50 protein-coding genes, 6 tRNA genes, 2 rRNA genes and 1 pseudogene (1 of these 59 cut by a window edge) are annotated in these 57,671 nt (G+C 59.7%); 30 read left to right on the forward strand and 29 right to left on the reverse strand.

From position 1 onward, the window contains the following. From IF189_RS23935 to IF189_RS23980, 10 genes are all read right to left on the reverse strand, one after another. Positions 1–2,194, reverse strand: a 23S ribosomal RNA gene (locus IF189_RS23935); it reaches 697 nt to the left of the window's first position. A gap of 244 nt (positions 2,195–2,438) precedes the next feature. Continuing rightward, positions 2,439–2,514 (reverse strand) — tRNA-Ala (locus tag IF189_RS23940). Between the two features lie 30 nt (positions 2,515–2,544). Continuing rightward, positions 2,545–2,621, reverse strand: a tRNA-Ile gene (locus IF189_RS23945). An 81-nt stretch (positions 2,622–2,702) separates the two neighbouring features. Continuing rightward, positions 2,703–4,239, reverse strand: a 16S ribosomal RNA gene (locus tag IF189_RS23950). The 16S and 23S rRNA genes sit together here with 2 tRNA genes alongside, the layout of an rRNA operon. Positions 4,240–4,780: 541 nt before the next feature. Then, the gene (msrQ, locus tag IF189_RS23955) at positions 4,781–5,404 is read right to left on the reverse strand and encodes a protein-methionine-sulfoxide reductase heme-binding subunit MsrQ (RefSeq protein ID WP_134828120.1); all 624 of its coding nucleotides are present in this window, start codon (positions 5,402–5,404) and stop codon (positions 4,781–4,783) included. Beyond that, the gene (gene msrP, locus IF189_RS23960; protein ID WP_192552362.1) at positions 5,404–6,417 is read right to left on the reverse strand and encodes a protein-methionine-sulfoxide reductase catalytic subunit MsrP; all 1,014 of its coding nucleotides are present in this window, start codon (positions 6,415–6,417) and stop codon (positions 5,404–5,406) included. Before msrP ends, msrQ begins: the two co-directional genes overlap by 1 nt. A 63-nt stretch (positions 6,418–6,480) precedes the next feature. After that, positions 6,481–7,338 (reverse strand): CDP-diacylglycerol--serine O-phosphatidyltransferase, encoded by an 858-nt coding sequence (gene pssA / locus IF189_RS23965; RefSeq protein WP_085712132.1) that lies wholly within the window; start codon positions 7,336–7,338, stop codon positions 6,481–6,483. A 147-nt stretch (positions 7,339–7,485) separates the two neighbouring features. Beyond that, positions 7,486–8,502: a ketol-acid reductoisomerase gene (gene ilvC, locus IF189_RS23970; RefSeq protein WP_007959661.1), complete on the reverse strand. Its 1,017-nt coding sequence runs from the start codon at positions 8,500–8,502 to the stop codon at positions 7,486–7,488. A gap of 48 nt (positions 8,503–8,550) precedes the next feature. Continuing rightward, positions 8,551–9,042 carry an acetolactate synthase small subunit gene (gene ilvN / locus IF189_RS23975; RefSeq protein WP_003205610.1) on the reverse strand — a complete coding sequence of 164 codons (492 nt, stop codon included), beginning with the start codon at positions 9,040–9,042 and terminating at the stop codon, positions 8,551–8,553. A gap of 2 nt (positions 9,043–9,044) precedes the next feature. Next, a complete protein-coding gene (locus IF189_RS23980) occupies positions 9,045–10,769 on the reverse strand; it encodes an acetolactate synthase 3 large subunit (RefSeq protein ID WP_134828122.1) in 1,725 nt (574 codons plus the stop codon). A 400-nt stretch (positions 10,770–11,169) separates the two neighbouring features. Between IF189_RS23980 and IF189_RS23985 the strand changes: the two genes are divergently transcribed. Then, complete coding sequence (locus tag IF189_RS23985) at positions 11,170–11,586, forward strand: DUF4124 domain-containing protein (protein WP_192552363.1); 417 nt, start codon at positions 11,170–11,172, stop codon at positions 11,584–11,586. 18 nt (positions 11,587–11,604) lie between these two features. On the opposite strand, the gene IF189_RS23990 is transcribed toward IF189_RS23985, so the two are convergent. From IF189_RS23990 to mrcB, 3 genes are read right to left on the reverse strand one after another with little or no spacing between them, the layout of a single operon-like run. Continuing rightward, complete coding sequence (locus IF189_RS23990) at positions 11,605–11,940, reverse strand: YqcC family protein (RefSeq protein ID WP_192552364.1); 336 nt, start codon at positions 11,938–11,940, stop codon at positions 11,605–11,607. Further along, a complete protein-coding gene (locus IF189_RS23995; RefSeq protein ID WP_134828124.1) occupies positions 11,940–12,692 on the reverse strand; it encodes a tetratricopeptide repeat protein in 753 nt (250 codons plus the stop codon). The genes IF189_RS23990 and IF189_RS23995 overlap by 1 nt, the downstream gene beginning before the upstream one ends. Before the next feature lie 16 nt (positions 12,693–12,708). Next, positions 12,709–15,033 (reverse strand): penicillin-binding protein 1B, encoded by a 2,325-nt coding sequence (gene mrcB / locus IF189_RS24000; RefSeq protein WP_085712136.1) that lies wholly within the window; start codon positions 15,031–15,033, stop codon positions 12,709–12,711. Between the two features lie 117 nt (positions 15,034–15,150). On the opposite strand from mrcB, the gene IF189_RS24005 reads away from it, so the two are divergent. The 4 genes from IF189_RS24005 (at position 15,151) to IF189_RS24020 (ending at position 18,442) form a co-directional block, all read left to right on the forward strand. Then, on the forward strand, positions 15,151–16,707 hold the full coding sequence (locus IF189_RS24005) for an AAA family ATPase (RefSeq protein WP_134828125.1): 1,557 nt from the start codon (positions 15,151–15,153) through the stop codon (positions 16,705–16,707). Positions 16,708–16,798: 91 nt separating this feature from the next. Beyond that, positions 16,799–17,143: a pentapeptide repeat-containing protein gene (locus IF189_RS24010; protein WP_085712138.1), complete on the forward strand. Its 345-nt coding sequence runs from the start codon at positions 16,799–16,801 to the stop codon at positions 17,141–17,143. 219 nt (positions 17,144–17,362) lie between these two features. Further along, on the forward strand, positions 17,363–17,635 hold the full coding sequence (locus tag IF189_RS24015) for a TfoX/Sxy family protein (protein ID WP_003228231.1): 273 nt from the start codon (positions 17,363–17,365) through the stop codon (positions 17,633–17,635). 15 nt (positions 17,636–17,650) lie between these two features. Next, positions 17,651–18,442 (forward strand): Crp/Fnr family transcriptional regulator, encoded by a 792-nt coding sequence (locus tag IF189_RS24020; RefSeq protein ID WP_192552365.1) that lies wholly within the window; start codon positions 17,651–17,653, stop codon positions 18,440–18,442. Between the two features lie 227 nt (positions 18,443–18,669). On the opposite strand, the gene IF189_RS24025 is transcribed toward IF189_RS24020, so the two are convergent. Genes IF189_RS24025 through IF189_RS24040 form a run of 4 tightly spaced genes read right to left on the reverse strand, consistent with a single transcriptional unit; the run spans position 18,670 to position 22,213 of the window. After that, a complete protein-coding gene (locus tag IF189_RS24025) occupies positions 18,670–19,518 on the reverse strand; it encodes a ChaN family lipoprotein (RefSeq protein WP_192552366.1) in 849 nt (282 codons plus the stop codon). A gap of 21 nt (positions 19,519–19,539) precedes the next feature. Continuing rightward, the gene (locus IF189_RS24030; RefSeq protein WP_134828128.1) at positions 19,540–20,307 is read right to left on the reverse strand and encodes a heme ABC transporter ATP-binding protein; all 768 of its coding nucleotides are present in this window, start codon (positions 20,305–20,307) and stop codon (positions 19,540–19,542) included. Beyond that, positions 20,307–21,290: a FecCD family ABC transporter permease gene (locus IF189_RS24035; RefSeq protein ID WP_192553605.1), complete on the reverse strand. Its 984-nt coding sequence runs from the start codon at positions 21,288–21,290 to the stop codon at positions 20,307–20,309. The genes IF189_RS24030 and IF189_RS24035 overlap by 1 nt, the downstream gene beginning before the upstream one ends. A 50-nt stretch (positions 21,291–21,340) precedes the next feature. Continuing rightward, positions 21,341–22,213 (reverse strand): heme/hemin ABC transporter substrate-binding protein, encoded by an 873-nt coding sequence (locus IF189_RS24040; RefSeq protein ID WP_192552367.1) that lies wholly within the window; start codon positions 22,211–22,213, stop codon positions 21,341–21,343. A 163-nt stretch (positions 22,214–22,376) separates the two neighbouring features. Here IF189_RS24040 and IF189_RS24045 point away from each other — a divergent pair, with 163 nt between their 5' ends. Then, positions 22,377–22,694, forward strand: a complete 318-nt coding sequence (locus IF189_RS24045) for a Rieske (2Fe-2S) protein (protein ID WP_192552368.1) — start codon at positions 22,377–22,379, stop codon at positions 22,692–22,694. On the opposite strand, the gene sfsA is transcribed toward IF189_RS24045, so the two are convergent. Both sfsA and IF189_RS24055 read right to left on the reverse strand, forming a co-directional pair. Next, the gene (gene sfsA / locus IF189_RS24050) at positions 22,691–23,404 is read right to left on the reverse strand and encodes a DNA/RNA nuclease SfsA (protein WP_192552369.1); all 714 of its coding nucleotides are present in this window, start codon (positions 23,402–23,404) and stop codon (positions 22,691–22,693) included. The genes IF189_RS24045 and sfsA overlap by 4 nt on opposite strands. Beyond that, positions 23,404–24,576 (reverse strand): pyridoxal phosphate-dependent aminotransferase, encoded by a 1,173-nt coding sequence (locus IF189_RS24055; protein WP_192552370.1) that lies wholly within the window; start codon positions 24,574–24,576, stop codon positions 23,404–23,406. The genes sfsA and IF189_RS24055 overlap by 1 nt, the downstream gene beginning before the upstream one ends. Positions 24,577–24,909: 333 nt before the next feature. On the opposite strand from IF189_RS24055, the gene dksA reads away from it, so the two are divergent. The 15 genes from dksA to IF189_RS24130 all read left to right on the forward strand — a co-directional run bounded on the left by dksA (position 24,910) and on the right by IF189_RS24130 (position 45,034). Beyond that, positions 24,910–25,353, forward strand: a complete 444-nt coding sequence (gene dksA, locus IF189_RS24060) for an RNA polymerase-binding protein DksA (protein ID WP_085712147.1) — start codon at positions 24,910–24,912, stop codon at positions 25,351–25,353. A gap of 83 nt (positions 25,354–25,436) precedes the next feature. Beyond that, positions 25,437–26,333 (forward strand): tRNA glutamyl-Q(34) synthetase GluQRS, encoded by an 897-nt coding sequence (gene gluQRS / locus IF189_RS24065; protein ID WP_134828133.1) that lies wholly within the window; start codon positions 25,437–25,439, stop codon positions 26,331–26,333. Between the two features lie 77 nt (positions 26,334–26,410). Further along, positions 26,411–26,587, forward strand: a complete 177-nt coding sequence (locus IF189_RS24070) for a hypothetical protein (protein WP_003176118.1) — start codon at positions 26,411–26,413, stop codon at positions 26,585–26,587. Continuing rightward, positions 26,571–29,525, forward strand: coding sequence for a sensor histidine kinase (locus IF189_RS24075; RefSeq protein ID WP_167748781.1), 2,955 nt, complete (start codon positions 26,571–26,573; stop codon positions 29,523–29,525). The genes IF189_RS24070 and IF189_RS24075 overlap by 17 nt, the downstream gene beginning before the upstream one ends. Before the next feature lie 22 nt (positions 29,526–29,547). Beyond that, positions 29,548–30,984 carry a sigma-54-dependent transcriptional regulator gene (locus IF189_RS24080; protein WP_192552371.1) on the forward strand — a complete coding sequence of 479 codons (1,437 nt, stop codon included), beginning with the start codon at positions 29,548–29,550 and terminating at the stop codon, positions 30,982–30,984. 734 nt (positions 30,985–31,718) lie between these two features. Beyond that, the gene (locus IF189_RS24085; protein ID WP_192552372.1) at positions 31,719–33,119 is read left to right on the forward strand and encodes a polynucleotide adenylyltransferase PcnB; all 1,401 of its coding nucleotides are present in this window, start codon (positions 31,719–31,721) and stop codon (positions 33,117–33,119) included. Between the two features lie 3 nt (positions 33,120–33,122). After that, positions 33,123–33,608 (forward strand): 2-amino-4-hydroxy-6-hydroxymethyldihydropteridine diphosphokinase, encoded by a 486-nt coding sequence (folK, locus tag IF189_RS24090; protein ID WP_192552373.1) that lies wholly within the window; start codon positions 33,123–33,125, stop codon positions 33,606–33,608. Positions 33,609–33,928: 320 nt separating this feature from the next. Then, entirely contained in the window at positions 33,929–34,729 is an 801-nt protein-coding gene (gene panB, locus IF189_RS24095) for a 3-methyl-2-oxobutanoate hydroxymethyltransferase (protein WP_114885579.1), read from the forward strand. Beyond that, positions 34,726–35,586 (forward strand): pantoate--beta-alanine ligase, encoded by an 861-nt coding sequence (gene panC / locus IF189_RS24100; protein ID WP_134828136.1) that lies wholly within the window; start codon positions 34,726–34,728, stop codon positions 35,584–35,586. Before panB ends, panC begins: the two co-directional genes overlap by 4 nt. Positions 35,587–35,945: 359 nt before the next feature. Continuing rightward, on the forward strand, positions 35,946–37,610 hold the full coding sequence (pgi, locus tag IF189_RS24105; protein WP_085712156.1) for a glucose-6-phosphate isomerase: 1,665 nt from the start codon (positions 35,946–35,948) through the stop codon (positions 37,608–37,610). A gap of 114 nt (positions 37,611–37,724) precedes the next feature. After that, on the forward strand, positions 37,725–39,662 hold the full coding sequence (acs, locus tag IF189_RS24110; protein WP_134828137.1) for an acetate--CoA ligase: 1,938 nt from the start codon (positions 37,725–37,727) through the stop codon (positions 39,660–39,662). 50 nt (positions 39,663–39,712) lie between these two features. Then, positions 39,713–40,582: an oxygenase MpaB family protein gene (locus IF189_RS24115; protein WP_134828138.1), complete on the forward strand. Its 870-nt coding sequence runs from the start codon at positions 39,713–39,715 to the stop codon at positions 40,580–40,582. 54 nt (positions 40,583–40,636) lie between these two features. Then, positions 40,637–41,653 carry a class I SAM-dependent rRNA methyltransferase gene (locus IF189_RS24120; protein WP_134828139.1) on the forward strand — a complete coding sequence of 339 codons (1,017 nt, stop codon included), beginning with the start codon at positions 40,637–40,639 and terminating at the stop codon, positions 41,651–41,653. 133 nt (positions 41,654–41,786) lie between these two features. Further along, positions 41,787–44,738 carry a DUF748 domain-containing protein gene (locus tag IF189_RS24125; protein WP_192552374.1) on the forward strand — a complete coding sequence of 984 codons (2,952 nt, stop codon included), beginning with the start codon at positions 41,787–41,789 and terminating at the stop codon, positions 44,736–44,738. After that, positions 44,738–45,034: a DUF2845 domain-containing protein gene (locus IF189_RS24130; RefSeq protein ID WP_085712161.1), complete on the forward strand. Its 297-nt coding sequence runs from the start codon at positions 44,738–44,740 to the stop codon at positions 45,032–45,034. Before IF189_RS24125 ends, IF189_RS24130 begins: the two co-directional genes overlap by 1 nt. A gap of 166 nt (positions 45,035–45,200) precedes the next feature. Here the strand turns inward: IF189_RS24130 and IF189_RS24135 are convergent, their stop codons facing one another. Continuing rightward, entirely contained in the window at positions 45,201–45,557 is a 357-nt protein-coding gene (locus IF189_RS24135; RefSeq protein WP_065261581.1) for a BON domain-containing protein, read from the reverse strand. Between the two features lie 299 nt (positions 45,558–45,856). Continuing rightward, positions 45,857–46,300, reverse strand: a complete 444-nt coding sequence (locus IF189_RS24140; protein ID WP_134828141.1) for a pilin — start codon at positions 46,298–46,300, stop codon at positions 45,857–45,859. Between the two features lie 226 nt (positions 46,301–46,526). Here IF189_RS24140 and pilB point away from each other — a divergent pair, with 226 nt between their 5' ends. The 5 genes from pilB to yacG are packed head-to-tail and all read left to right on the forward strand — an operon-like array spanning position 46,527 to position 51,138. After that, positions 46,527–48,227: a type IV-A pilus assembly ATPase PilB gene (pilB, locus tag IF189_RS24145; RefSeq protein WP_192552375.1), complete on the forward strand. Its 1,701-nt coding sequence runs from the start codon at positions 46,527–46,529 to the stop codon at positions 48,225–48,227. 2 nt (positions 48,228–48,229) lie between these two features. Further along, a complete protein-coding gene (locus tag IF189_RS24150) occupies positions 48,230–49,447 on the forward strand; it encodes a type II secretion system F family protein (protein ID WP_134828143.1) in 1,218 nt (405 codons plus the stop codon). 1 nt (position 49,448) lies between these two features. Continuing rightward, a complete protein-coding gene (locus IF189_RS24155) occupies positions 49,449–50,321 on the forward strand; it encodes a prepilin peptidase (RefSeq protein ID WP_134828144.1) in 873 nt (290 codons plus the stop codon). Further along, complete coding sequence (gene coaE, locus IF189_RS24160; RefSeq protein WP_192552376.1) at positions 50,318–50,941, forward strand: dephospho-CoA kinase; 624 nt, start codon at positions 50,318–50,320, stop codon at positions 50,939–50,941. The genes IF189_RS24155 and coaE overlap by 4 nt, the downstream gene beginning before the upstream one ends. Then, on the forward strand, positions 50,938–51,138 hold the full coding sequence (yacG, locus tag IF189_RS24165) for a DNA gyrase inhibitor YacG (protein ID WP_085712167.1): 201 nt from the start codon (positions 50,938–50,940) through the stop codon (positions 51,136–51,138). The genes coaE and yacG overlap by 4 nt, the downstream gene beginning before the upstream one ends. A 6-nt stretch (positions 51,139–51,144) precedes the next feature. On the opposite strand, the gene IF189_RS24170 is transcribed toward yacG, so the two are convergent. Further along, on the reverse strand, positions 51,145–51,360 hold the full coding sequence (locus tag IF189_RS24170; protein WP_007959584.1) for a hypothetical protein: 216 nt from the start codon (positions 51,358–51,360) through the stop codon (positions 51,145–51,147). A gap of 65 nt (positions 51,361–51,425) precedes the next feature. Next, positions 51,426–52,115, reverse strand: a complete 690-nt coding sequence (locus IF189_RS24175) for an energy-coupling factor ABC transporter permease (RefSeq protein ID WP_134828145.1) — start codon at positions 52,113–52,115, stop codon at positions 51,426–51,428. 133 nt (positions 52,116–52,248) lie between these two features. Between IF189_RS24175 and IF189_RS24180 the strand changes: the two genes are divergently transcribed. From IF189_RS24180 to IF189_RS24195, 4 genes are all read left to right on the forward strand, one after another. Next, the gene (locus IF189_RS24180) at positions 52,249–52,875 is read left to right on the forward strand and encodes a DUF1780 domain-containing protein (protein WP_065261573.1); all 627 of its coding nucleotides are present in this window, start codon (positions 52,249–52,251) and stop codon (positions 52,873–52,875) included. 144 nt (positions 52,876–53,019) lie between these two features. After that, positions 53,020–53,193, forward strand: a complete 174-nt coding sequence (locus IF189_RS24185; RefSeq protein ID WP_065261571.1) for a DUF3094 domain-containing protein — start codon at positions 53,020–53,022, stop codon at positions 53,191–53,193. Between the two features lie 66 nt (positions 53,194–53,259). Then, entirely contained in the window at positions 53,260–54,558 is a 1,299-nt protein-coding gene (locus tag IF189_RS24190) for an NAD(P)/FAD-dependent oxidoreductase (RefSeq protein WP_085712169.1), read from the forward strand. A 211-nt stretch (positions 54,559–54,769) separates the two neighbouring features. Continuing rightward, positions 54,770–55,177: an EF-hand domain-containing protein gene (locus IF189_RS24195; protein WP_114885602.1), complete on the forward strand. Its 408-nt coding sequence runs from the start codon at positions 54,770–54,772 to the stop codon at positions 55,175–55,177. A gap of 75 nt (positions 55,178–55,252) precedes the next feature. On the opposite strand, the gene IF189_RS29245 is transcribed toward IF189_RS24195, so the two are convergent. From IF189_RS29245 to IF189_RS24220, 6 genes and pseudogenes are all read right to left on the reverse strand, one after another. Further along, positions 55,253–56,116 carry a methyl-accepting chemotaxis protein gene (locus IF189_RS29245; RefSeq protein WP_413038537.1) on the reverse strand — a complete coding sequence of 288 codons (864 nt, stop codon included), beginning with the start codon at positions 56,114–56,116 and terminating at the stop codon, positions 55,253–55,255. A 39-nt stretch (positions 56,117–56,155) separates the two neighbouring features. After that, positions 56,156–56,878, reverse strand: a pseudogene (locus tag IF189_RS29250) (MCP four helix bundle domain-containing protein); the annotation flags it as partial. Between the two features lie 148 nt (positions 56,879–57,026). Further along, positions 57,027–57,103: transfer RNA gene (locus tag IF189_RS24205), tRNA-Pro, on the reverse strand. A 97-nt stretch (positions 57,104–57,200) separates the two neighbouring features. After that, positions 57,201–57,276 (reverse strand) — tRNA-Lys (locus IF189_RS24210). Positions 57,277–57,281: 5 nt separating this feature from the next. Beyond that, a tRNA-Pro gene (locus IF189_RS24215) sits at positions 57,282–57,358 on the reverse strand. Positions 57,359–57,367: 9 nt separating this feature from the next. Beyond that, positions 57,368–57,443, reverse strand: a tRNA-Asn gene (locus tag IF189_RS24220). Positions 57,444–57,671 lie beyond the last annotated feature (228 nt).

Raw genomic sequence — 57,671 nt, forward strand, 5'->3', positions numbered from 1 at the left:
GACCTGAGTTAGAACCTCAAAGTTGCCAGGGTGGTATTTCAAGGATGGCTCCACGCGAACTGGCGTCCACGCTTCAAAGCCTCCCACCTATCCTACACAAGCAAATTCAAAGTCCAGTGCAAAGCTATAGTAAAGGTTCACGGGGTCTTTCCGTCTAGCCGCGGATACACTGCATCTTCACAGCGATTTCAATTTCACTGAGTCTCGGGTGGAGACAGCGCCGCCATCGTTACGCCATTCGTGCAGGTCGGAACTTACCCGACAAGGAATTTCGCTACCTTAGGACCGTTATAGTTACGGCCGCCGTTTACCGGGGCTTCGATCAAGAGCTTCGCGTTAGCTAACCCCATCAATTAACCTTCCGGCACCGGGCAGGCGTCACACCCTATACGTCCACTTTCGTGTTTGCAGAGTGCTGTGTTTTTAATAAACAGTCGCAGCGGCCTGGTATCTTCGACCGGCATGGGCTTACGGAGCAAGTCCTTCACCCTCACCGGCGCACCTTCTCCCGAAGTTACGGTGCCATTTTGCCTAGTTCCTTCACCCGAGTTCTCTCAAGCGCCTTGGTATTCTCTACCCAACCACCTGTGTCGGTTTGGGGTACGGTTCCTGGTTATCTGAAGCTTAGAAGCTTTTCTTGGAAGCATGGCATCAACCACTTCGTCGCCTAAAGGCAACTCGTCATCAGCTCTCGGCCTTAGAATCCCGGATTTACCTAAGATTCCAGCCTACCACCTTAAACTTGGACAACCAACGCCAAGCTGGCCTAGCCTTCTCCGTCCCTCCATCGCAATAACCAGAAGTACAGGAATATTAACCTGTTTTCCATCGACTACGCTTTTCAGCCTCGCCTTAGGGACCGACTAACCCTGCGTCGATTAACGTTGCGCAGGAAACCTTGGTCTTTCGGCGTGGGTGTTTTTCACACCCATTGTCGTTACTCATGTCAGCATTCGCACTTCTGATACCTCCAGCAAGCTTCTCAACTCACCTTCACAGGCTTACAGAACGCTCCTCTACCGCATCACTTGCGTGATACCCGTAGCTTCGGTGTATGGTTTGAGCCCCGTTACATCTTCCGCGCAGGCCGACTCGACTAGTGAGCTATTACGCTTTCTTTAAAGGGTGGCTGCTTCTAAGCCAACCTCCTAGCTGTCTAAGCCTTCCCACATCGTTTCCCACTTAACCATAACTTTGGGACCTTAGCTGACGGTCTGGGTTGTTTCCCTTTTCACGACGGACGTTAGCACCCGCCGTGTGTCTCCCATGCTCGGCACTTGTAGGTATTCGGAGTTTGCATCGGTTTGGTAAGTCGGGATGACCCCCTAGCCGAAACAGTGCTCTACCCCCTACAGTGATACATGAGGCGCTACCTAAATAGCTTTCGAGGAGAACCAGCTATCTCCGAGCTTGATTAGCCTTTCACTCCGATCCACAGGTCATCCGCTAACTTTTCAACGGTAGTCGGTTCGGTCCTCCAGTCAGTGTTACCTAACCTTCAACCTGCCCATGGATAGATCGCCCGGTTTCGGGTCTATTCCCAGCGACTAGACGCCCTATTAAGACTCGCTTTCGCTACGCCTCCCCTATTCGGTTAAGCTCGCCACTGAAAATAAGTCGCTGACCCATTATACAAAAGGTACGCAGTCACAGAACAAAGTCTGCTCCCACTGCTTGTACGCATACGGTTTCAGGATCTATTTCACTCCCCTCTCCGGGGTTCTTTTCGCCTTTCCCTCACGGTACTAGTTCACTATCGGTCAGTCAGTAGTATTTAGCCTTGGAGGATGGTCCCCCCATATTCAGACAAAGTTTCTCGTGCTCCGTCCTACTCGATTTCATGACCAAGAGATTTTCGCGTACAGGGCTATCACCCACTATGGCCGCACTTTCCAGAGCGTTCCGCTAATCTCAAAGCCACTTAAGGGCTAGTCCCCGTTCGCTCGCCACTACTAAGGGAATCTCGGTTGATTTCTTTTCCTCAGGGTACTTAGATGTTTCAGTTCCCCTGGTTCGCCTCTTGCACCTATGTATTCAGTGCAGGATAACCATCTTGTGATGGCTGGGTTCCCCCATTCAGACATCTCCGGATCAAAGTCTGTTTGCCGACTCCCCGAAGCTTTTCGCAGGCTACCACGTCTTTCATCGCCTCTGACTGCCAAGGCATCCACCGTATGCGCTTCTTCACTTGACCATATAACCCCAAGCAATCTGGTTATACTGTGAAGACGACATTCGCCGAAAATTCGAATTTCTCAACTAAGAGAACTCACAAATTTTACCTTAGCCTGATCACCACCAGTGAAAGTGGCTCTCAGTCTATCTTTCTATCACATACCCAAATTTTTAAAGAACGAACTAGTCAAAGACTAGAAATCAACATTCACCATCAGCACGATGGAATGCTCATTTCTAAGCTCTTACTTCAGAAGCAGTAGTGGTGGAGCCAAGCGGGATCGAACCGCTGACCTCCTGCGTGCAAGGCAGGCGCTCTCCCAGCTGAGCTATGGCCCCGTATTTCTACAGGCGTTTCCCACACAAAATTGGTGGGTCTGGGCAGATTCGAACTGCCGACCTCACCCTTATCAGGGGTGCGCTCTAACCAACTGAGCTACAGACCCAATTTCGGGCTGCTTCTTTCGTCTTCTTCAATGAATCAAGCAATTCGTGTGGGAACTTATGGAGCAGCTGATGTCGTCGATTAAGGAGGTGATCCAGCCGCAGGTTCCCCTACGGCTACCTTGTTACGACTTCACCCCAGTCATGAATCACACCGTGGTAACCGTCCTCCCGAAGGTTAGACTAGCTACTTCTGGTGCAACCCACTCCCATGGTGTGACGGGCGGTGTGTACAAGGCCCGGGAACGTATTCACCGCGACATTCTGATTCGCGATTACTAGCGATTCCGACTTCACGCAGTCGAGTTGCAGACTGCGATCCGGACTACGATCGGTTTTATGGGATTAGCTCCACCTCGCGGCTTGGCAACCCTTTGTACCGACCATTGTAGCACGTGTGTAGCCCAGGCCGTAAGGGCCATGATGACTTGACGTCATCCCCACCTTCCTCCGGTTTGTCACCGGCAGTCTCCTTAGAGTGCCCACCATAACGTGCTGGTAACTAAGGACAAGGGTTGCGCTCGTTACGGGACTTAACCCAACATCTCACGACACGAGCTGACGACAGCCATGCAGCACCTGTCTCAATGTTCCCGAAGGCACCAATCCATCTCTGGAAAGTTCATTGGATGTCAAGGCCTGGTAAGGTTCTTCGCGTTGCTTCGAATTAAACCACATGCTCCACCGCTTGTGCGGGCCCCCGTCAATTCATTTGAGTTTTAACCTTGCGGCCGTACTCCCCAGGCGGTCAACTTAATGCGTTAGCTACGCCACTAAGAGCTCAAGGCTCCCAACGGCTAGTTGACATCGTTTACGGCGTGGACTACCAGGGTATCTAATCCTGTTTGCTCCCCACGCTTTCGCACCTCAGTGTCAGTATCAGTCCAGGTGGTCGCCTTCGCCACTGGTGTTCCTTCCTATATCTACGCATTTCACCGCTACACAGGAAATTCCACCACCCTCTACCATACTCTAGCTCGCCAGTTTTGGATGCAGTTCCCAGGTTGAGCCCGGGGATTTCACATCCAACTTAACGAACCACCTACGCGCGCTTTACGCCCAGTAATTCCGATTAACGCTTGCACCCTCTGTATTACCGCGGCTGCTGGCACAGAGTTAGCCGGTGCTTATTCTGTCGGTAACGTCAAAATTGCAGAGTATTAATCTACAACCCTTCCTCCCAACTTAAAGTGCTTTACAATCCGAAGACCTTCTTCACACACGCGGCATGGCTGGATCAGGCTTTCGCCCATTGTCCAATATTCCCCACTGCTGCCTCCCGTAGGAGTCTGGACCGTGTCTCAGTTCCAGTGTGACTGATCATCCTCTCAGACCAGTTACGGATCGTCGCCTTGGTGAGCCATTACCTCACCAACTAGCTAATCCGACCTAGGCTCATCTGATAGCGCAAGGCCCGAAGGTCCCCTGCTTTCTCCCGTAGGACGTATGCGGTATTAGCGTTCCTTTCGAAACGTTGCCCCCCACTACCAGGCAGATTCCTAGGCATTACTCACCCGTCCGCCGCTGAATCCAGGAGCAAGCTCCCTTCATCCGCTCGACTTGCATGTGTTAGGCCTGCCGCCAGCGTTCAATCTGAGCCATGATCAAACTCTTCAGTTCAAACATCTTTGGGTTTTTAAGAAACCCTAAACTTGGCTCAGCAATCGTTGGTTACATCTTTGATTTCTCGCGGAGTAACTTGTGATGCTGATAATCTTGTTGACTATCAGTCTGATTCCACAAGCACCCACACGAATTGCTTGATTCAGTTGTTAAAGAGCGGTTGGTTAAGATCTTTCGTCTCAACCGAGGCGCGCATTCTACAGCAGCCTCATTTACTGTCAAGTGATTATTTTCAGAAGTTTTCGAAGATTTCTTCAACAACTTCAACCACTTGCGCTTCCGATCTCTCGTTAGCGGGAGGCGAATTCTACAGCGTTACACGCTGCTGTCAACACCTCTTTTTCTCCGCTTTCGATCGAGAAGACCGAACCGTTGAAAGCGCCAGACAAACCGGCATTTCCAACTCTTTCCAGGCTTCGATGATCTGAAGCAACTCGCTATCGAAACCTACATAACTCATTGAATTTCAAGGAGTTTTCCGCTTCGACTGCGCCGGAAGTGGGGCGAATTATAGGCCTCCAGAATCTGCCGTCAACCCTTAATTTCGCTTTTCTTGCAAAACCTGCCTTTTACCTGGCAAACGCGGGATTCGGCGAGCCACCGGTGGTAGTCGCAACACAAGAAGCAACCCACCTATAAAGGCATAAACCGCCCACTCCTTAAGGTCTGCCCGCACAATCCACAGCATATGCAGCAATCCAAGCCCGAGAATCACGTACGCCAGGCGATGCAATTTCTTCCAGCGCCCACCCAAACGACGCTGACTATAACGATTGGACGTCACCGCCAATGCCAGCAACCCCAAAAACCCCAGCGTGCCAACAATAATGTACGGACGTTTGCGTAACTCAACGCCCAGTTGCGACCAGTCAAATCCCAGGATGAATGCCATATAGCTGCACAAATGCAAAACCACATACGCAAAACACCAGAGCCCCAACTGCCGGCGCACAGCGATCCACCCTGCCCACCCCGTAAGCTTCTGCAGGGGCGTCATGCTCAAAGTAATCAACAGCAATACCAGCGTGCCAAGCCCAAGCCGATCGACCAGCACTTTTCCGGGATCCGGCCCAAGCAGATCCTCAAAGGCCTGATAGAACCACCACAACGGCCAGATAGCCGCCGCAATAAAAACGCTCACACGCCAGAACGGATATCGCATCAGTAATTCTTCCGCAGATCGAGCCCTGTATATAAAGAAGCGACTTCGTCCGAGTAGCCGTTGAACACCTGCGTATCACGCACATTCGGCTTGAACAGACTATTGGGAAGGCGTCGCTCCCGAGCCTGAGTCCAGCGAGGGTGATCGACCGTCGGGTTCACGTTCGCATAGAAGCCGTATTCATCCGCCGCAATGCTTTGCCATGTCGTTTTTGGCTGTTCACTGACAAGACTGATCCGCACGATAGATTTGACACTCTTGAAGCCATACTTCCACGGCACCACCAGACGCAACGGCGCGCCGTTCTGATTTGGCAATTCCCGGCCGTACATGCCCACAGCCAGGATCGCCAACGGATTCATCGCCTCATCGAGACGCAGGCCTTCTACATAAGGCCAGTCGATCAGAGCAAATCCCGAGCGCTGTCCCGGCATGCTCTTGGGATCCTGCAAGGTTTCGAAACGGATGTATTTGGCGCTGGACGTTGGCTCGACCTGCTTGAGTAGCGCCGAAATGGGAAAGCCGATCCAGGGAATCACCATCGACCACGCCTCGACACAACGCAGGCGATAGATGCGCTCCTCCAACTGGTAAGGTTTCATGAAGTCTTCCAGTGCATAACGCCCCGGCTTACCCACCTCCCCGTCCACCACCACACTCCACGGTTCGGTCTTCAGCGATCCGGCATTCGCCGCCGGATCACCCTTGTCAGTGCCGAACTCATAGAAGTTGTTGTAGTGGGTCGCGTCCTTATAGGGCGTGATCGCCTCATCCTTGACGTTCACGGCCCCCCATTTAATGGAAGGCTGCTTCTCGGCAAACCAGGCGGGCGCATGTCCGGGCTCGACATCGGCATAACGGGCAGCCTCTTCGGCACTGGCCCAACGCGGCAGACTGCTCACAGCCAGGCCAGCCGCCGTAGCACCGAGCAATTGTCGGCGAGAGAGATAAATGGATTCAGGCGTGACGTCCGACTCGTGGCAGTCGGACGCTTTGGGGAATTTGATCAGCATGACAACTCCGCAGTTTTGGAGGACAGATGCACCCATAGACTGCGGAGTATGAGGGAAATTACATCACTCGACGTTTTTGTGGCGACGAAGATGCAACAGGTATTGCACCGGACCCGAAGCCGCATAGGCGAGGAACACCAGCAGCAGGATACGTGGAGGATCACTGAACACCACGGCGAACACCAGCACCACCGCCAGAATCGCAACGAATGGCACGCGCCCTTTCAGATCCAGCTCCTTGAAGCTGTTGTATTTGATGTTGCTGACCATCAGCATGCCGGCAGCCGCTACCATCAATGCAACCAGGAACGACATCTTCGACCCCTGGATACCGTAATCGCTGAACGCCCAGACAATCCCCGCCACCACACCGGCAGCTGCCGGGCTGGCCAGGCCGATGAAGTAGCGCTTGTCGGCAGTGCCGACCTGAGTGTTGAAGCGCGCCAGACGCAACGCCGCACCCGCCACATAGATGAAGGCGACCATCCAGCCGACCTTGCCCATGTCACCCAGGGCCCAGCCGAATGCCAGCAATGCCGGCGCGACGCCAAAGGCAACCATGTCCGACAGCGAGTCGTACTCGGCACCGAATGCACTTTGCGTGTTGGTCATGCGTGCCACACGACCATCGAGGCCGTCGAGCACCATGGCGACGAAGATCGCGATGGCCGCGAAGGCGAAGTACTTGCTCGCATTCGCCGAATCCCCGGCGCTCAAGGCGGCCTGGGCACTCATCGAGTTGATGATGGAATAGAACCCCGCGAACAGGTTCGCAGTGGTGAACAGATTCGGCAGCAGATAGATACCACGATGCCGGACTTTACGACCTTCTGCGTCATGCCCTTCTTCGACATGTTCATCGATGGGCAGCAGGCTTTCGGCGTCTGAAGCCTGGTTCGGCTCTTCGGGACGTTCGCTCATGGACATTACCTTGCAACGGATTGGACATTTTCGACAGGTGTCTGGGACGACGGTTCGGCCACAAACGATGCAGCTTTATACCAGAACCGCCCGCCCATACGAAAAAACGCGGCCGAGGCCGCGTTTTTTCTTACAAGGGTCGAAGACTTAGTTTTTGGCTTTGTCGACGATCTTGTTGGCACCGATCCACGGCATCATGGAGCGCAGTTGCTCGCCGATGATTTCGATACCGTGAGCGGCGTTGTTACGACGCTTGGCGGTCATCGAAGGGTAGCCGGTTGCGCCTTCGCTGATGAACATTTTGGCGTATTCGCCGTCCTGAATACGTTTCAGGGCGTTGCGCATGGCCTGACGGGATTCGGCGTTGATCACTTCCGGACCAGTCACGTACTCGCCGTATTCAGCGTTGTTGGAGATCGAGTAGTTCATGTTGGCGATACCGCCTTCGTACATGAGGTCAACGATCAGTTTCAGTTCGTGCAGGCACTCGAAGTAGGCCATTTCCGGCGCGTAGCCAGCTTCAACCAGGGTTTCGAAACCGGCTTTTACCAGTTCAACGGTACCGCCGCACAGAACGGCTTGTTCGCCGAACAGGTCGGTTTCGGTCTCGTCCTTGAAGGTGGTTTCGATGATGCCGGTACGACCACCACCCACGCCGGCGGCGTAGGACAGCGCAACGTTCTTGGCGTTGCCCGAAGCGTCCTGGTAGATCGCGATCAGGTCAGGGATACCGCCGCCCTTCACGAACTCGGAACGTACGGTGTGGCCCGGTGCTTTCGGCGCGATCATGATCACGTCGAGGTCGGCACGCGGAACAACCTGGTTGTAGTGGATCGCGAAGCCGTGGGAGAAGGCCAGGGTGGCGCCTTTCTTGATGTTCGGCTCGATTTCGTTCTTGTACAGCTGGGACTGGAACTCGTCCGGGGTCAGGATCATGACCAGGTCGGCGCCGGCAACAGCGGCAGCCACGTCGGTCACTTTCAGGCCGTGGGCCTCTGCCTTGGCAACAGTGGCCGAACCTTTACGCAGACCGACAGTAACGTCGACACCGGAGTCTTTCAGGTTGCACGCTTGAGCGTGGCCCTGGGAGCCGTAACCGATGATGGCAACTTTCTTGCCCTGGATGATCGACAGGTCGCAGTCTTTATCGTAGAAAACTTTCATGAATTTCCCCTTTATATCCAGGCCGTTCAGGCCAATCGCTAATTTGGTTTAGATGCTGAGTACTTTGTCGCCGCGGGCAATACCGGTAACGCCGCTGCGGACGGTTTCCAGAATCGATGCGGTGCCGATGGACTGAATGAAGCTGTCGAGCTTGTCGCTGGTACCGGTCAGTTGAACGGTATACACGCTGGCGCTGACGTCGACGATCTGTCCACGGTAGATATCGGTGGTGCGTTTGATCTCGGCGCGCTGGGCGCCAGTGGCCTTGACCTTGACCAGCATCAGTTCGCGCTCGATGTGAGCACTTTCCGACAGGTCCACCAGCTTGACCACTTCGATCAGCTTGTTCAGGTTTTTGGTGATCTGCTCGATGATTTCATCGTGGCCGACAGTGGTCAGCGTCAGACGCGACAGGGTCGGGTCTTCGGTTGGCGCCACGGTCAGGCTTTCGATGTTGTAGTTGCGCTGCGAGAACAGGCCGACTACGCGAGACAAAGCACCGGGTTCGTTTTCCAGAAGCAAGGAAATAATGTGCCGCATGATTAGGTACGCTCCGTCTTGCTCAGCCACATATCGCGCATCGAGCCGTCTTTGATCTGCATCGGGTAGACGTGCTCGCTGGTGTCGACCGAAATATCGATCACGACCAGGCGATCCTTCAGGGCGAACGCTTCTTCCATCTTCGACTTCAAATCTTTCGATTCGGTGATGCGCACGCCGACGTGACCATAGGCTTCGGCCAGCTTGACGAAATCAGGCAGCGATTCCATGTACGAATGCGAGTGGCGGCTGCCATAGCTCATGTCCTGCCACTGACGCACCATGCCCAGAACACCGTTGTTCAGGATGACGATCTTCACTGGCAAACCGTATTGCAGGCAGGTCGACAGCTCCTGGATGTTCATCTGGATGCTGCCTTCGCCGGTGACGCACGCGACGTCAGACTCAGGGAAGCTCAAGGCAATGCCCATGGCGGCTGGCAGACCGAAGCCCATCGTGCCCAGGCCACCGGAGTTGATCCAGCGGTTCGGCTTGTTGAACTTGTAGTACTGCGCAGCAAACATCTGGTGCTGGCCCACGTCGGAGGTCACAAAGGCGTCGCCTTTGGTCACTTCGCACAGGGTTTCGATCACGGTCTGCGGCTTGATCTTGCTGCCGTCGCCCTTGTCATAAGGGAACAGGCCGCGATCACCGCGCCACTCGTCGACTTGCTTCCACCAGCTGGCGACCGCTTCCTTGTTCGGGGTTTCGCCGATTTCCTTGAGGATCGCGACCATTTCGGTCAGGACGCTCTCCACCGGGCCAACGATTGGCACGTCAGCCTTGATGGTTTTGGAAATCGAAGCCGGGTCGATATCGATGTGAATGATCTTGGCGTTCGGGCAGAACTTCGGCGCGCCGTTGATCACGCGATCGTCGAAACGCGCACCGACCGCCAGGATCACGTCGGCATGGTGCATCGCCAGGTTCGCGGTGTAGCTGCCATGCATGCCGAGCATGCCAATGAACTGACGGTCAGTGCCAGGGTAGCCACCCAGGCCCATCAAGGTATTGGTGACCGGCAGGTTGAGCATTTGCGCCAGTTCGGTCAGCGGCGCGGAACCGTTGCCCAGAATCACGCCACCGCCGGAGTACAGCACGGGACGCTTGGCCGCCAGGAGCATTTCTGCTGCCTTGCGGATTTGCCCGGAGTGACCGCGAACGGCCGGGCTGTAGGAACGCAGTTTGGCTTTCTTCGGGAAGATGTATTCGAACTTCTCGGCCGGGTTGGTCATGTCTTTCGGGATATCGACCACGACCGGGCCCGGACGACCGGATTGCGCCAGGTAGAAGGCTTTCTTCATGACTTCCGGGATTTCCGAAGCGTGCTTGATCATGAAGCTGTGCTTCACGATCGGCCGGGAGATACCGATCATGTCGGTTTCCTGGAACGCGTCGGTGCCGACCATGGTGCTTGGCACCTGACCGGAAATGATCACCATTGGAATCGAGTCCATGTAGGCCGTGGCAATACCGGTGATGGCGTTTGTGGCGCCTGGGCCGGAAGTCACCAATACCACGCCGGCTTTACCGGTGGCACGGGCGTAGCCGTCAGCCATATGGGTAGCCGCTTGTTCGTGACGAACCAGGATGTGGGTCACTTCCGGTTCTTTGAACAGGGCATCGTAAACATGAAGGAGAGCACCACCCGGGTACCCGTAGATATATTTGACGCCTTCGTCACGCAAGAAGCGGACGAGCATCTCACCGCCAGATAAAAGCTCCACGTTGTTCACCTCTAAAACGCCAGAATACCGTCCACAAAAAGGCGAACGGGTCTTAATAGGTTTACTTCTCGGCAGAGCATGAGCGACGGTGGTCGCCGACTACGTCAGCACTGACTGAGCAAGTATTGGGATCGTCCCAAGTGTTGCGGGCCTTTCCCACCCAGCGCGAGGTAACGCGTTGCGGGTGTAACAGGTCGACGCGGATATGCGCCTCATGATCTGCCGAGAGGGTCTGCTTCTGGCAGTCCCTGTACAGCGGACTTTGGATTCTTCTGTTTCGCCCTCTCCAAGTCAAGCCGTCAATGTGCTTAATTGTGGGTAAGCACATGAGAACGCAAGAAAAAACCTGAAAAGCGCTACTCTGTTAGCGTCAATTGCGCAATTTTGCCAAGGAATCAGCATGCGAACGCTCCTCGTCATACTGCTGATCGGCCTCAGCCCCTGGTGCATGGCCGGTCAGATCTACAAATGGGTCGATGCCCAAGGTGTCACGCACTTCGATGCGCAGCCGCCGCAGGGGCAATCGGCGACCACCCTGCAAACGCCGCCCTCGCCCTCTACGCGCTCAACTGCGATGCCCGGCAGCGGCGCGCTGGGCGATCAGAAAACCATCGACGACAAGGTCAGGAAACAGGTCGCAGAGCAACAGGCCCAGCTCAAGACCTTCTGTGAACAGGCACGCACGAACCTGGCGCAGTTGCAGAACAATCCGCGCCTGAGGGAAGAGACCGAGGGAGAGTTGCGCCGGCTGAGCGATACGCAACGTCAGGAGCGTATCGCAGAGACGCAGAAACAGATCGCCGAAAACTGCCAGTGATCACTGGCAGCCGGCCGTTCAGCGCGAAGCAGTGATCAGCAGGTCGAATTCTTTGAGCAATACCTGAAGCTGCCGATCCTTGCCCTGCAGATTGCGTTGGGCGAAGACCATTTCGGCCATTTCCTGAATGCCCGAGGCGTTGGGCAATGGCAGATCTTGTTCGAGGATCATCTTCATCCGCGGCAGGAAGATCCATTGCAGCCACTGCTCGAAATCGAGGGTGTCGACCGAAAACGGCTCGACACTGCTCAAGGCTTCGACCGAAGGCTGGACGTCATCCCACCAGCCCTGGGCACGCAGTTCGCGCTCGATCAACAACAGTTGATCGGCGACTTTCGAAAAGCGAGCGTCCATCACAGCGAAACCTTGGCCTTCTGACGGGCCAGTGCGGCGCCGGCGGAATCACCTTGTTTCTCACGCGCCTGAGCGATCAGTTCCCACAGGCTGGCCTGCAAGTCCGGACGACCATTGGCCATGGTCAGCGCGCGGCGGGCGGTTTGCTCGGCTTGCGGGGCATCACCCTGCGCCATGCGCACCTGTGCCAGACGGTAAAGCACTTGCGGCTCACGCGGGGCTACGCGTTGAGCGCGCTCAAGGCTGGAGGACGCGCCGTTGAGGTCGCCGCCGGCCTGCTGTTGCTGCGCCGTGCTCAGCAAGGCAAGCACCGGACCGTCCAGTTGCTCATCGGCAGACAGACCGCCGCCGCTGCTGGCCGAAGGAATGCCGCTAGGCGTCGAAGGCATGCTGTAGCTGCCGGAGCTGATCGGTGCCGATTCGACCGGCGAAGGGTTGTACGGCCCTGCGGTGATACCGCCGGACGCCGGGCCCGGAACGATCGGCGAGCTGCTGATCGGTGCCGAAGCCGCAGCGCCACCAGGAACCATGACCACTACACCGGTATCGCCTTGCGGGATGGCCTGCGATTGCGCCTGACCCTGCACAGGTCGTTTCACCGTCGTCTTGCGGAAGCCGCCGTTGGCCGAAAGACGTTCGCTGTTGGACACGGTGGTGCCGGAATCCACAACCGGAATCGAACCACGCTGTACGGTGGAGCAGCCGCTGAGCAAAGCCACGGCGGTCACCGCTGGAATCAACCACTTGTTCACTTGAAACCCTCTTCGCTTAATTCATCCAGCCCTTGACCCAATCCATCACCGACTCGCTCGAGGCCGGGCTTTCGCCTGCGCAGGAGGCGCCGGGTGGCGGTTCGCTGCCGCGAATATACGGCATCTGCACGGCGCCCGGACAGTTGGCATCGGAGCCCTGGCCGGTACGCGAATCGACCCACGCCTGCACCACGTTGTCCGGCTGCGGCATGTCCAGTGGCAGCGGGTCGGCCTTGCGCATGAAACTGGTCCAGACCTGCAACGCACCGGTGGCACCGGTGAACGGTGTCTTGCCGTTATCGTCGCGGCCGAGCCAGACCACTGCCAGCAGATCCTGGCTGAAACCGGCGAACCAGCTGTCACGCGAATCGTTACTGGTACCGGTCTTGCCGGCCAGTGTCAGGGTCTTGGGCAATACGTTGTAAACCGAGCTGCCGGTACCTTCACGCATCACGCGCTGCATGGCGTTCTGGATCAGGTAGATCGAGGCCGGATCGAAACGTTGCTCGATCTGGAACGGATAACGCTTGAGCGGCTCGCCCTCGGCGGTCAGCACGCTGCGAATCCCGCGCATCGGCGTATTGAAGCCACCGTTGGCGAGGGTCTGGTACATGGTCGCCACTTCGATCGGCGTCATGCCACCGGCACCCAGCAACATCGACGGGAACGCCGGGAACTCACGGGTCACACCCAGGCGCCCGATGGTCTTGAGGACATTCGGAACGCCTACTGCCAACCCGAGACGCGAGGTCGACAGGTTGTAGGAGTGCGCCAACCCTTGATAGAGGAACACCGTACCGTGGGAGCGACGATCATAGTTCTGCGGTTTCCAGACCTGACCGTCTGCGCCCTTGATGGAAAGCGGATCATCCGACAGCCAACTGGTGAGCGTGTACTGGCTCGGCTTTTCCAGTGCGGTCAGATAAACCGCAGGTTTGACCAGCGAGCCGATCGGCCGCACCGCATCCAGTGCCCGGTTGAACCCGGCGTAACTGGCCTGACGGCTGCCGATCATCGCCTGGACTTCACCGGTTTCCGGATTGGTCACGACCATTGCGGCTTCCACATCGTCGGCGCCCTTGCGGCCGGACAGTCGCTTGAAGGTGTCATTCACCGAGGCTTCGGCTTTCATCTGCAGGATCGGGTCGAAACTGGTGAAGATCCGCAGACCTTCCTCGGTCAAGTCTTCGTCGCGGTAGTCTTCACGCAACTGGCGCTTGACCAGGTCGATGAAGCCCGGGAACGAGCTGTCGGCCAGCTTGCCGCGCGAGGTCACGCCCAGCGGCATTTTCTTCGCGGCTTCGACCTGCTCGGCGGTGGCGACACCCTGTTGCTCAAGCACGTCGAGCACCAGGTTACGTCGCTCCAGCGCCCGCTCCGGGTTGCGGCGCGGGTTGTAATAGGAAGGGCCCTTGACCATGCCGACCAGCAGCGCGACCTGATGCAGTTTCAGCTCGGACAATGGCTGGCCGAAGAAGAACTGGCTGGCCAGACCGAAACCGTGCACCGCACGCTGGCCATCCTGACCGACGAAGACTTCATTGAGGTAAGCCTCAAGAATTTCCTTCTTGTCGTAATGCAGCTCAAGCAGCATCGCCATCATTGCTTCTGTGAGCTTGCGGGTCAGGCTGCGTTCGTTGGTGAGGTAGAAGTTCTTGACCAGTTGCTGGGTCAGCGTACTGCCGCCCTGGGTCATCTTGCCGCCGGAGGTGTTGACCCAGATGGCCCGGGCAATCGACTTCGGCGAGACGCCCCAGTGACTGTAGTAATCCCGGTCTTCCACGGCGACCAGGGTTTCCAGCAGGTATGGCGGCACCTGATCGAGCTTGATCAGAATCCGGTCTTCAAGGTTTTTCGGGTAGATCCCGCCGATCAGCAGCGGCTCCAGACGCACCACCGACAGCTTCGAACCGTTCGTCGCCGAGAGCTCGGCCACATAGTCGCCAGAGAATCGCACGCGCACCGGCTGCGGTTTCTCCAGACCTTCATAGAACTGGAAACCACGGGTGTTCAGATCGACGGTATTGCCGTTGACGGCTGCAGCGCCGGGGCCATTGCTCACGGCTTCGCGGCGATAGCCCAGGGCATCGAGTTCGGTGAGGAAGTCGTCCTTGCTCAGCTTCTGCCCGACGAACAGCTCGAGCGGCCGCGCGTATACCTTGGCCGGGATGGTCCAGCGCTTGCCGGAGAACTTCTCCTGCACCACGGCATCGAGGTAAACGGCGAAGCCGGCCAGCACCACAAGGCCGACCAGACTGAGTTTCAGGGCCCAGCCCAACCATGGGCGCAGGCCCCGGGAAGGTGGTTTTTTAGGAGTGCGGGGGGATCGAGTACGAGTCATGGCGGCGGATTATACGCACTTTATTCATACTCAACAGGAGCGCTCCGAGGTTTGCGTCGGGCTGGCGAGCGGCCATAATGGCGGCCTCGAATTTCCCCAGTCTCTGAAGGATCGCCTGTGAGCCAGTCCCTGATCGCCGCCCTGCAAAACCCTGCCCTGTTTGCGCACCCTGTCGAAGGGTTTCAGGTCATCGAAACCCATATCTCGTGGGTCCTGCTCACCGGTCCTTACGCTTATAAAGTGAAGAAGCCGGTGAACTTCGGCTTTCTCGACTTCACCAGCCTCGAATCCCGCGAGCACTTCTGTGGCGAAGAGCTGCGCCTCAACCAGCGCCTGACCGAAGATTTGTATCTGGAAGTGATTCCAGTCACCGGCACTGTCGAAGCCCCGCAACTGGGTGGCGAAGGCCCGGCCATCGAATACGTGCTGAAAATGCGCCAGTTCCCGCAGACCGGCCTGCTGAGCACCCTGCAGGCCAACGGCGAGCTGACCACCACGCACATCGACGAAATGGCCGAGCAGATTGCCCGTTTCCACCTCAGCGCGCCGAAAGTCCCGGCCGAGCACGATGCCGGTACTCCGGAAAGCGTGATGGCGCCGGTTCGCCAGAACTTCGAGCAGATCCTGCCGTTCCTCAGCGACAAAGCCGACCTGCTGCAACTGGATGCCCTGCAAGCCTGGGCCGAAAGCAGCTTCGAACGTTTGAAGCCGCTGTTCGCCCAGCGCAAGGCCGAAGGTTTCACCCGCGAATGCCACGGTGACATTCACTTGGGCAACGCCACGCTGATCGACGGCAAAGTGGTGATCTTCGACTGCATCGAATTCAACGAGCCGTTCCGCTTCACCGACGTCTGGGCCGACACCGGCTTCCTGGCGATGGACCTGGAAGACCGCGGTCTGAAGTCCCTGGCCCGCCGTTTCATCAGCCAGTACCTGGAGCTGACCGGTGACTACCAGGGCCTGGAAGTTTTGAACTTCTACAAGGCTTACCGTGCACTGGTCCGCGCGAAAGTTGCGCTGTTCAGCATGCCTGCGGACGCGACGCCGGTGCAGCGCGCCACCACCCTGCGCCAGTACCGCAACTACGCCAACCTGGCAGAAAGCTACAGCACCATTCCTTCGCGTTTCATGGCGATCACCCACGGCGTATCCGCGGTAGGCAAAAGCCACGTGGCCATGCGTCTGGTCGAGGCGCTGGGCGCCATTCGCCTGCGTTCCGATGTTGAACGCAAGCGTCTGTTCGGCGAGCAAACCGTCGCCAATGATGTTCAGGCCGGGATTTACAGCGCCGACGCCAGCACAGCGACCTATGCTCGCCTGCATGAAATCGCCGAAGTGATCCTGCATGCCGGTTTCCCGGTGGTGATCGATGCCACTTACCTCAAGCGCGAACAGCGTGACAGTGCAGCCAAGGTTGCCGAGGCCACCGGCACGCCGTTCCTGATCCTCGATTGCAACGCGCCACAAGCGGTGATCGAGAGCTGGCTGGCGATTCGTCAGGCAGACAAGAAGGATCCGTCCGACGCCACTCTGGCCGTGATCGAAGCCCAGCAAGCCAATCGTGAAGCGCTGACCCCTGAGGAAATCCTGCGCAGCAAACGCGTGCAGACCAACGAATCCGGCACCCTGGACACTGTCGTGGCGCAAATCCGCCAGCGCCTGCCAGGTCTGTAAGAAACTATTTCGGCCGTGAAGCCCTCGCTCGCTTCACGGCCGTCAAATAGTGGCACTATACTGGCGTCATAAAACCAACAGGTGATCTGACATGAGCCAGCCGAAACTTCTCGACACCCCGCTTTATGCCTTGCTGCACAAAGACGACATTACCGGTTTCAACAAAGAACGCCCGAAAGATGGCCCGATCGACATGGTCGGCGGTGACTTCCGTGGCCTCGACCTGCGTGAACTGAACGCCGATGGCGTGGATTTCCGGGACGCCTACTTCCGTTCCGCTGATCTGCGCGGCATCGACTTTCGTAACGCATCCCTTGAAGGTGCGAGCCTGGCCCACGCACAGATTTCCGGTGCTTACTTCCCGCCGGAGCTGAGTGCAGATGAAATTCTGATGTCGATGAATTTCGGTACCCGCCTGCGCTATCGCACCCGCTAAGCCTGCGAAAGGCCAACCCATCCAGCGCCCCCGCTTTGCGCTGGACTGTGTGCTATTCGTGCTTTTTCGCGCCCTCCCCATCCTGATCCTTCAGTGAAAACCTGACCTTTCTTAGAAGCTTTTGCGTCGAATCCGACCAAACAACCACGCTTTTCCTACTGATGGCTACACTCCTGAGATGATCGCCCACGCACCATTCGGCCGTCGCAAGGAGGCTTGATGAATGATGAACTGCAACACCTGAAGAATCTTGGCAAGACGTCGGCGCAATGGCTGCATGCCGTGGGCATCCACAGCGCCTCGGATCTGCGTCGCCTGGGCGCCGTGGATGCCTATCGGGCCGTGCGCACGCGCGGGTTCCGGGCGTCGAAGGTGTTGTTATATGCGATCGAAGGGGCGTTGATGGATGTGCACTGGAACGACATTCCCGCCGAACGCAAGGACGCTCTGAACAAACAGCTCGAAGCCATTTCCTCTCGCCACAAGAACTGACGGGCACCCACCTTCATGTATCTGCTCGGGGAACAATCGGCGCCGGCCGAATCAATGATCAACCGTTTGCAGAACCTGCCCGGTCAATTTCTGCGGGACCTTGCACCGTGTGGGCCCGTGCTGGAGCTGGGAGCCACGGATGATCTGATGGCACGGTTGCCGGGTGATCAACTGTTTCTACTGATGGACGGCGTCATCAATGGCCGCTTCGGAGGCCGAGCGCTGTTCTATTGGCAAGAAGGTGATCTGGTTGGCCTGCAGCAAGGTCCTGACTGGGCGAATTGCATGCTTTGCTCCGACGGCCCATTGAGCTTACTGCCCTTCCGTCGACGCGATTTGTTCCAGCATGTGTATTCAGAACCCGCGCGCTCAGAGCAGTTTCTGCACTATCTGTTGGGCCAGATGGCGCTGTTGGCCCATGCGATTGGCGAGCTGAAGCCACGGGAGTTTCGCAGCACCAATGGCTTTAAACGGGTCGAGGCCGGAGAAGTGTTGATCCGCGAAGGCGATCCCTCCGATCACGTGTTCGTGATCATCGAGGGTCACGCACAAGCGTTCGTCAACGGGCACAAGGTTGGCGAAGTGCCCAGGGACGAGATTTTCGGCGCCATGGCGATATTCACCGGTGAACCCCGCAACGCAACCGTCGTGACCTGCGAACCGAGCACCGTGATGCTGATTCCCGGCGATCAGTTTCTGAGCATGACCCGCTGCAATCCGAAAATCGCCCACAGCCTGATCGAAAGCATGGCGCGGCGTATCGACCAGCTCAACAAGCAGCTCACGGCAATTGTCCCTCCAAGCTGAAGCCCTGTGTTTTCAGGGCTTTTCAGCCATTCCCCAAACAAAACCGAAGAAATGGAAAAACACTCGTTGACTTGTTAATGAGAATCGCTATGATTATCACAACTGGTCGCGAGATCAGTCGATATTCTGAAAAGCCCTTGGTTCGGACTCTCAGATTATCTCCTCATCAGGCTAATCACGGTTATTTGACCCGGTTTTTCCGGGTCTTTTTTTTGCCCGCAGGAAAGTCATTGGCCGAACTGTTTGCGCATCTCGGCACAATAATCCGGTTTCGGGGTAGCCGGTGTGAACCAGACATAATCGGCCATGGCCGCCGTGACCTCGCTGCCCTGCTCCGCCAGCATCAATACCACCGGTGCTTCGGGCGCGCCCAGATCCAGCAAATGCAGCGGCACACCCACATCCTTGCGCGCATGGAACGCACCAGCGAACAACAACGCCGGCGCAGGCGCCGCCAACAATCTTGTCGCCATACGCCGATCCCGTTGCTGCTGCACCGCCAGCATCGCCGGCATTTGCGATTGGGGCAGCAAGCCACAGTGAGAATCGCTGATCTGCCCGGCCAATTCGTTTTTCACCGACTGGGCGTTACTGCGTTCCCCTTGCAGAACCGGAGGCTGGCGATAGAACGCACGAATTTCACTGTTATCGAGATTCGCCGCCAGCAGCGGATACGGTTGCGTGAAGGCAAACCGGACAATCGGCCCGTAGAGATTCCAGTCCCAACCGTCCTGCCACGCCAGCTCGACCGGAAGATCAGCGGGAGGCTTTGGCGCACGCCGCACACCATCAACCCGCGATTGTTGATAGGGGGTCAGCATTTCCAGCAAGAGGCTACCCTGTGGGCGCTTTTCGCCCAGACTCTGCAGCAGCCACAATTGCACGGCATGGTGATCGGCATTGTCGTGCTGCTCACCGACGATCACCCGCGCCGGCTCGGCCAGACGCGTCAACAATTCTTGTGGAGTAATCAGTGCTCCGCTTCGCAGGTCGCGAATATCGCCAGTGACCGGTGGCGGAGCGACATGCTGGCAACCGCCGAGCAACAACACCGCAAACAGCAAAATCCCACGCATGCTTTCACCTCGATGACGAAATCAGCGGGCGATGATCAGCGGATGCCCACGCTCCGGGTGCGACTGCACCAACACCTCCAGACCGAATACTGCCTTGAGTGAGTCAGGACGCAACACCTGCTGCGGCGTGTCCAGCGCCACCGGACGTCCACCCTCAAGCAACAAGATGCGATCACAATAGCGCGCCGCCAGGTTCAGATCATGCAGGATCACCATCACGGCAGCGCCGCGATCGGCAAACTCGCGCACGGCTTGCAGCGTAGTGTGTTGATGCAGCGGATCGAGCATCGAAGTCGGCTCGTCCAGCAACAAGGTCTGCCCGGCCTGCCCCGGCCACAACTGAGCCAGCACGCGGGCCAGATGCACCCGCTGACGCTCACCACCGGACAACGCCAGATAACTGCGCCCGCTGAGATGACCGACATCCGCAGCCAGCAACGCGGCGGCAACGATCTCGTCGTCGCGCACTCTGCCGGTCTGATAAGGCAAACGCCCCATCCCGACCACTTCTTCGACGCGAAAGGCGAAATCCAGCGTCGACACCTGGGGTAATACCGCCAGCCGCTGCGCACGCTGAGTGCCGCTCCAGTGGCCAAGGTTTTCATCGTCGAGAAGAACACTGCCTTCGCTGGCGCTCAGTTCACCGCACAACGCTCCGAGCAATGTGCTCTTGCCGGCACCGTTGGGGCCGAGCACGCCGAGCACTTCACCCGGTTCCAACTGCAGACTGACGTCCGCCAGTACCGTCTTGCGGCCACGACGGATGTGCAGATTGTGCGCACGCAGCATCAGGCACGTCCTCGCAACAACAGATAAAGGAAGAACGGCGCACCGATGAATGCAGTGACGATACCGATCGGCAACTCCGCCGGTGCCAGCGCCAGCCGCGCAACCAGATCCGCCAGCAACAACAGACTGGCCCCGGCCAGCACCGAGGCCGGCAACAACACCCGATGATCCGGCCCGGCGAGCAAACGCACCAGATGCGGCACCACCAGCCCGACAAATCCGATCATCCCTGCTGCCGCCACTGCGGCCCCGACACCCAGCGCCGTACAGAACACCAGCTCACGCTTGAGCCGCTCGACATCGATCCCCAGATGCCCGGCTTCCGATTCCCCGAGCAACAACGCATTCAAAGCCTTCGCCCGACGCGGAAGCCACAACGCGACGCCGGCGCTGATGATCAGCAGTGGCCACAGCCGCGCATAACTCGCACCGTTGAGGCTGCCGAGGTTCCAGAAAGTCAGGGTGCGCAGGGTGGCGTCGTCCGCCAGATAGGTAAAAAGCCCCACTGCCGAACTGGCCAGCGCAGTCAGGGCGATACCCGCCAGCAACATGGTCGCGACATTGGTCTGCCCGTTGCGACGGCCGAGCCGATAGACCAGCGCCGTCACCCCAAGACCGCCGAGAAACGCACACACAGACAACAGATACGGACCGAACCACTCCGGCAAACCGCCGAAGAACGAACCACCGACAATCGCCACCGCCGCGCCTAAAGCAGCGCCACTGGATACGCCAACCAACCCGGGATCGGCCAACGGGTTGCGAAACAGGCCCTGCATCGCCACACCGGATAACGCCAGCACGCCGCCAACGGCCAGCCCGAGCAAGGTCCGCGGCAGGCGAATCTGCCCGAGAATCAGCTCAGCCTGCTCCAGCCCGTCCGGCGCCAGCGGCACGCCGAGCATGCGTAGTGCGGCACGCAAGGTATCGAACAGTGGCAGGCTGACCGGCCCCAAAGCCAGCGACAACCAGATCGCCAACAGACACAGCAGAATCAGGCCGATGAACAAGCCACGGGGTTTGACCAGCGTGGTCATTGGCTGCTCTGGGTCGGGTAGAAACCGTCAGACAGGGTTTTCAACGCAGTAGGTAAACGTGGCCCGAGACCGCCGACCAGCAGTGTCGGGTCCAGCTCCAGCACCCTTCCGGACTTGGCCGCACGACTGGAATTGAGGATCGGATTTTCCTTGAACAGTGCAGCCTTCGCCGCCTCGCCGGTCAGTGCGCGATCAGCGAACACCAGCACTTCCGGGTCAAGTCCGGCCAGGGATTCCACGGAAAACGGCTTGTAACCGGTGTGAGTGGCCAGGTTGTGTCCGCCCGCCTGTTGCAGCATCCAGTCGGCAGCGGTGTCCTTGCCGGCAATCAATGGTTTGCCGCCGGCATGTCCGAGCAGCAACAGCACACCCGGAGCTTTCTGTTTCGACTGCACCGCCACCACCCGCGCCTTCTGTGCGTCGAGTTGTTGTTGATAACTTTGCAGCAGTTGAGTCGCCTGAGTCTCGGCGCCCAGCAGCCGGCCCAGATGGGTGACGTTTTTCTCCAGCGTCGGCAGGTCCGGCTGAGCGGAGAACAGTTCCACCTGCACCTTGGCACTGCGAACCTGCGAAATCACCGGTGGCGGGCCCATTTCTTCGGTGCCGATCAGGATGTCCGGGCGCAGGCTGAGAATGCCTTCCGCCGACAGGCTGCGCTGATAACCGATGCTCGGCAGCGACTTGAGGGACTCTGGATGCTGACTGGTAGTGTCCACACCCACCAGTTTCGCCTCGCCGCCCAACGCACTCACCCATTCCGACAACGCACTGCCGGCACTGACCCAGCGTTGCGGCAATTGGGCCGCTGCAGCCTGGTGGCTGACCAAAAGTCCGACACACAGCACGGCAACGCGGGTACTCAGGCGCATAGACAGCTTCCTTTATAGGATTTTCCCGGGCATCGGGGCGGCAGGCCAAGTATCCTCGGCAGCGGCCACCGCGCGGCGGACGAAGGCAGCCATTTGATAATTGTTTGCATTTAAACGTCAAGCTCGGACATTTCCGGACACGAGCTGACACTTGAGGATAGCCATGAAGTTTCTGTGCACGGGCGCCGATTTGCTCGAAGCCACCAGCCGCGGGTTCGAGATCGACGGCCAAAAACTGTTCGCCGTGCGCCGGGCCGGCAAGGCGTACGTCTATCTCAACCGCTGCCCGCACCGGGGCGTCGGGCTGGAATGGCAACCCGACCAGTTTCTCGACCCGAGCAACAGCCTGATCCAGTGCGCCACACACGGCGCACTGTTTCTGATCGAGGACGGTGAATGCGTGGCGGGCCCCTGCGCCGGGCAATCGCTGACGGTCATCGATTGCCGTGAAGATGCACAAGGACTGTGGATCGACGTTTAACCGTTGAGCAATACGTCCAGCCGACGGTCGATCAACATTTCCTCATGGTTTAACCGCACACCATAAGCCAGCACCTCGACGCCGGACGCCACCGCCTCGCGCAAGGCATCGGCGTAGGCCGAATCGATTTCCACCGCAGGACGCACCGCCTCGATGCCGGTCAGATTCACGCAGTACAACTGCACCGCCCGAATCCCGTCGCGCGCCAGATGCGCCAGCTCACGCAAATGCTTGGCGCCCCGCTCGGTCACCGCATCGGGAAAGGCCGCCACCGCCGTGCCGTCGAAACCCAGCGTGACGCTTTTCACTTCCACATACGCCGGCCCTGTCGGGTATTCGAGGCGAAAGTCGATGCGGCTTTTTTCCTGTCCGTAGGCCACTTCGCGTTTCAGCGCGGTAAAGCCGTTCAACTCGCTGATGACACCGGCCTGCAAAGCTTCTTCGACCAGCGTGTTGGCGCGCCCGGTGTTCACACAGAACAACCGGCCCTGCGGGGTTTCGCCGATTTCCCAGGTGCCGGGCAGCTTGCGCTTGGGGTCATTGGAGCGACTGAACCAGACCTGCCCGCCTTCGACCTGACAATTGAGCATCGAGCCGGTATTCGGGCAGTGAATCGTCAGTAACTCGCCGCCAACGGTTTCGATGTCAGCAAGAAAGCGCTTGTAACGGCGGATCAGCCGGCCTTCTTCAAGAGGAGGATAAAAACGCATCAGCCTTGCCAGCTCTTCAAGCCACGACCAATGCGTTCCACTGCTTCCTGTAGGCGAGGGAGGTTTTGCGTGTAGGCGAAGCGCACATGGTGACTGGCCTGATAGCGACCGAAATCCAGACCCGGGGTGAATGCCACGTGCTCGGTTTCAAGGAAGTGACGGCAGAACGCGAAGGCATCACCGCCGAACTGGCTGATATCGGCATACAAGTAGAACGCGCCTTCCGGCTCTACGGCGATATTGAAACCCAGCTCCCGCAGTGCTGGCAGCAGGAAATCGCGGCGACGGCCGAATTCGGCGCGGCGCTCTTCGAGGATCGCGATGGTGTCCGGCTCGAAACAGGCCAGCGCCGCATGCTGGGCCATGCTCGGTGCGCTGATGTAGAGGTTCTGCGCGAGTTTTTCCAGCTCGCTGACCGCCGCATCCGGTGCCACCAGCCAGCCGAGACGCCAACCGGTCATGCCGAAATATTTGGAGAAACTGTTGAGGACAAACGCGCTGTCGTCGACTTCCAGCACACTGGCGGCATCGGTCCCGTAAGTCAGGCCGTGGTAGATCTCGTCCACCACCAGATGCCCGTGCCGCGCCTTGATGGCTGTGGACAACCCCGCCAGCTCATCGCGGGTCAGAATCGTGCCGGTCGGGTTGGCCGGTGAAGCGACCAGTGCGCCGACACTGTCGTGATCCCAATGGCGCTCCACCAGATCAGGCGTCAGTTGATAGCGTACGTCCGGCCCGACAGGAACGAGCTGCGCCGCGCCCTCGACCAGTCGCAGAAAGTGCCGGTTGCACGGATAACCGGGGTCGGCCAGCAGCCAGTGTTTGCCCGGGTCCACCAGCAACGCACTGGCCAGCAACAGCGCCCCGGAGCCGCCCGGGGTGATCAGAATCCGCCGCGGATCGATATTCAGGCCATAGCGTGTCTGGTAGAAGCCGGAAATCGCTTCGCGCAGCTCAGGAATGCCACGGGCGGCGGTGTAACGGGTTTTCCCCGCCGTCAGTGCAACCTGGCCGGCGCGGATGATCGGTTCGGCGGTCGTGAAGTCCGGCTCGCCGATTTCCAGGTGGATCACGTCGTGACCGGCGGCCTGCAATTCATTGGCCCGCGCCAGCAGCGCCATCACATGGAACGGTTCGATCGCACGACTGCGCGCACTGTAGGGCTGAGCCATTGGCCTTCCTTCAACGAGTGAAAAGAAACGATTCTACCCATCTGCCGGAACGAGCGAGAACCCGCAGCGGTCACAGCCTCAAGAACGCTGGACTGTAACAAGGCAAACGTACGCTCCAGGATTGACTAAAATCAGTGATTGTCAGGTCTTCAGCACCACCAGACATGGCTTGGCAAACATTTGCAGGCACCACCGGCCGCGGGCTCGACATCCGGGAGTAGCGCGGGCCGAATTGATCTGGTAAGTTCGCCCGCTTGCAGCCGCAGGGCCGGCAGGTGTCGGTGATGGAGCAATCCTGCGCAATGGATTACAAGAGTAGAGGCGGTCCATTTCATGCCCACCCAAGCAAAGCAACAGCAGCAACAGGCGATCAGCGGTTTCGAACCTTACGTTCCGGCCGAAGGCGAAGAGTACATGGGCAAGCCCATGCGCGCGCACTTCACCAAGATCCTGACCAAGTGGAAACTGGACTTGATGCAGGAAGTCGACCGCACTGTTGATCACATGAAAGACGAAGCAGCCAACTTCCCTGATCCGGCCGACCGTGCCAGCCAGGAAGAAGAATTCGCCCTTGAGCTGCGTGCCCGCGACCGCGAGCGCAAACTGATCAAGAAGATCGACAAGACGCTGCAGTTGATCGAAGACGAAGAGTACGGCTGGTGTGATTCCTGCGGCATCGAGATCGGCGTCAAGCGCCTCGAGGCCCGCCCGACCGCCGACATGTGCGTCGACTGCAAGAACCTTGCGGAAATCAAGGAAAAGCAGGTCGGCAAGTAATCCCGACCTGAACGAGAAACGGAGCGTGCGAACGCTCCGTTTTTGTTTCTGCCGTTTTTTACTCTTCAAGTAACATCGCCCTCATGACTGCCAACACTTCCCCCGCCTACATCGGCCGCTTTGCCCCGACTCCCAGTGGACACCTGCACTTCGGCTCACTGGTAGCGGCGCTCGCTTCTTATCTGGATGCACGCTCGGTGAACGGCCGCTGGCTGGTGCGCATGGAAGATCTCGATCCGCCCCGGGAAGAGCCGGGGGCGCAGGCAGCGATTCTCAAGGCCCTGGAAAGCTACGGTTTCGAATGGGACGGCGAAATGGTCCGCCAGAGCGACCGGCATGAAGCCTACGCGCAAGTGCTCGACAGCCTGTTCAATCACGGCCTGGCGTACGCCTGCACCTGCTCGCGCAAACAACTGGAGCCCTATCACGGCATTTATCCGGGACTGTGCCGCAATGCCGGCCATGGCCAGGAAGACGCCGCGATCCGCCTGCGCGTGCCGGAGCTGGAATATCACTTCATCGACCGGGTGCAGGGCGAATACCGTCAGCACCTGGGCCGCGACGTAGGTGATTTCGTGATCCGCCGCCGCGATGGCCTCTACGCCTATCAACTGGCGGTGGTGCTGGACGATGCGTGGCAGGGCATCACCGACATCGTGCGCGGCGCCGATCTGCTCGACTCGACGCCACGCCAGCTCTATCTGCAAGAACTGCTGGGCCTGCGCCAGCCGCGTTATCTGCATCTGCCGCTGATTACCCAGCCCGACGGCAACAAGCTCGGCAAGTCCTACCGCTCGCCGCCGCTGGAAGCCGATCAGGCCACGCCATTGTTGCTGAGAGCCTTGCGTGCGCTGGGGCAAGAGCCGGGAGCTGAGCTGGCCCACGCCTCGCCGCAGGAGCTGCTGAAATGGGGCAGCGCCCACTGGGACGCAACGAAGATCCCGCGCACACTGACACTTCCCGAAGCGCAACTGCTGTGACGACACTTGCAGTGGCGCGCCCATCCGTTACCATCGCCGCACGTTTTCGGGCACGCGCATAAAAAAGAGAGGCCGGGATGTACATCTATCGCTTGGTCCTGCTTCTGGTCGTGGGGATCTACCTGTTTTCTCCCGCCATCATGGATTGGTGGATCGACGCCACGGGCGCCTGGTATCGCCCTTATCTGCTCTGGCTGATCCTGATTGTCGTGACCTTCATCCTGCAGAGCCAAAAAGATGCCGATGAGCTTTAGCCTGACCCAGATGCTGCTGATCAGCGCCGCCTACCTGGCCGCGCTGTTCGGGGTGGCGTGGATCAGTGAACGGGGCATGATCCCGCGGGCGATCATTCGCCATCCGCTGACCTACACCCTGTCGCTGGGGGTCTACGCCAGTGCGTGGGCGTTCTACGGCACGGTTGGTCTGGCCTATCAGTACGGCTACGGTTTTCTGTCCAGTTATCTCGGGGTGTCCGGTGCGTTCCTGCTGGCGCCGGTGCTGCTGTATCCGATCCTGAAGATCACCCGCACCTATCAACTGTCGTCGCTGGCAGACCTGTTCGCCTTCCGCTTCCGCAGCACCTGGGCCGGTGCGCTGACCACCATTTTCATGCTGATCGGCGTACTGCCGTTGCTGGCCCTGCAGATTCAGGCCGTGGCCGATTCCATCGGCATCCTCACCGGCGAACCGGTGCAGAATCGCGTGGCCCTGGCGTTCTGTGCACTGATCATCCTGTTCACGATCTTCTTCGGCTCGCGCCATATCGCTACCCGTGAAAAGCATGAAGGTCTGGTGTTCGCGATTGCCTTCGAATCGGTGATCAAACTGGCCGCTCTCGGCGGCGTCGGCCTCTATGCCTTGTACGGTGTATTCGACGGCCCGCAACAACTTGAACTGTGGCTGCTGCAGAACCAGACCGCCCTCGCCGCCCTGCACACGCCGCTGCAGGAAGGTCCGTGGCGCACGTTGCTGCTGGTGTTTTTCGCCTCGGCGATCGTGATGCCGCACATGTATCACATGACCTTTACCGAGAACCTCAACCCGCGCTCGCTGGTCAGCGCGAGCTGGGGCCTGCCGCTGTTCCTGCTGCTGATGAGTCTGGCCGTGCCGCTGATTCTCTGGGCCGGCCTGAAACTCGGCGCCACCACCAATCCGGAATACTTCACCCTCGGCATCGGCATTGCCGCCAACAGCAAGGCACTGGCGCTGCTGGCGTATGTCGGCGGTCTGTCAGCGGCCAGCGGCCTGATCATCGTCACCACGCTGGCGCTTTCTGGCATGGCCCTGAACCATCTGGTGCTGCCGCTCTACCAGCCACCGGCCGAAGGCAACATCTACCGCTGGTTGAAATGGACCCGCCGCGCCTTGATCGTCGCGATCATCATGGCCGGCTTCTGCTTCTACCTGATGCTCGGCGCGGAGCAGGATCTGGCCAACCTCGGCATCGTCGCGTTCGTGGCGACTTTGCAATTCCTGCCTGGCGTGTTGTCGGTGCTGTACTGGCCGACCGCCAATCGTCGGGGTTTCATCGCCGGGCTGCTGGCGGGGATTCTGGTGTGGGTGGTGACCATGCTGCTGCCGCTGGTCGGCAATCTGCAGGGTTTCTATATTCCGCTGCTGAACATGATCTACGTGCTGGACGACACAAGCTGGCACATGGCGGCCATCGCCTCGCTGGCGGCAAACGTCTTGATGTTCACTTTGATTTCGCTGTTCACCAATGCCAGCCCGGAAGAGGCCAGCGCCGCCGAAGCCTGCGCTGTGGATAACGTGCGTCGCCCGCAACGCCGGGAATTGCACGCCGCCTCGCCGCAGGAATTCGCCACACAACTGGCCAAGCCTTTGGGCGCAAAAGCGGCGCAAAAGGAAGTCGAACAGGCCCTGCGCGACCTCTATCTGCCGTTCGACGAACGCCGCCCTTATGCCTTGCGCCGCTTGCGCGACCGGATCGAAGCCAACCTCTCCGGCCTGATGGGCCCGAGCGTGGCCCAGGACATGGTGGAAACCTTCCTGCCCTACAAGGCCGGCGGCGAAAACTACGTCACCGAAGACATCCACTTCATCGAAAGCCGTCTCGAGGACTATCACTCGCGCCTCACCGGTCTGGCTGCCGAACTCGACGCCCTGCGCCGCTACCACCGCCAGACCCTGCAGGAACTACCGATGGGCGTCTGCTCGCTGGCCAAGGATCAGGAGATCCTGATGTGGAACAAGGCCATGGAAGAGCTGACCGGGATTGCCGCGCAACGGGTGGTCGGATCACGCTTGAGCACCATCGCCAATCCGTGGAAAGAATTGCTGCAAGGCTTCATCAACCTGCCCGACGAACATTTGCACAAACAGCACCTGGCCCTCGACGGCCAGACCCGCTGGCTGAACCTGCACAAAGCGGCCATCGACGAGCCACTGGCGCCGGGCAACAGCGGCCTCGTGCTGCTGGTGGAAGACCTGACCGAAACCCAGATGCTCGAAGACAAACTGGTGCACTCCGAACGGCTGGCCAGCATCGGTCGTCTCGCGGCCGGCGTGGCCCATGAAATCGGCAACCCGATCACCGGCATTGCCTGTCTTGCGCAAAACCTTCGGGAAGAACGCGAAGAAGACGGCGAACTGACGGAAATCAGCGGACAGATCCTCGAGCAGACCAAACGCGTTTCACGCATCGTGCAGTCGCTGATGAGTTTTGCCCACGCCGGCAGCCATCAGCACAGTGACGAGCCCGTCTGTCTGGCGGAGGTGGCTCAGGATGCCATTGGTCTGCTGGCCCTGAACCGGCGCAATTTCGAAGTCCAGTTCTACAACCTGTGCGACCCCGACCACTGGGTCGAAGGCGACCCGCAGCGGCTCGCCCAGGTGCTGATCAATCTGCTCTCCAACGCCCGTGACGCTTCGCCTGCCGGCAGTGCGGTGCGGGTCAAGAGCGAAGCCGGCGAACACACGGTCGATCTGATCGTGGAGGACGAAGGCAGCGGCATTCCGTCGAGCATCATGGACCGCTTGTTCGAACCTTTCTTTACCACCAAGGATCCTGGCGAAGGCACCGGTCTGGGCCTTGCACTGGTCTATTCCATCGTTGAAGAGCATTATGGACAAATCACCATCGACAGCCCGGCTGATGTTCAGAGCCAGCGCGGCACCCGTATCCGGGTGACATTGCCGCGTCATGTCGAAGCGACGTCCGCTGTGAACTGAGACCGTCGAGAGTATCGAATCAATGCCGCACATTTTGATCGTCGAAGACGAAACCATTATCCGCTCCGCCTTGCGCCGCCTGCTGGAACGCAACCAGTACCAGGTCAGCGAAGCCGGTTCAGTGCAGGAAGCACAAGAACGCTTCAGTATTCCCACATTCGATCTGATCGTCAGCGACCTGCGTCTGCCGGGTGCTCCGGGCACCGAGCTGATCAAGCTCGGCCAGGGCACGCCGGTGCTGATCATGACCAGCTACGCCAGCCTGCGTTCGGCGGTCGACTCGATGAAGATGGGCGCGGTGGATTACATCGCCAAGCCTTTCGACCATGACGAGATGCTTCAGGCCGTCGCCCGGATCCTGCGTGATCGCCAGTCGGCGCCGGCTGCCGGCGAAGTCGTTGCCGGCAAAACTGCCAACAGCAATGGTAAATCCGCCGCAGACAACAGCAACGGCGAAATCGGAATCATCGGCTCCTGCCCTCCGATGCAGGACCTTTACGGCAAGATCCGCAAAGTCGCCCCGACCGATTCCAATGTCCTGATCCAGGGCGAGTCCGGAACCGGTAAAGAGCTGGTGGCCCGCGCCCTGCACAATCTGTCGAAACGCGCCAAGGCACCGATGATTTCGGTCAACTGCGCTGCCATTCCGGAAAGCCTGATCGAGTCCGAGCTGTTCGGTCACGAGAAAGGTGCATTCACCGGTGCCAGCGCCGGTCGTGCCGGTCTGGTGGAAGCGGCGGACGGCGGCACGCTGTTCCTCGACGAGATCGGCGAACTGCCTCTGGAAGCCCAGGCTCGCCTGTTGCGCGTCTTGCAGGAAGGCGAGATTCGCCGGGTCGGCTCGGTGCAGTCGCAGAAAGTCGATGTCCGACTGATCGCCGCAACCCACCGTGACCTCAAGAGCCTGGCGAAAATTGGCCAGTTCCGCGAAGACTTGTATTACCGCCTCCATGTGATCGCGTTGAAACTGCCGGCCCTGCGCGAGCGTGGCGCCGACGTCAACGAAATCGCCAACGCGTTCCTCGCTCGTCAGAGCGCACGCATCAACCGCACCGACCTGAAATTTGCCGCCGATGCCGAACAGGCGATCCGGCACTATTCCTGGCCGGGTAACGTGCGGGAACTGGAAAACGCCGTCGAGCGCGCCGTCATCCTGAGTGAAAGCCCGGAAATTTCCGCCGACCTGCTGGGCATCGACATCGAGCTGGGGGATCTGGAGGACGACGAGTTCATCGGTCTGCCGGCGCAACCGGCCGGTAACGCCAGCAACAGCAGCCATGAGCCGACCGAAGACCTGTCGCTGGAAGACTACTTCCAGCATTTCGTGCTCGAGCATCAGGACCACATGACCGAGACCGAACTGGCGCGCAAACTGGGCGTCAGCCGCAAATGCCTGTGGGAGCGCCGTCAGCGTCTGGGCATTCCACGGCGCAAGACCGGGGTCGCCAGCGAGAGCTGAACGTTACCTGTCGAGTGTGCGGGTAACCGTTGAATGTGTGAAAAAACTGTTACCTCAGTCTTTTCACGTAACAGAAGCCGGGGTTATCGGTAACGAAACCCCGGCTTTTTTTCGCCCCGCGAAAACGGTTATATCGACCTAACCCCTTGTTTTATTGGGGTTCGCAAAAGTTGGCACGCCCCCTGCTATATGTTTGGTACAAGAACAATAACAAGCAATGCACAAGACAATAAAAATAAGACGAATCGACTCACGCACAATAAAAACAAGACGGCGAGAGGCGCAGCTAACTGATTCTTTTGGAGAGGCGTTGTATTTGGGGCTTGCCCCACGACCAGGCCGAGAACAACAAAAACTGTCCTAAGACAGAGCCTGTACTGGTTGGATCGAGAGATCACTGCAATTCAGCGACCAAAGCAATCCGTTTGCTCTTGGCTCCCGATTGGGAGGGTCATGAAGGAAAAACTTCATGGCGAGGGCACTCAACAAAAACAAGAAGCCCGAATCAATAATAAAAAGAGCACGCAACTACTTCTTGGGGAGCTTCGGCTCCCCTTGTAGTTTCTCCCTCCCGGGAAAATCTCCCCTCCTGACGCATCTTCACCCCTCTAGCCTGAGGCCTGCAGCGCAAATCGGCAGCGTCCTACACCATCCCTCGACTAAATGCTAGAATCCCCGCCCATCATGCGGTCATTCTCTGGTATGGCCGAACATTCCTTCAAACAGTGCATCCCATGCTGAAGAAGCTGTTCCAGTCATTCCGAACTCCCCTGCGTCGTACGCAACACATCCGTAGCACGCCTGAAGTCCTCAACAGCGGCCAACATTCGCTGCAAAAGGCGCAATTCAGCCGATACGCGGTCAACATCGTCGAACGTCTGCAGGGCGCCGGCTACCAGGCCTACCTGGTTGGCGGCTGCGTGCGAGACATGCTGCTGGGCATCACGCCCAAAGACTTCGACGTCGCCACCAGCGCCACCCCCGAGCAGGTTCGCGCCGAATTCCGCAATGCGCGGATCATCGGTCGCCGCTTCAAGCTGGTGCACATTCATTTCGGTCGCGAAATCATCGAAGTTGCGACTTTCCGCGCCAACCACCCGCAAAACGAAGACGACGAAGACAGCAACCAGTCCTCGCGCAACGAAAGCGGGCGCATTCTGCGCGATAACGTCTACGGCACCCTGGAAGAAGACGCGCAACGCCGCGACTTCACCATCAACGCCCTGTATTACGATCCGGTCAGCGAGCGCATCCTCGATTACGTCAACGGCGTGCACGACATCCGCAATCATCTGATCCGCCTGATCGGCGACCCGAAACAGCGCTATCAGGAAGACCCGGTGCGGATGCTGCGGGCCGTGCGTTTCGCCGCCAAGCTCAACTTCGGCATCGAAAAGCACACCGTTCAGCCGATCCGCGACCTGGCACCGATGCTGCGCGAGATTCCGTCGGCCCGCCTGTTCGAGGAAGTGCTCAAGCTGTTCCTCTCCGGCCACGGCGCCATCACCTTCGAGATGCTGGTCGACCTGCAACTGTTCGCGCCGTTGTTCCCGGCCAGCGCCGATGCGCTGGAATACAACCCGGAATACACCCACACACTGATCAGCGAAGCACTGACCAACACCGACCTGCGGATCAAGCAGAACAAACCGGTGACCCCGGCGTTCCTGTTTGCTGCCCTGTTGTGGCCAGCCCTGCCGGCCCGCGTGTTGCGTCTGCAGGAGCGTGGCATGCCGCCGATTCCGGCGATGCAGGAAGCCGCCCACGAGCTGATCGCCGAACAGTGCCAGCGCATTGCGATTCCAAAACGCTTCACCATGCCGATCCGCGAGATCTGGGACATGCAGGAACGTCTGCCACGCCGCAGCGGCAAACGCGCCGACCTGTTGCTGGACAATCCGCGCTTCCGCGCCGGCTACGACTTCCTGCTGCTGCGTGAAAGCGCCGGCGAGCAGACCGATGGCCTGGGCGAATGGTGGACTGACTATCAGGACGCGAACGACAGCGAGCGCCGCGACATGATCCGCGACCTCAGCGGCAAGGAAGACGGCGCCAGCGGTGCTCCGCGCAAGCGTCGTCGCAGCAGCGGTTCCAAGCGCAAACGCGCCGGTGCACCGAGCGCTACGGGCGAATAAGGCATGGAACGCATCTACATCGGCATGGGCAGCAATCTGGCTGACCCGGCCGAACAACTGCGCAGCGCGGTCGACTCATTGGCGCAACTGCCGAGTACAGCACTGGTCGGTGTCTCTGCCTTTTACCAGAGCGACTCCCTGCTGCCGGGTCAGCCGCGTTACACCAACGCGGTCGCGGCACTCGACACCACCCTCACCCCGCTGGAACTGCTCGATGCCCTGCAAGCCATCGAAAACGGCCAGGGCCGCGAGCGCCTGGAACGCTGGGGCCCACGCACGCTGGACCTGGACATCCTGCTGTTCGGTGACCGTCTGATCGATGAACCGCGCCTGAAAGTCCCGCATTACCACATGCAGGAACGCGCGTTCGTACTTTATCCCCTGGCCGAACTGGCCCCCGAAGATCTGCGCCTGGCCGACGGTCGCACCCTCGCCGATCTGCTCGCAGCCTGCCCGTTCGTCGGCCTCGAACGTCTCTCCCACGCCTGATCCAAACCGCCGATGCGGGAGCCAATCGGCTCCCGTATTTTGCGTTCTTGTAGGACAAAAACTCCGCAGATCAGGCCCGCCGGCCCGCTGAATCGCATCAGTAACGCCGGTAACACTCCCGTCGTAACAATGCGGTAACACATGCAATTGACTTCCTGAGGCCTCATCACGACTATAGGCGTCCCGCTGCCGCCAACCCGGCATACAAGGGCGCAATCCAGGCCTTATAAGCACGACAAAAGAGCGTGCGCCTGAATAGATGACGAATCACGCGCGTTACTCGCAGTAGTTTCCAAAGCGCCTGAACGAGGATTTCTTACATGCCAGCCATCACCCTGACCACGCTCCAGAGCCTCAAGCAGAAAGGTGAAAAGATCACCATGCTGACCTGCTATGACGCGACCTTCGCCCACGCCTGCAACGAGGCCGGTGTCGAAGTGCTGCTGGTGGGCGACTCCCTCGGCATGGTCCTGCAAGGTCACGACAGCACCCTGCCGGTGACCATTGCGGAAATGGCCTACCACACCGCCTGCGTCAAGCGCGGCAACACCGACGCCCTGATCCTGGCCGACCTGCCGTTCATGGCCAACGCCACCCTTGAACAAACCATGACCAACAGCGCCATGCTTATGCAGGCCGGCGCGCACATGGTCAAGGTCGAAGGTGCGCTGTGGCTGGCGGAATCGATCCGCCTGCTGGCCGAACGCGGTGTGCCGGTCTGCGCCCACATGGGCCTGACCCCGCAAGCCGTGAACATTCTCGGCGGCTATAAAGTGCAGGGTCGCAACGAAAACCAGGCGCGCCAGATGCGCGCCGATGCGATCTCCCTGGAGCAGGCCGGTGCGGCCATGCTGCTGCTGGAATGTGTGCCGAGCGAACTGGCGGCCGAAATCAGCCAGGCGGTGAAAATCCCGGTGATCGGCATCGGCGCCGGCACTGACACCGACGGTCAGGTCCTGGTGCTGCACGACATGCTCGGCCTGTCGATCAGCGGCCGCGTACCGAAATTCGTGAAGAACTTCATGCAGGGTCAGGACAGCATCCAGTCCGCACTGAAGGCTTATGTGAACGAAGTCAAAGCCGCCACTTTCCCTGGGATCGAACACGGATTCTCTGCATGAACACCGTCAAAACCGTACGTGAACTGCGCGCTGCCGTGGCGCGCGCCCGCAGCGAAGGCAAGCGCATCGGCTTCGTGCCCACCATGGGCAACCTGCACAGCGGCCACATCGCGCTGATCACTAAAGCCAAGCAGCGAGTGGACTTCGTGGTCGCGAGCATTTTCGTCAACCCGCTGCAGTTCGGCGCCGGCGAAGATCTCGACAAATACCCGCGCACCTTGGCGGCGGATCAGGAAAAACTGCTGGAAGCCGGTTGCTCCCTGCTGTTCGCCCCGACCGTCGAAGAAATGTACCCCGACGGCATGGCCGGGCAGACCCGGGTCAGCGTGCCGCAACTTTCCGAAGGCCTGTGCGGCGCCAGCCGTCCGGGGCATTTCGAAGGCGTGGCGACCGTGGTCAGCAAGCTGTTCAACATGGTCCAGCCGGATCTGGCGATCTTCGGTCAGAAAGACTACCAGCAACTGGCCGTGATCCGTGCCCTGGTGCATGACCTGAACATGCCGATCCAGATCATCGGCGAACCGACCGTACGTGCTGCCGATGGCCTGGCGCTGTCCTCGCGCAACGGTTTCCTCAGCGAGGAACAACGCGCCGTGGCGCCCGTCGTTTACCGCGCCCTGAGCAGCATTGCCGAGTCGATCAAGCAGGGCGAGCGCGACTTCCCGGCCTTGATCCTGGCACAGCGGCAACAGCTGGAAGCCGCCGGCCTGCGCCCGGATTACCTGGAAATCCGCCACGCCCTGACCCTGCGTCCGGCCACGGCGGAAGATCGTGATCTGGTGATCCTGGTTGCTGCGTTCCTCGGCACCACCCGGTTGATCGACAACCTGCACCTGAACCTCGATACCCCCGCCTGAACACCGCAACAGCAGAATGAGGGAGCGAGCCTGTTCGCTCCCTCATTCGTGCTACATCCCCCTTCCAGATCGTATTGCTGACCACCTGACCATCGGGCAAACTTCCGGCCGTTCCACTGCGCGCGAAAAGCAGGGACTTGCTCGTATTACCCGCCGTCTGTCGGCGTCTGCTGTTATCGATGTTAAAAAAGTACAGGTAACAGGTCAGAAGAAGCCAAGACAGATCGCAGCGCTAGGTTTACTGTATTCGCCCTGCGCCCGTGTAATCGTGTCGACGCAGTTGCCCCCTCGCCCAAACATGGCGGGGAGGTCTTTTCAGAGTTCAAAAGGCCGTTCAAGTAAAAAGGAAAACCGCAGCGATGGCGTACTACCGCACTCCTCATGACGTTACCGCTCTGCCTGCCTGGCAGGCGTTGAAAGACCACCGCCAAGCCATGCAGGATTTCAGCATGCGCGAAGCCTTCAACGCCGATCCGCAGCGCTTCACTCAATTCACCCTCAGCAGCTGCGGACTGTTTCTCGATTATTCGAAGAATCTGATCAACGCCGAGACCCGCAACCTGCTGGTGGGTCTGGCCAACGAAGTCGATCTCAAGGGCGCGATCAAGGCGCTGTTCGACGGCGAAATCGTCAACTCCTCCGAAGGCCGCCCGGCGCTGCACACCGCCCTGCGTCGCCCGGTGGGCGACAAGCTGTCGGTCAATGGCGTCAACGTGATGCCTGAAGTCCACAAGGTGTTGAACCAGATTACCGATCTGGTCGGCAAGATCCATGACGGCCTGTGGCGCGGTTACACCGAAAAGCCGATCACTGACGTGGTCAACATCGGTATCGGTGGTTCGTTCCTCGGCCCGGAGCTGGTCTCCGAAGCCCTGCTGTCCTACGCCCAGAAAGGCGTGCGTTGCCATTACCTGGCGAACATCGACGGCAGCGAATTCCACGAGCTGACGCAAAAACTGCGCGCCGAGACCACGCTGTTCATCGTGTCGTCGAAGTCGTTCAACACCCTCGAAACCCTGAAAAACGCCCAGGCCGCCCGTGCCTGGTATCTGGCCCAGGGCGGTTCGGAAGCCGAGCTGTATCGCCACTTCATCGCCGTATCGAGCAACAACGCGGCAGCCGTGGCCTTCGGTATCCGCGAAGAAAACATCTTCCCGATGTGGGACTGGGTCGGCGGTCGTTATTCGCTGTGGTCGGCCATCGGTCTGCCGATTGCCCTTGCCATCGGCATGTCCAACTTCAAGGAACTGCTGTCCGGTGCCTACACCATGGACCAGCATTTCCAGAGCGCGCCGTTCGAACAGAACATGCCGGTGCTGCTGGCCCTGCTCGGCGTGTGGTACGGCAACTTCTGGGGCGCGCAAAGCCACGCGATCCTGCCGTACGACCACTACCTGCGTAACATCACCAAGCACTTGCAGCAGCTGGACATGGAATCCAACGGCAAGAGCGTACGTCAGGACGGCACTCCGGTGTCGACCGATACCGGCCCGGTGATCTGGGGCGGCGTCGGCTGCAACGGCCAGCACGCTTACCACCAGTTGCTGCACCAGGGCACCCAACTGATTCCGGCCGACTTCATCGTGCCGATCGTCAGCTTCAACCCGGTCTCCGACCACCATCAGTGGCTGTACGCCAACTGCCTGTCCCAGAGCCAGGCGCTGATGCTCGGCAAGACCCTGCCGGAAGCCGAAGCGGAACTGCGCGACAAGGGCATGAGCGAAGAACAGGTGCAGAAACTCGCACCGCACAAGGTGATCCCGGGCAACCGTCCGAGCAACACCCTGGTGGTCGAGCGCATCAGCCCGCGTCGTCTCGGTGCACTGGTGGCGATGTACGAACACAAAGTCTTCGTGCAGAGCGTGGTCTGGGGCATCAACGCCTTCGACCAGTGGGGCGTGGAACTGGGCAAGGAACTGGGCAAGGGCGTCTACAACCGCCTGGTCGGCAGCGAGGAAACCGCGGCCGAAGATGCGTCCACTCAAGGCCTGATCAACTACTTCCGCGGCCGTCACCGCGGCTGATCCAGCCCTGAACACACCCCCTCGCCATGAGGGGGTGTTTGTTTACAGGTATTGAACCCTCCCCGCTCTCGGCGCATCTTTATCCTTGTCGCACAACAAGAATAAGGAACCGTCATGTTCGATATCAGCACGTTCCCCAAAGCCGATGCCGTCCGCCGGGCAGCCCAGTTGAGTCAGGACGACTACCATCGCCTGTACCGCGAATCCATTGAACACCCCAGCACCTTCTGGGCCGAACAGGCCACCCGCTTCCTCGACTGGAGCACGCCGTGGCAGACCGTCCAGCGCTATGACCTGAAGACCGGCGAGGCTTCCTGGTTCGCCGGGGCGAAGTTGAACGTCAGTTACAACTGCATCGACCGCCATTTAGCAAAGCGCGGCGACCAGACCGCCATTGTCTGGGAAGGCGACGATCCTGCCGAATCCACACAAATCACCTACAACAAACTGCATCACCACGTCTGCCGCCTGGCCAACGTGCTGAAAAGCCGTGGCGTGAAGAAAGGCGACCGGGTGTGCATCTACATGCCGATGATCCCCGAGGCGGCTTACGCCATGCTCGCCTGCGCACGGATCGGCGCGATCCACTCGGTGGTGTTTGGCGGTTTTTCGCCGGACTCGTTACGCGACCGCATTCTCGATGCCGATTGCCGCACGGTGATCACCGCCGACGAAGGCGTGCGCGGTGGCAAGTTCGTGCCGTTGAAACAGAACGTCGACAAGGCCCTGCAGAGTTGCCCGGATGTCAGCACCGTCGTGGTGGTCGAACATACCCAGAACAAGGGCGACTGGGTCGAAGGCCGCGACCTCTGGTATCACCAGGCCGTGCGCGACGTCAGCGACGATTGCCCGCCGGAACCGATGGACGCCGAAGACCCGCTGTTCATCCTCTACACCTCCGGCAGCACCGGCAAACCCAAAGGCGTGCTGCACACCACCGGCGGTTACCTGCTGCAAGCGGCGATGACCTTCAAGTACGTGCTCGATTACCGCGACGGCGAAGTGTTCTGGTGCACCGCCGACGTCGGCTGGGTCACCGGCCACAGCTACATCGTCTACGGCCCTCTGGCCAACGGCGCGACCACGCTGATCTTCGAAGGCGTACCGAGCTACCCGAGCACTTCGCGGTTCTGGCAGGTGATCGACAAGCACAAGGTCAACATCTTCTACACCGCGCCGACCGCCCTGCGCGCATTGATGCGTGAAGGCGCCGGCCCCTTGCAGGAAACTTCGCGACAGAGTCTCAGATTGCTCGGCAGCGTCGGTGAGCCGATCAACCCGGAAGCGTGGGAATGGTATTTCAATGTGGTCGGCGAACAGCGCTGTCCGATTGTCGATACCTGGTGGCAGACCGAGACCGGCGGCATCATGCTCAGCCCGCTGGTCAGTGCCCAACGGATCAAACCGGGCTGCGCCACCCAGCCGATGTTCGGCGTGCAACCGGTGCTGCTCGACGAACACGGCAAGGAAATCAAGGGCGCCGCCAGCGGCGTGCTGGCGATCAAGTCGAGTTGGCCGGCGCAGATCCGCAGCGTCTATGGCGATCCGCAGCGCATGGTCGACACCTACTTCAAACCCTACCCCGGCTACTACTTCACCGGTGACGGTGCCCGCCGCGACGAGGATGGCGACTACTGGATCACCGGTCGCATCGATGATGTGATCAATGTCTCCGGCCACCGCATCGGCACCGCCGAGGTCGAGAGCGCGCTGGTGCTGCATGACAGCATCGCCGAAGCCGCCGTGGTCGGTTACCCCCACGACGTCAAAGGCCAGGGCATCTACGCCTTCGTCACGCCCATGAACGGCGCCGAACCCAACGACGAACTGAAGAAGGAATTGCTGGCCCACGTCAGCAAGGAGATCGGCAGCTTCGCCAAACCGGACCTGATTCAGTGGGCCCCGGCCCTGCCGAAAACCCGCTCGGGCAAGATCATGCGGCGGATCCTGCGCAAGATCGCCTGCAACGAGCTCGACAGCCTTGGTGATACTTCGACCCTGGCCGACCCGAGCGTGGTGCAGGGGCTGATCGACAAGCGCCTTAACCAGTAGAATCACAGGCGCGGTCAATCGGCCGCGCCGCCCTTCACCACTGAGTTGCCATGGAATTCATCCGCAGTCGTATCGAAAACCAGCTCATGAGCCTGACCGGTCTGTCCCTCGGCCAGCTCGATCTGGAAAACCCCAAGGGCGATCCCGGCCTGTTCGGCCCGGACTCGGTCAGTTGGCAAGTGCACGGGGACTTCAGCAGCATGTTGATCGGCGGCATCAGTGCCTTGCTACTGCAAGCCCTGCACCCACTGGCGCTGGCCGGCGTCTGGGATCACTCGAATTTCCGCCAGGACATGCTCGGTCGCCTGCGCCGAACCAGCCAGTTTGTCTCCGGCACTACGTTCGGCTCCAAACGGGACGCCGAATGGCTGATCGAGAAAGTCCGCACCATTCACCTGCAAGTGGTCGGCACCGCGCCGGATGGGCGGCCCTATGCGGCCAGCGATCCGGACCTGCTGACCTGGGTGCACGTGGCCGAAGTCAGCAATTTTCTCGCAGCTCATTTGCGTTACCGCAACCCGCAGTTGCCACCGAAGGATCAGGACCGTTACTACGCGGAAATCGCCGTGGTCGCTGAACGCCTGGGTGCTCGCGATGTGCCGAAGTCGCGCCAGGCCGTGGCCGATTACCTGCAACGCATGCGCCCGCAACTGGTGTGCGACGATCGTAGCCGCGAAGTCTTGCGCCTGCTGCTCGATGCCCCGGCGCCCAGCGTACTGGCGCGGCCGTTTGGCGACCTGATGATGAAGGCCGGCATCGACCTGCTGCCGGATTGGGCCAGCGACATGCTCGATGCCCGTCAGAATCCCTTGCAGCGTCAGCTGATCCGCGCCAGCGTCAAACGCAGCGCACCGATGCTGCGCTGGGCGATGCGCAATGGTTCGGTGCAACGGGCCCAACGGCGGATGGGGCTGAGATGAAGCTCAGTAGCTGCTAAACTCCCGCGCCCCGATTCCCTCCAGCAAGGCGCAAGCATGTCTTCCCTGAATCAGGCGCTGCGCGCCGCCCTCGATCAACGCCAGGATCTGCTCACCGAGCTGCACCGCCAGGGCACCGACTGCTATCGCCTGTTCCACGGCAGCCAGGAAGGCGCCGGCGGCCTGACCGTCGACCGCTACGGCCCGCAACTGATGGTGCAGAGTTTCCACCAGACACTGGAACTCGCCGACCTGCTGCAACTGCACGCCACGGTGAACGAAACGCTGGGCTTGCAAACTCTGCTGGTCTACAACGACCGCTCCCGTGGCAACTCGCGCATCGACCGCGAAGACAGCGTGTACCGCGCCGACGACGCAGCGCTGGTCGATCTGGTCGGCCACGAGTGGGGCCTGAATTATCGCGTGCGCGGACGCCACGCCGGCCAGGATCCGCTGCTGTTCCTCGACCTGCGCAACACCCGCGGCTGGGTCAAGGATCACGCCAAGGGCAAAAGCGTGCTCAACCTGTTCGCCTACACCTGCGGCGTCGGCCTCAGCGCGGCCGCCGGCGGTGCCCGCGAGGTGTGCAACCTGGATTTCGCCGAAGGCAACCTGGCAGTCGGCCGCGAGAACGGTTTGCTCAATCCGCAGCTGCCGACCATGGAATTCATCCAGTCTGACTACTTCCCGGCGATCCGCCAGTTGGCCGGTCTGCCGATCAGCCAGCGTCGCGGGCAGAAACTGCCGAGCTATCAGCGCCTCGAACAACGCCAATACGATCTGGTGCTGCTCGACCCACCGGCGTGGGCCAAAAGTGCGTTCGGCACCGTCGACCTGCTGCGCGATTATCAGAGCCTGCTCAAGCCAGCCCTGCTGACCACCGCCGAGAATGGCGTGCTGATCTGCTGCAACAACCTGGCAAAAGTCAGCATGGACGACTGGCGCGAACAGGTGCTGCGCTGCGCCGAGAAAGCCGGGCGCCCGGTTCGCGAATGGAGCGTGATGACGCCGGGCCGGGATTTCCCTTCACTGGACGGGCAACCGCCGCTCAAGACCCTGATTCTCCAGCTCTGAAATTTCCTCCGGCAGGAGCCGCCTTCGGCTGCTCCTACAGACATTGCAGACAAATCTGAACAATCCTGTCTCGCGCGATGTACTTCGGAACCGGAATCGCGTGCCATACTCCAAGGCACTCCGATTCAGACAGATGAAGCCGCACATGCCCAAAGGATTGATTCGCGCGATTGGCGCCCTGTTGACTGCTCTGGCCCTCTACAGCCTGCTGGGGTTTCTGATTCTGCCGGGCATCGCGCTCCGCGTGGCCAACCAGCAACTGGCCAACTACGCCACGGTGCCCGCGCACCTCCAGCGTATCGAACTCAATCCGTTCAGCCTCGAAGTCACACTTTGGGGCCTGGTCATCGGCGAGCCGGGCAAGGAACAGGTCGGTTTCGAACGCCTGTACGCCAACCTGCAACTCGACAGCCTGTGGACAAAAGCCCTGCACCTGTCCGACATCGAACTGGACAAACCGAAGACCGAAATCCTGTTCGCCAAGGACGGCAAACTCAATCTGCTCGGTCTGTTCAAACTGCCGGCCAGCGAACCGACGCCAGCAGATCCGGATGCCAAGCCGTTTCCGCTGCGTATCGACCGGATCAAACTGGCCGGTGGCAACGTGCATTTCGAGGATGCACGCCCGAGCGAGCCGATCGAATTCCTCTACGACAAACTCGATTTCGAACTGAACAACCTCAGCACCTTGCCTGAAGACAACGCCGACATGACTCTGGTCGCCATCGGCCCGGCTGGTGGGCAGATCGACTGGAAAGGCAATTTCAGCCTGATCCCGATTGCCTCCGAAGGCACGCTCAAGGTCACCGATGGCCAGATGAAAGCGTTCTGGCCCTACGTGCGCGACGCCGTACCGCTGGTGCTGGAAAACGGCGTGGTCAGCCTCAGCACCGATTACAAGCTCAATCTGTCCAAGGAAACCGAACTGCTGTTGAGCAACGTGGCGGTCAGCGTCGCGCCGTTTGCAATCAAGGCACCGGACGGACGTCCGCTGGCAAAACTCGACCGCCTGGACGTCAGCGAAACCACCGTGGACCTGGCCAAGCAGCAAGTGGTGGTCGGCAAGATCCGCAGCCAGAAACTCGAAACCTGGGCCGCCCTCGAAGCGGACGGGCAACTGGACTGGCAAAAACTGTTCGCCAGTCAGCCGTCCAAACCTGCCGCCAAAGCAGCGGCTGAGCCCAAAAGCACTCCGGCCGCCGCCGACTCGCCGAAAACGGAACCGACCGCGCCGGGCAAGCCATGGCAAGTGCTGCTCAAGGACGTGCAACTGCGTGACTACAAAGTGCACCTGGCGGACCGCTCGGCGAAACCCGAGGTCACGCTGGATGTCACGCCGCTGAACGTCGATCTGCAGAATTTCGACAGCCTCAACGGCTCTCCCTTCAACGTCAAACTCGACGCCGGCCTGGGCAAGCAAGGCAAGATCAACGCCGACGGCGTGGTCAACCTGGCGCCGGTCACCGCCCAGCTCAACGTGAAAACCCAGGACATCGACCTGCGCGTCGCCCAGTCCTACATCAACCCGTTCATTCGTCTGGAACTGCGCAGCGGCATGCTCGGCAGCGACCTGAAAGTGAACCTGAAAAGTACCGAGCCGCTGGCACTCAGCGTCACCGGTCGCGCTCAGGTCGATCAGTTGCACACCCTCGACACCCTGAAGACCCGCGACTTCCTCAAGTGGCAGCAGGTGGTGGTCGAAGGCCTGAATTATCAGCACGGTGACAGCCTGTCGATCGACAGGATCAACCTGTTCCAGCCGTATGCGCGCTTCATGATCAACGATGACCGCACCACCAACATCGATGATTTACTGATCCCGCAACCCGCCGATTCCGGAACGAAAACCGAAGCGGCCAAACCCGCCAGTAACTCGAAACCGCTGGGTATTCACATCGGCGGCATAGTGATCAATGACGGCTCGGCCAACTTTGCCGACTTCAGCCTGACGCCGAATTTCGCCACGGCGATCCAGCAGCTCAACGGCCAGATCGGCACCATCGACAGTCGTCAGGCGAAACCCGCCAGCGTCGACGTCAAGGGCAAGGTCGACCGTTATGCACCGGTGACCATCAAAGGCGCGGTCAACCCGTTCGACCCGATGGCCAGCCTCGACATCGCCACCAGTTTCAAACGGGTCGAACTGACCACCCTGACCCCCTACTCCGGCAAGTTCGCCGGTTACCGGATCCGCAAGGGCCGGCTCAATCTCGACCTGCACTACCTGATCACCAAGGGCCAGCTCAAGGCCGAAAACAAAGTGGTGGTCGAGCAACTGCAACTGGGCGAGAAGGTCGACAGCCCGGATGCCGTGAGCCTGCCGCTGAAACTGGCGATTGCCCTGCTCAAGGATGTGGACGGCAAGATTTCCATCGAGCTGCCGGTCACCGGCGACCTGAACAACCCGCAATTCAGCGTGATGCCGATTGTCTGGCAGACCCTGCGCAACCTGATCGTCAAAGCCGCCGCCGCACCGTTCAAGCTGATTGGCGGTCTGGTCAGTGGTGGCGGATCGGAAGATCTGGGCACCGTGTCCTTCGCACCGGGTTCCAGCGAACTGAACAAGGATGCCGAAGCGGCGCTGGTCAAATTGTCCCAGGCACTGAAGGAGCGTCCGGCCCTGCGTCTGGAAATCGAAGGCACCGCCGCACAAAGCAGCGACGGCCCGTTGCTTGCGGAGCAGCGTCTGGAACGCGAATACCAGTACAACTACTACAAGATGCTCCAGCGTCGTGGCGACAAGGTGCCGGCCCAGGCCTCGCTGATCCAGGTGCCGGACAACGAAAAAGGTCCGCTGCTCGAAGGCATCTACCGTACCCGTCTGAAAACCCAGCCACCGGCCGAATGGAAAGATCTGGGCAAGGAAGAACGCACCGCGAAAATGCGCGCCGACGTGATCAAGTTCTGGAGCACCAGCGATGTGCTGCTGCGCCAGCTCGGTCAGGACCGTGCCAGCAGCATCAAGGATTACCTGGTGGACAAGGGCCAACTGGCCGACGACCGCGTGTACTTCATCGACGCCAATCTTGGTGAAGCGGAAAGCGACGGCCGCGTGGTGACACAAATGCATCTGGACGCCGAATGATGAACAGTCAGTGGCTGGCCGCAATGGCGCTGGCGCTCGTCGCCAGCCAGGCTTCGGCATCCGATACCCTGCGCTGTGGCAGCCAGTTGGTCAGCCTCGGTGACCGCGCCAGCGAGGTGCTGCAGAAATGCGGTGAACCGGTCAGCCGCGACGTGCTGGGCTACAAGCGCAGCGCCAATCGCCGTGAAGAGTTTCAGGTCGAGGAATGGACCTACGGCCCGAGCAACGGCATGTATCAATACCTGCGCTTCGAAGGCAATCGCCTGCGGCAGATCAACAGCAAACGCGGCGACTGACTTCTCTGCACTTTTCCAGTTCCTGATAGAACAGGCCCCGACACGAGTGCCGGGGCCTGTAATGGCCACATTCCGTGTGGCCGGTCGCATGAACTCTAAAGGGCGGCAGACGTATTGCTCGGCCCGCCTGTCGCGTCTTCTCCCGGTCCAGGCGAGAAGTCTTGCCTTACTCGGCTTTCAGGCCGTCAGCGGAGACCGCTTTGACGCCTTTGATTTTCTTGGTGATGTCTACGGCCATTTTTTTCTGTGCTTCTGTCACTGCAACAGTGGAGGACAGAGACACAACGCCTTTGTTGGTTTCTACTTTGATGTCAGTGCCTGGAATGCCTTTTTCGGTCACCAGGTCGCTTTTGACTTTGGTGGTGATCCAGGTGTCGGAAGTGGCTTCTTTCGCCTTGGTCATTTCACCGGCAGCCAGAGTCATTGGAGCCTGGGTCGCCTGGGTGGATTGTGCGAATGCGCCGGTGGCCATGGTCAGGGTCAGCGCGGTAGCAGCAGCGGCAGTGATAGCGAACTTCTTCATACGAGTAACTCCTGTTTTTCTGGAAAGTCTGCTGCGTGTCTTGTCAGCAGGGTTACCGGAGATATTGCGAACGCTATGCCAACTTTTGAAAATACAATAACCACTTATAAATCAATAAGTTAACAAATCTGAAGATTTTCGGAATCATGCAAATTGCATGACCCCTGAATTATCTACATGCAACTTGCGGTTTTTTGGAAAGTTCCTAACACGCTGAAAAGATTGAAGCTTTTTGTGAAGCACCGCGCAAAAGAAAATGCCCCGCAAAGCGGGGCATTTGATGAGCAGGGATCAAGCAATCAAGTACCGCTGCCTGGGCAACCTTTAGGGGCGTAGTCAGGGTTGACTGTCGAAGCGCAGCTCCAGACACCGGCCACGTTACCGGTGGCGCCGCCGGTACGGGTCAGCGTAATGGTTTTGCCCAGCACAGGCGCCGGGGCATTCGCGATGGTGCAAACGATAGTGCCTGCCCCGGTGTTCGCCGTACCCGACACACTGACCGTGCCGCAGTTGGTCGTTGTGTAGGCTGCCGCACCGGTCACCAGCGTACTTGTCGGGTCAGTACCCTGATTGATGGTGTCCTCGAACGGCACTTTCAGCGCGCTGATTTCCGCCAGCCCCGCCGTCACTTTCGACCGTGCCTGGTACTTGGTGTATTGCGGCAGAGCGATGGTGGCCAGGATGCCGATGATCGCCACGACGATCAGCAGCTCGATCAGAGTGAAACCTTGTTGTTTTTTCATAGACACGCTCCATGCATGAGTCGGAATCTCATGATCTGAACAGGACTCAGCACAGCCCGTGCCAAGGCACCCGCACCCGCGCAGGCTGGGCGCGATCACGCTTTCGCGGTGTTTCCTACAACCTGCAACCGCACTATCTGACACTTTTTGTCACCTGCACCGAGGCGGTTTGGCGCTGTCACTTGACTAGGCTATAAGTCATGAACTGTCTGCATCCGGGATTCCCATGAATGACATCGCTCTGAGCGGTCTGGCCAAGCAATTGGTCCAGGCCGAACTGCTCACGGAAAAAAGCGCCCAACAAGCCTGGCAGCAAGCCCAGCGCAATCGCCTGTCGCTGGTCAGCTATCTGGTACAGAACAAACTGGTGAAGAGTTCGCAGGTTGCCGAAATCGCCTCGGAGCACTTCGGCATGGCGTTCCTCGACCTCAACTGCCTGGACAAGGAAACCCAGCCCAAGGGCCTGGTCAGCGAAAAACTGGTCCGCCAGCACCATGCCCTGCCCCTGTGGCGACGCGGCAACAAACTGTTCGTAGGGATCTCCGACCCAAGCAATCACCAGGCGATCAACGACATTCAGTTCAGTACCGGGCTGACCACCGAAGCCATCCTGGTGGAGGACGACAAGCTCACCGACGCCATCGAGAAATTCTTCGACACCCACGCCTCCGGCCTGGAAGACATGGCCGATGTCGACCTCGACGGGCTGGACGTCGAATCCGTCGATGACAGCAAACAGGACGCCATCGGTGGAATGGACGCCGACGACGCGCCGGTGGTGCGCTTCGTCCACAAGATGCTGCTGGACGCAATCAAGAGCGGCTCTTCCGACCTGCACTTCGAGCCCTACGAAAAAAACTACCGGGTGCGGGTGCGCACCGACGGCATCCTGCGCGAAGTGGCCAAACCGCCGATTCAACTGGCCGGACGCATCGCCGCCCGGCTGAAGGTCATGGCCAGCCTCGACATCTCGGAACGCCGAAAACCCCAGGACGGACGCCTGAAGATGCGCTTGTCGAAAACCAAGTCGATCGACTTCCGGGTCAACACCCTGCCGACCCTGTGGGGCGAAAAGGTGGTGATCCGGATCCTCGATCCGTCCAGCGCACAGATCGGCATCGACGCCCTCGGCTACGAGCCGGAGCAGAAAGAGCTGTACCTGGCCGCCCTGAAGCAGCCGCAAGGCATGATCCTGGTCACCGGCCCCACCGGTTCCGGCAAGACCGTGTCGCTGTACACCGGGCTCAACATCCTCAATACCGTCGACATCAACATCTCCACCGCCGAAGACCCGGTGGAGATCAACATGGAAGGCATCAACCAGGTCAACGTCAATCCGAAGCAGGGGCTGGATTTCGCCCAGGCCCTGCGCTCGTTCCTGCGTCAGGACCCGGACGTGATCATGGTCGGCGAGATCCGCGACCTCGAAACAGCGGAGATTGCGATCAAGGCGGCACAGACCGGTCACCTTGTACTGTCCACGCTGCACACCAACAGCGCCGCAGAAACGCTGACCCGCTTGCACAACATGGGCATTCCCGGTTTCAACATCGCCACGTCGGTCAGCCTGATCATCGCCCAGCGTCTGGCGCGCAAACTCTGCAGCCACTGCAAGAAGCCCATCGAGATTCCCCGCGAAACCCTGCTCAAGGAAGGCTTCCCCGAGGAACGCATCGGCGGTTTCACGATCTATGAGCCCGTCGGTTGCGATCACTGCAACGGCGGCTACAAGGGCCGCACCGGCATCTATGAAGTGGTCAGGAACACGCCCGAACTGCAGCGGCTGATCATGGCCGAGGGCAACTCACTGGAAATCGACAGCCAGATGCGCCTGGACGGCTTCAACGACCTGCGCACCTCGGGACTGATCAAGGCCATGCAAGGCATCACCAGCCTTGAAGAAATCAACCGGGTCACCAAGGACTGAACATGGCCGTCAAGGCAGCGAAAATCAGCGTCTACGCCTGGGAAGGCACGGACAAGAAAGGCAGCCGGATCAGCGGCGAACTGAGCGGGCAAAACCCCGCGCTGATCAAGGCCCAGTTGCGCAAGCAGGGCATCAACCCCGGCAAGGTGCGCAAGAAATCCGCGTCGTTGCTGAATTTCGGCAAACGCATCAAGCCGCTGGATATCGCCCTGTTCACCCGGCAGATGGCAACCATGATGAAGGCCGGCGTGCCGTTATTGCAGTCGTTCGACATCATCGGCGAAGGCTTCGAGAACCCTGCGATGCGCAAGCTGGTGGACGAGGTGAAACAGGAAGTCGCCGCCGGTAACAGCTTCGCCGCGGCCCTGCGCAAGAAGCCGCAATACTTCGACGAGTTGTACTGCAACCTGGTCGATGCCGGCGAGCAGTCCGGTGCCCTCGACACCCTGCTCGAGCGCGTGGCGACCTACAAAGAGAAGAGCGAAAGCCTCAAGGCCAAGATCAAGAAGGCCATGACCTACCCCACCGCCGTGATTCTGGTGGCGGCGGTCGTCACCGGCATTCTGCTGGTGAAAGTGGTGCCGCAGTTCCAGTCGGTGTTTTCCGGCTTCGGTGCCGAACTGCCGGCGTTTACCTTGATGGTGATCGGCCTGTCGGAGTTCATGCAGCAATGGTGGTGGGCGATTCTGGGTGTGCTGATTGTGGCGTTTTTCGGCACCCGCCATGCCTTGAAGAAATCCCAGGCCCTGCGTGACCGCCGAGATGCCTGGCTACTGAAACTGCCACTGGTGGGCACCATGATGTACAAGTCCGCCGTGGCCCGTTTTGCCCGGACCCTGTCGACCACGTTTGCCGCCGGCGTGCCGCTGGTCGAAGCGCTGGACTCGGTCGCCGGAGCCACCGGCAACGTGGTGTTCAAGCGCGCGGTGCTGCGCATTCGTCAGGACGTGGCCACCGGCATGCAGTTGAATTTCGCGATGCGCACCAGCGGAATCTTTCCGAACATGGCCGTGCAGATGACCGCCATCGGCGAAGAATCCGGCGCCCTGGACGACATGCTCGACAAGGTGGCCGGGTTCTACGAGGAAGAAGTGGATAACATGGTCGACAACCTCACCAGCCTGATGGAGCCTTTCGTCATGGTGGTACTCGGGGTGATCGTCGGCGGGCTGGTCGTGGCCATGTACCTGCCGATCTTCCAACTCGGCTCAGCGATCTGACATGCCCATCGACGAACTCTTCGCCCTCTATCCGCTGGCCTTTGTCTTCACTGCCCTAGTGCTCGGGCTGGTGGTCGGCAGCTTCCTCAATGTGGTGATCTGGCGTCTGCCGAAGATGCTCGAGCGCGAATGGCGCCAGCAGGCCCACGACGTGCTCGGGCTGCCCGTCGAAACGCCGTTGCCGGTCTACAACCTGATGTTGCCGCACTCGCAATGCCCGCATTGCGCTCACCGCATTCGTGCGTGGGAAAACATCCCGCTGCTCAGCTACCTGTTTTTGCGCGGGCGCTGCTCGTCATGCGCGGCGCCGATCAGCAAGCGTTATCCTCTGACCGAACTGGCCTGCGGCCTGCTCTCGGCGTTCATCGCCTGGCATCTGGGCTTCGGCTGGCCGGCATGCCTGCTGATCGTGCTGACCTGGGGCTTGCTGGCGATGAGCCTGATCGACACCGAGCATCAGCTGCTGCCCGACGTGCTGGTACTGCCGCTGCTGTGGCTGGGCTTGATCGTCAACAGCTTCGACCTGTTCGTCTCATTGCATGACGCGCTGTGGGGCACGGTGGCCGGTTACATGGCGCTGTGGTCGGTGTTCTGGCTGTTCAAGCTGCTCACCGGCAAGGACGGCATCGGTCACGGCGACTTCAAGCTGCTGGCACTGCTGGGGGCCTGGGGAGGCTGGCAGATTCTGCCGCTGACCATTCTCCTGTCGTCGCTGGTGGGTGCCGTACTGGGAGTGATTCTGCTCAAGCTGCGCGACCGGAAAACCTCGACGCCAATCCCCTTCGGGCCCTATCTGGCAATTGCCGGCTGGATTGCCTTGCTCTGGGGTGGTCAAATAACCGACTTCTATTGGCAGTTTGTCGGTTTGAAATGAATACCCCTGTGGAAAAACCCTGGATTCTCGGCCTGACCGGCGGCATCGGCAGCGGCAAAAGCGCTGCCGCCCAGCACTTCATCGATCTTGGTATCCACGTCGTGGACGCCGATCATGCGGCGCGCTGGGTAGTCGAGCCTGGGCGCCCGGCGCTGGCGAAGATTGCCGAGCACTTCGGCCCTGAGGTCCTGCAGGCCGATGGCACGCTGGATCGCGCGGCGTTGCGCAAGTTGATTTTCGAAGTGCCGGAGCAACGCCGCTGGCTCGAAGCGCTGCTGCATCCGCTGATCGCCGAGGAAATCGCCCATCACCTGGCGCTGGCAAAATCACCTTACGCGATTCTGGTTTCACCGCTGTTGATCGAGTCCGGACAGTACGCGATGACCCAGCGAATCCTGGTGATCGATGCCCCGCAGCAACTGCAGATCGAACGCACCCTGCAGCGTGACCAGACCAGCGAACAGCAGGTCCAGGCGATCCTCAAGGCCCAATCCAGCCGCGAAGACCGCGTGAGCCGTGCCGATGATGTGGTGGTCAACGACCGCGACCTCGCCTGGCTCCACAGCGAAGTCGAGCGCCTGCATCACTTTTACCTGACTTTATCCGGAGGCCAGTCATGAGCCAGACCCCAACCGTTAATTGCCCGACCTGCGGCGCCCCGGTGGAATTCACCCCCGCAAACAAATTCCGGCCGTTCTGCTCGGACCGCTGCAAACTGATCGACCTCGGTGCCTGGGCGTCGGAAGAACACAAGATTCCGGTGGCCCCGGATGCCGAGGACGAACTGTTTTCCGGCGACTTCGACCCGCGCCACTGATCCCGCTCAGGGCCGCATGAAGCCGTAGTCCTGATCGTCGTCGAGGTTTTCCGCCAGAAAGCGCAACTCGTCGGCCAGGTCTTCGGCGTTGCGCACCGCCTTGCTCTGCTGCACCACCGCACTGAGCAAGGCGCGCAAGCTCAGGCCCGGATCGAATCCCACCTCCTGCGCCATCTCCAGACTCTGCCGGGTTTCCTGCCTCGCCCACTCGTAAACGCTCATGCCGCTGCTCCTGAAGGGATTTGGCCGAGCATGAAATGCCGCGCGCGGTGTGGATTTGATGTGGATCAAGACTTGGGATCGTCGTCCTTCCAGGGCGCCGAAAGGTAGCGGGTGCGGTTGAAGGTCTCCAGCCATTCCGGGCAGAACACCACCAGCGCGCTGATTACCATGCCGTTGATGAACGCCTCCGGAAAAATCAGCAGCCACAGATAACCGATGAAATCTTCCAGCCATTCGGGCATGGCGAACAGGCCGTCGTACCACAGCAAGGTCAGGCTCAGAATCAGACATGACAGCGCCGACAAGGCCGCCGCGAAGAAGCCGGAGCAGAAGATATACACAAACGGATTACGCGGTTGCGCCCGTTCGACCAGAATCGCCACCCCTTCGGTGATCAGCACCGGCAGCAGGATCAGCAACGCGCCGTTGACCCCGACCGCCACCAGATCCTGGCGTCCCAGCAGAACCAGCCCGATCTGCGCCACCAGACCGCCGACAATCGCCAGTGGCCAGTCGAGCAGCAAGGTCACGGCGGTCATGCCGATGAAGTGATACGACACGCCCGTGTCGAAATCCCTGCGCACCATCCACAACAGAAACAGCGCGAACACGGTGCCGAACAGCAAGTGCTGACGACGGCTGTCGCTGAACAGTTCGACCCACGGCGCACGACAGATCGCCCAGAGCAGCACCGGCAGGTAAACCAGCCAGCCGATGGCCAGACTCGTCGATGACAGCAGTTCTGCACCGATCATGATCACATCACCTTCATTCGCACCGCAGACTCCCTTGATTGGCGCTCCTGTGTCGAAGTCTACACCGCCACCCGGGTGAATCTGCCGATGCAAAGCTTTCTGCTTGTCGCAATTGAACGCTAAGCTTGGGCCTATGGATGACTCAGATTATTTACGCCTGCTGACCATCGCGGCCGAGCAGGCCAACGCGTTCCTGTCCAATGCCCGCAAATGGGAGCGTGAGCGTTGGGTCTGCCAGCGCCTGCTGCAAGGCTTGAATATCCCCTATCGCGCCGACGAATTCGCCCCGGCCGGCGAGCCGCCGGACGTGTTGTTTCGCGATGCCAACTTCGAGGTATTTTTCGTCCTCGACGAAGGCCGCCGGCTCAACGATGAATGGCGCGACGAGCTGCAACGTCGGCGCAGTGCGTTTTCCCTGAGCCAACTGGTGCGTCGCGAAGCCAAGCCACGACGGATTCCGGCCAACGAATTTCTGCTGAGGCTGGCGCCGACCCTGCGCAAGAAAGCGCACAACTACAAGGAACGCGGCATGGACCTGGGCGAGCTCGACATCATCGCCTTCGCCAGCCTCAAGCGCGAAGTGCTCGACCTCAACAGCCACTTTCCACCGCCCACCGAATATCTGCGTCAGGGCTGGCGCTCGCTGTCACTGGTCGGGCCGACGTTCGCCCGGGTGTTGTTCGCTCACCCCGATGCACCGGATTTCCTGCGCAGCAATCTGGGTCGCAGCATTCTGTTCGATGTCGGGATCAGCCTGTAAGCCCTAAGCAGGATGGCGCAAACACTGGCCGGATGTTACAAAAGCGCAATCATTCGCCCGGATGACATGCGCCGTTCAACGCTCGCAGACAAACCGCTGTAACGTCTGCGCATTCAGCAACGTCTATCCCTGACGAGGCCTCATATGACCAGCCGCCTGAACCCCGAAGACCAGAAGCATGTCGAAGAGTACCTGCAGTTGTCCCAGCACCGTGTCGAGCGCCGGCCATTCCGGCCGTGGATGCTCCTGGTGGTGGTGCTGGCAGCGACCATCGGTCTGGGCCTGTTGAGCCGATTTATCAGTTACCTGACGCTATGAGCTGCATCGCGCTCGCTTGGGTTACGACGACAACGATTTCCTTTAAAAACCTTGCGAGCTATCACCATGTCCCATCGTATTGTCATTGTCGGCGGCGGCGCCGGCGGTCTGGAGTTGGCTACCCGTCTGGGTAAGACTCTGGGCAAGCGCGGCACCGCCAGCATCATGCTGGTCGACGCGAACCTGACGCACATCTGGAAACCGCTATTGCACGAAGTGGCCGCCGGATCGCTGAACTCCTCCGAAGACGAACTCAACTATGTCGCCCAGGCCAAATGGAACCACTTCGAGTTCCAGCTGGGGCGCATGAGCGGGCTCGATCGTGAGCAGAAGAAGATCCAGCTCGCCGCCACCTACGACGAAAACGGCGTGGAGCTGGTGCCGGCGCGGGAAGTGCCCTACGACTCGCTGGTGATCGCGGTCGGCAGCACCACCAACGATTTCGGCACCCAGGGCGCGGCGCAGCACTGCCTGTTCCTCGACACCCGCAAACAGGCCGAGCGTTTCCACCAGCAACTGCTCAATCACTACCTGCGTGCTCACGCCGGGCAAACCGATGTGGTTCAGCAGATCAGCGTGGCCATCGTCGGCGCCGGCGCCACTGGCGTTGAACTGGCGGCCGAGCTGCACAACGCCGCCCATGAACTGGCGGCCTATGGTCTGGACCGGATCAAACCGGAAAACATGCACATCACCCTGATCGAAGCCGGGCCACGGGTGCTGCCGGCGCTGCCGGAACGCATCAGCGGGCCGGTGCACAAGACCCTGGAAAAGCTCGGGGTCAACGTGATGACCAACGCCTCGGTCAGCCAGGTCACCGCCGACAGCCTGATCACTGCCGATGGCAACGAGATCAAGGCCAGCCTGAAAGTCTGGGCCGCCGGGATCCGCGCACCGGGTTTCCTCAAGGACATCGATGGCCTGGAAACCAACCGCATCAACCAGCTGCAAGTGCTGCCGACGCTGCAGACCACCCGCGACGAAAACATTTTCGCCTTCGGCGATTGCGCCGCCTGCCCGCAACCGGGTTCGGATCGTAACGTGCCGCCACGGGCCCAGGCTGCGCACCAGCAGGCGTCGTTGCTGGCCAAGTCGCTGAAACTGCGGATCGAAGGCAAGACCCTGCCGGAGTACAAGTACACCGACTACGGCTCGCTGATTTCGCTGTCGCGTTTTTCGGCTGTGGGTAACTTGATGGGCAACCTGACCGGAACCGTGATGCTCGAAGGCTGGCTGGCGCGGATGTTCTACGTGTCGCTGTACCGCATGCACCAGATGGCGCTGTACGGACCATTCCGCACCGCCATGCTGATGCTGGGCAGCAAGATCGGACGCGGCACCGAGCCACGCCTGAAGCTGCACTGATGTAAAAACCGCGGGGGCGGGCCGGCTCGTCCCCGCGGTTTTTGTCTTCTACTGTATCTGCCCCCCGCTTTCCCACCTTCGCTTACAAACCTCCCGCTCCTCGACACAGACGCGATACACCGCCACCGCTTAATGGCCACACCCGAGCGCACCTGCTCCGGATTGATCGCCCTTAACGTGTGGTTGCGCAGTGCAACCGAAGGAGAATGAAATGACCCGCACTTCGAAAATTGGCAAAACCTCCCTTGGCCTGGTCGGCGCCGTACTGGCCGGCGGCCTGATGCTGTCCGGCTCGGTGTTCGCCGCACAACCGCTGGCCCAGGGCTACATGGTCGCCTCGGCCGAGACCTCGGTGAAAACTCCGGAAGGCAAATGCGGTGAAGGCAAATGCGGCGATGCGTCGATGGCCAAAACCGACACCGATGGTGATGGCAAAGTCTCCCGCGCCGAATTCCTGAAGGTCGCGCCGCACTCCGACTTCGACAAGATCGACACCAACCACGATGGCTTCATCGACGAGCAAGAGGCTTACGACAACGTCAAAGCCAACTACGAAGCCAACGGCAAGAAAATGCCCAAAGGCCTGTTCGAACACCTGAAAGAGCGTGACGGTGCCTGATATCAGTCCGTCCCGGCAAAAACAAAGCCGCGCATTCTCTGAGGAGATGCGCGGCTTTTTTTGCGGCCTGAGAAATTACAGCTGGAAGCGCCGCACCATGCCCTGCAATGCATTGGCGAGTTTCGACAGCTCATGGCTGGACGCGCTGGTCTGGTCGGCGCCGGCCGCCGAACGTACCGACAGGTCGCGAATGTTCACCAGATTACGATCCACTTCCCGCGCCACTTGCGCCTGCTCTTCGGCGGCACTGGCGATCACCAGATTGCGTTCATGGATCTCATGCACCGACGCGGTGATGGTTTGCAGCGCCTCACCCGCCCGCTCGGCCAGCACCAGCGTGGTGGACGCACGCGAGGCACTGGCTTGCATCGACTCCAGCGCCAGGCTCGAACCGTTGCGCATGCCTTGCACCATCTGCTCGATTTCCTGAGTCGATTGTTGCGTGCGATAGGCCAGCGCCCGGACTTCGTCGGCGACCACGGCAAACCCGCGTCCGCTCTCCCCCGCCCGCGCCGCTTCGATGGCGGCGTTGAGCGCCAGCAGGTTGGTCTGTTCGGCAATCGCGCGGATAACGTCCAGCACCTTGCCGATGTCTTGCGACTGGTTGGCCAGGGATTGCACCAACTCACCGGTATGCTGCACTTCACTGGCCAGGGCGTTGATGGCACTGGCGGTTTCACTGACCCGTTCTTGCCCCAAATGCGCCGATTCGCTGGACTGGCGTGTCGCGTCGGAGGTCGACACCGCATTGCGTGCGACTTCCTCGACCGCCGTGGTCATCTCGTTGACGGCGGTGGCGGCCTGTTCGATTTCGTTGTTCTGTTGTTGCAGGCCCTGGGTGCTGTCGAGCGTGACGGCATTGAGCTCATCGGCGGCAGTCGCCAGTTGCGTCGCAGAACCGTTGATGCCCTGCAGGGTTTCGCGCAGGTTCTGTTGCATGGTCGCCAGCGCCTTGAGCAATCGGCTGACTTCGTCGTTGCCCTGGGTCTCGATCGGTCGGGTCAAATCCCCTTTCGCAACACTTTCTGCTGCGCTGACGGCAGTGCTCAACGGGCGAACGATGCTGCGGGTGAGCAACATAGCCAGGGCTACGGTCGCCAATGCCGCCAGTGCGATGAACAGGCTGACGATGGTGCGCGAGGTTTCGTAGTGGGCGGCGGAGTTGCTGCTTTCTGCCGCGACCTGCTTGGCGAAGAGATCCGCCAGGTCATTGAGTTGCTTGCCCGAGCCGTCGACCACGGTTTTCATGTCGACCAGCAGCAGCTTGGTCAACTCGTCGCGTTTGCCTCGCTGGGCGAGGACGAACGATTGCGCGATGCCGGCGCGGTAAGCTGCGAAGGTTTTCTTGAACTGATCGTACAACTGCTGGCCTTCCGGAGTGGTCACCAGCCGGTCGTACGCGGCGATCTTCTCGCTCAGTTCCTTGTCGCGGGTGTCCATCTGGCTGCGGTAAGTTGCAACGTTGTTCGGGTCCGGATCCAGCGCCATGCGCAGAGAAATGGTGCGGATGCGCAGCATGATCTCGCGGATCTCGTCACCGCCACGAATGCTCGGCAGCCACTGGTTCTCCACCGCGACCTCGCTCTCGCGGATGCTCGACATCTGCCCCAGGGCAAACACGCCAAGCAGCGCCACCAGCACCGCGATCAGGGCGAAGCCCAAGGCCGCACGGGGAGCAATATTCAACTGACGAAGCAACATGACGAACGCCCTTTTTCTTGTATTGGCAGGATTCAAGGGGCGATCGATGGCAGGCCCCTTTCGTTAGCGGGCTATCGGCAAGTTGTACGATGACTTGAGCGAAGGGCAAAAAAAATCCCCGTATCTTTCGATACGAGGATTTTTAATATGGTCGGGGTAAGGGGATTCGAACTCCTGACATCCTGCTCCCAAAGCAGGCGCGCTACCGGACTGCGCTATACCCCGGTAAAAAAAAGGCGACCTTTCAAAGATCGCCTTCTTCGATCAGCGCTTTTGGCCTCTGATCTTAAGATTCGATCCCAGCGTTAACTGGTTTCAAAAATGGTGGGTCGTGTGGGATTCGAACCTACGACCAATTGGTTAAAAGCCAACTGCTCTACCAACTGAGCTAACGACCCAAAAATGGTCGGGGTAAGGGGATTCGAACTCCTGACATCCTGCTCCCAAAGCAGGCGCGCTACCGGACTGCGCTATACCCCGGCTTGAAATTGGCTCCGTGACCAGGACTCGAACCTGGGACCCAATGATTAACAGTCATTTGCTCTACCGACTGAGCTATCACGGAACTACACATTTCAATTTACTACGGTGAAACTTGCAGCTTCTCGACATCGTTTTCGCATCGCTGCGTTCGTGTGTCTGAGGCGCGCTATTCTACAACCTAGAACACCTCTGTCAACCCCCTAAATTGCTTTCAAGTTAATGATTTGCAACTTATTTCAGATTTCTGCCCAGTGAGCTGAAACCGTGTTGGTGACTGACTGCGGGGCGCACTTTACAAGCCTTTTCCTTT

The organism is Pseudomonas sp. IzPS59, assembly GCF_014863505.1.
In the GTDB taxonomy this organism is placed as follows: Bacteria; Pseudomonadota; Gammaproteobacteria; order Pseudomonadales; family Pseudomonadaceae; genus Aquipseudomonas; species Aquipseudomonas kribbensis.

Coding starts and splice junctions, on each gene's coding strand:
- msrQ (WP_134828120.1), bottom strand. CDS start 5,404: ATGCGATATCCGTTCTGGCGTGTGAGCGTTTTTATTGCGGCGGCTATC.
- msrP (WP_192552362.1), bottom strand. CDS start 6,417: ATGCTGATCAAATTCCCCAAAGCGTCCGACTGCCACGAGTCGGACGTC.
- pssA (WP_085712132.1), bottom strand. CDS start 7,338: ATGAGCGAACGTCCCGAAGAGCCGAACCAGGCTTCAGACGCCGAAAGC.
- ilvC (WP_007959661.1), bottom strand. CDS start 8,502: ATGAAAGTTTTCTACGATAAAGACTGCGACCTGTCGATCATCCAGGGC.
- ilvN (WP_003205610.1), bottom strand. CDS start 9,042: ATGCGGCACATTATTTCCTTGCTTCTGGAAAACGAACCCGGTGCTTTG.
- IF189_RS23985 (WP_192552363.1), top strand. CDS start 11,170: ATGCGAACGCTCCTCGTCATACTGCTGATCGGCCTCAGCCCCTGGTGC.
- IF189_RS23990 (WP_192552364.1), bottom strand. CDS start 11,940: ATGGACGCTCGCTTTTCGAAAGTCGCCGATCAACTGTTGTTGATCGAG.
- mrcB (WP_085712136.1), bottom strand. CDS start 15,033: ATGACTCGTACTCGATCCCCCCGCACTCCTAAAAAACCACCTTCCCGG.
- IF189_RS24010 (WP_085712138.1), top strand. CDS start 16,799: ATGAGCCAGCCGAAACTTCTCGACACCCCGCTTTATGCCTTGCTGCAC.
- IF189_RS24015 (WP_003228231.1), top strand. CDS start 17,363: ATGAATGATGAACTGCAACACCTGAAGAATCTTGGCAAGACGTCGGCG.
- IF189_RS24020 (WP_192552365.1), top strand. CDS start 17,651: ATGTATCTGCTCGGGGAACAATCGGCGCCGGCCGAATCAATGATCAAC.
- IF189_RS24025 (WP_192552366.1), bottom strand. CDS start 19,518: ATGCGTGGGATTTTGCTGTTTGCGGTGTTGTTGCTCGGCGGTTGCCAG.
- IF189_RS24030 (WP_134828128.1), bottom strand. CDS start 20,307: ATGCTGCGTGCGCACAATCTGCACATCCGTCGTGGCCGCAAGACGGTA.
- IF189_RS24040 (WP_192552367.1), bottom strand. CDS start 22,213: ATGCGCCTGAGTACCCGCGTTGCCGTGCTGTGTGTCGGACTTTTGGTC.
- IF189_RS24045 (WP_192552368.1), top strand. CDS start 22,377: ATGAAGTTTCTGTGCACGGGCGCCGATTTGCTCGAAGCCACCAGCCGC.
- sfsA (WP_192552369.1), bottom strand. CDS start 23,404: ATGCGTTTTTATCCTCCTCTTGAAGAAGGCCGGCTGATCCGCCGTTAC.
- IF189_RS24055 (WP_192552370.1), bottom strand. CDS start 24,576: ATGGCTCAGCCCTACAGTGCGCGCAGTCGTGCGATCGAACCGTTCCAT.
- dksA (WP_085712147.1), top strand. CDS start 24,910: ATGCCCACCCAAGCAAAGCAACAGCAGCAACAGGCGATCAGCGGTTTC.
- gluQRS (WP_134828133.1), top strand. CDS start 25,437: ATGACTGCCAACACTTCCCCCGCCTACATCGGCCGCTTTGCCCCGACT.
- IF189_RS24070 (WP_003176118.1), top strand. CDS start 26,411: ATGTACATCTATCGCTTGGTCCTGCTTCTGGTCGTGGGGATCTACCTG.
- IF189_RS24075 (WP_167748781.1), top strand. CDS start 26,571: ATGCCGATGAGCTTTAGCCTGACCCAGATGCTGCTGATCAGCGCCGCC.
- IF189_RS24080 (WP_192552371.1), top strand. CDS start 29,548: ATGCCGCACATTTTGATCGTCGAAGACGAAACCATTATCCGCTCCGCC.
- IF189_RS24085 (WP_192552372.1), top strand. CDS start 31,719: ATGCTGAAGAAGCTGTTCCAGTCATTCCGAACTCCCCTGCGTCGTACG.
- folK (WP_192552373.1), top strand. CDS start 33,123: ATGGAACGCATCTACATCGGCATGGGCAGCAATCTGGCTGACCCGGCC.
- panB (WP_114885579.1), top strand. CDS start 33,929: ATGCCAGCCATCACCCTGACCACGCTCCAGAGCCTCAAGCAGAAAGGT.
- panC (WP_134828136.1), top strand. CDS start 34,726: ATGAACACCGTCAAAACCGTACGTGAACTGCGCGCTGCCGTGGCGCGC.
- pgi (WP_085712156.1), top strand. CDS start 35,946: ATGGCGTACTACCGCACTCCTCATGACGTTACCGCTCTGCCTGCCTGG.
- acs (WP_134828137.1), top strand. CDS start 37,725: ATGTTCGATATCAGCACGTTCCCCAAAGCCGATGCCGTCCGCCGGGCA.
- IF189_RS24115 (WP_134828138.1), top strand. CDS start 39,713: ATGGAATTCATCCGCAGTCGTATCGAAAACCAGCTCATGAGCCTGACC.
- IF189_RS24120 (WP_134828139.1), top strand. CDS start 40,637: ATGTCTTCCCTGAATCAGGCGCTGCGCGCCGCCCTCGATCAACGCCAG.
- IF189_RS24125 (WP_192552374.1), top strand. CDS start 41,787: ATGAAGCCGCACATGCCCAAAGGATTGATTCGCGCGATTGGCGCCCTG.
- IF189_RS24130 (WP_085712161.1), top strand. CDS start 44,738: ATGAACAGTCAGTGGCTGGCCGCAATGGCGCTGGCGCTCGTCGCCAGC.
- IF189_RS24135 (WP_065261581.1), bottom strand. CDS start 45,557: ATGAAGAAGTTCGCTATCACTGCCGCTGCTGCTACCGCGCTGACCCTG.
- IF189_RS24140 (WP_134828141.1), bottom strand. CDS start 46,300: ATGAAAAAACAACAAGGTTTCACTCTGATCGAGCTGCTGATCGTCGTG.
- pilB (WP_192552375.1), top strand. CDS start 46,527: ATGAATGACATCGCTCTGAGCGGTCTGGCCAAGCAATTGGTCCAGGCC.
- IF189_RS24150 (WP_134828143.1), top strand. CDS start 48,230: ATGGCCGTCAAGGCAGCGAAAATCAGCGTCTACGCCTGGGAAGGCACG.
- IF189_RS24155 (WP_134828144.1), top strand. CDS start 49,449: ATGCCCATCGACGAACTCTTCGCCCTCTATCCGCTGGCCTTTGTCTTC.
- coaE (WP_192552376.1), top strand. CDS start 50,318: ATGAATACCCCTGTGGAAAAACCCTGGATTCTCGGCCTGACCGGCGGC.
- yacG (WP_085712167.1), top strand. CDS start 50,938: ATGAGCCAGACCCCAACCGTTAATTGCCCGACCTGCGGCGCCCCGGTG.
- IF189_RS24170 (WP_007959584.1), bottom strand. CDS start 51,360: ATGAGCGTTTACGAGTGGGCGAGGCAGGAAACCCGGCAGAGTCTGGAG.
- IF189_RS24175 (WP_134828145.1), bottom strand. CDS start 52,115: ATGATCGGTGCAGAACTGCTGTCATCGACGAGTCTGGCCATCGGCTGG.
- IF189_RS24180 (WP_065261573.1), top strand. CDS start 52,249: ATGGATGACTCAGATTATTTACGCCTGCTGACCATCGCGGCCGAGCAG.
- IF189_RS24185 (WP_065261571.1), top strand. CDS start 53,020: ATGACCAGCCGCCTGAACCCCGAAGACCAGAAGCATGTCGAAGAGTAC.
- IF189_RS24190 (WP_085712169.1), top strand. CDS start 53,260: ATGTCCCATCGTATTGTCATTGTCGGCGGCGGCGCCGGCGGTCTGGAG.
- IF189_RS24195 (WP_114885602.1), top strand. CDS start 54,770: ATGACCCGCACTTCGAAAATTGGCAAAACCTCCCTTGGCCTGGTCGGC.
- IF189_RS29245 (WP_413038537.1), bottom strand. CDS start 56,116: ATGCAACAGAACCTGCGCGAAACCCTGCAGGGCATCAACGGTTCTGCG.